Source organism: Stenotrophomonas sp. 21LCFQ19, from assembly GCF_056861425.1.
Map to the genome: position 1 here is coordinate 112,275 of NZ_JBSPUF010000009.1, position 52,804 is coordinate 165,078.

Consider the following 52,804-nt stretch of genomic DNA (forward strand, 5'->3'; position numbering starts at 1 on the left):
TCCTCGGTGCGATCAAACCGCTCCACTTCAAGGAACACATGTTCATCGCTGCGCAGCAGCTGCGTGCGCGACGCCGGGAAGCCTGCCTCGCGCAGCGTGGATAAGGCCAAGTGCTCGCAGACGAGCAGGTCTGCCCAACGCGCGCCCAACGGGTTCAACGACGGCAGCGCGAACTTGACCAAGGCAGCGTAGCGACCAGTAGTGGTAACAACAGTCGCAGTGAACTTGGGCTGCTCGCCGCCTGGAGACGAACCAACTTCCTCGCCATCGAGGGCTTCCCTGGCGCGTATGGCGTAGACCTCTTGCCGGCTGTCCGTATCCACCCGGTCAGGTGGCGCATCCACATCCAGCAGCGCACGGTCGATGGCGGCCTGCCCCAACAGCAGGTCACCGATACTGGTGCCGCCATGCAGGATGCCGAGCAGGTTGTCGCGCGATTGCCAGCTATTCAGGTCCACCGGCACACCCAATGCACGACCCAAGCGATGGGCCATGGAACGGCCGAGGAAGCCTTGCGGGCGCACGTCATCCAGAAACCAGGGCAGCCCCGGAAAGTAACCCGCCGGGCCATCCACTGCCCGCATCAGGTTCGGGCGATCACCCGTGGATTCAAAAAGAAAGCCGTCTCCACGCAACGCGTGCAAGGTACCCAACTCTTCCATGTTCGCGTCCGGGCCCATCCGGTAAAGCGGCCACATATTAGGCCGGACCAGCGCTGTGGCTACGTAGGCCGTAGCGCGCGCCTTGCCAACACGGCGCACCTGATCACCGGCTTCGGCTACCAACCGCGACAGGACGGGACGGGAGACCCCCAGCATTTCGACCAACTCGCCGGCCGGCACCGGATCGCCACTCTGCAGCAGATCAAGCAGCTGCAGGACGCTGGCAGAGGAAGGACGGGCCATGATCAGAGCTCGTTTCTTTACGATTCAAGAAACGATACTAGATGACAATGGCAACTGCAATACACTGATTTAAATACGCATTGTTCAAAACATGAACGCCATGGCCGGTTTATTTCTTTACGATTTAATCCCGTTACTGCGCGCTCTCTGCTGCAGATCCGGTTGATCTGGGGAAACCCAAGACCACCTAACGAACCAAGGCCAGGGCGGAAACCCAACTCTGACCCCGGTTTTCCAGCTAGAAGTCGAAAAGCTCGCCAAGCAGGCCTTTCTTCTTCTTGTGCTTGTAGTAGCCACTGTCACGCGAATCGTATTGAGGCGGGCTGACGTTGCGCGGCTCCGGTGGACGGGCCGGGGGCGCATCGGCAACGGATCGCTCGATCAATTTGTCCAGCTCGCCCCGGTCCAGCCAGACTCCGCGGCACTGTGGGCAATAGTCGATTTCAATTCCTTGCCGGTCGGACATGGTCAAATTCACGTCCGTGCAGATGGGGCACTTCATCATTTCTTCCTTTCGCGGCACAAGTGAAAACAGTGGAACGGCGCAGCTGCGGATCAATGCCGGCGACGATTGGCAACCGCGTACCGGAGGTCTCAAGGACGTCACGCAGCCCTTCAACGCTTCAGCCAGGCTGCTCGGTGAAATGGCTTTGTCCAGCGATTGGGAGCAGCAAAGTTCTGATCATTCCTGCGACTACACAATGATCAGATTGCCGCTCATCTGAGAAGAAGAGAGCGTGCATCACGCTCAACTGAGACACCTCCTTCTTGCCATTCACAGCGGCAAATCATGTCGCTCGAGAATAGTGCCACGGTCATGTTCCACCGGCGTGATTTCGAAAGCGAAGCGTTCATGTTACGAGCGCAAAAGCGCCTGCCTGCGTGCTTGCACCTTGTAGAACAGCACCAATCAGCTCGCAGAGTCAGGGCCGCTCTACTGAACAGAGCGTATGTTCGGGAAACTCGACTCTGACCACTGTTTCCCGCTGACCCCTGTTTCCCGAATCCGACTCTGACCCCGGTTTTCATGGCCGCATCGCCTCAAAGGGCAGATACACAGTTCAAATTACCGGCTCGGAAGTGAACCTGACCCCGTTCGACTCACCTTTCAACTCACTGGAACAGTGAGCGAAGATGCGAGTCGCAAAACCCGACCTTGACTCCGGTTTTTGCTTGCTTTCAGGTTTTCACTACACAGAAATGAAGCGGAATCAGAGCGAGAATCCGACTGTACCGCCTGTTCTCGCCCCCCTGTCCTCGATCACAGTAGGAAGCCGGCTGTGTCTCATTGCGTGACGACGGCGCGCATCAACTTGCCTATGGCGTTCTTGCGTCCATCCGGACTCGGGATGCTTGCTCAATACACCTACAAGGGCGCACCTGCACACCTTCATAAGATTCGAATCAGCAGCTCAAGGAGAGAGTAGGTTGAATTTCAAGATCGGAATTTCATTAGCCCTCGCGTTCTCCATTGCCCAAGCATCCGCAGCGCAACATGGGCAGCGACACATCGCGGATTCTTTCACCCTGGTGTCGGAGTCGACTTCACACGATGTCTCATTGACAAGGACATCGGCAGTTCTATTGCGAACATATCGCCTGTATACGGGTGATTACGTGGAGCTCATACATACCGTGGAGGCCGACGGAAAACTGGAGCTGGACGCATCCCGCCAATCCGAGGATGCACTCTCCAAACTCGACAAGTACTGCGCCAGATATGGAGGACAAGTAGCCCGCACCGGGGTATCAATTCTTACCAAGGAGACACAAACGCTGCTTTCCTGCGGTGGAAGTGGCCCGCGGCCAAATACAACGGGATCCAGCAGCAAATCCTCCGCCAGCGCCTCACGCGCCTTCTGCGATGCAACCATGAGCATCGTCATGGATGGCCCTGGCTCCGTCTATCGTGGAGATCCGGGTGGATTCGCCGTACATGCGGACGCGGAGTGGGAAGGGGTCAGTGGTTCCATTGTCACTTGGAACGCCAACTTTCTTCCTGGCTGCAGCTTGGGCGAATCTGCTCACCACCAAAGATGGCTTTGGGCATCTCGTGCTGTCACCTGCGGCACGAGATCGCTGTCGCTCGGCATGCACGACGGGACTGCAACCATAGAGGCCTGCAACAACAGAGACTACAGCTACATCACAACCGAGATCTGGAGATAGTCCTGTACTGCTGATCATTCTTGCGGATGATCCAAAGGGCCTTGGCCAACACGCGTCTGTCGGCTCCATTAAAAGCAGAAAGGGGTCAGAGTGTAAATCCGACTCTGTCCCCTGTTTTCTCCCTGGCATCAGATTGCCGCGGCCGATCAATCTTGATCAGGTCAGGCCAAGAGTTTGCGACTTCAGCTCTTCCTGGCATTGTTCACCCGAGCGCTTCAAGCGCGCCTTGAGCTCGGCGGCACTGTTTCCAAGCAACTGCTCGTGGCTGGGTGCATCATCGCTGTACTCTGGGACCCGCGCGCAGAAGCCCTCAGCCACAAGCTTGCCCGTGCGCGTATCGATCAAGCGCAGTTTCACGCTGTAGATGACCCGGTAGTTGTTCCAGTCGGCCGGGAAGTACGCGAAGCTCCAGTTGACGGTCTGGACGTCCAGCAGCAAACCGGAGCCGGGGTATTGCTTGGCCATCGCAGCAGGATTGGTCGAATCCAGCAGGCCATCCGCCAATCGCACTGGCACGGACAGTTTTTCCGCCAGCGCCCGACTGAGCCCATCGGCGATCGCCACGGCCGGGTCTTCGATCTGGTTCTCTCTGACAATCGTATTACCAGCAGAAATAATGGCGGCAGCGCCGATCAAGCCAAACCCCGCCTTGCCCGCAGTCACTGCGCCAAACGATGGCAACTCCCGCTTGCTGACGATCACCGTCTGGTGACCCGCCTGCTGCAGTGCTGGCACATCTGCCTTTACGGTTTTAGTGCTGACACAGGCAGGCAACATACAAACTACGAACAGCGCGATAAGAACATGCCGCATACATCCCCCTTGGTTGAAATGGAATGCCGACGCTGCATCACCCATCCCCAAGGACCTGGAGATGTGCCCGGCGCTGGATCATATCCAATTTTGCCCTGGAGAAATGCACCTTTATAGGCAGGGCAAACTCGGCGCATCCGGAACCGTAAGAGTCGATGGATCGAGCTTACGGGGGAGTCGATACTCGGACTACAGCGCCGCCAACAACACAAAGGGCCAGAGCGGAAAACCCACTTCGCCGCCCACGTTATTCCCGCGCGGGCTGACTGCTCGTGGGAGCGGCGTGAGCCGCGAAGCAGGTACATCATCTGATCACACAGGTGCCAAAGACTTCAGTAACGCCAGCTTCGCGGCTCACGCCGCTCCCACAAGCCGCCAGCCTTCTTGCTTTAACGGAGTCAACCTGACCCCGTTCGCTTTAAGAATCGACAGATCGAGTTTAGGGGGAGTCAACATCCGGACTACGTCACAGTCAACTACAAAAAGGGCAAGGGCGAAAAACCCGGCTCTGCCCCCTGTTTCCCTGACCCCTGTTTCCTCCTAGCTGCAGTCTGGGCGGGTCTGGTCACCATCAGCGATGGCTTTGGGCATCCCGCGCTGTCACCTGCGGCAAAGGATCGCTGTCGCGCGGCCTGCACGACGGAAGCGCGACCATAGAAGCTTGTAACAGCAGAGACTATAGCTTCATCACCACCGGAATATGGAGATAGCCCGGTACCGCGGATCCTGCTTGCGGATGGCCCAAGGGACCAGAGCCGGCATCCGCCGGCCCGCCCCGCTTGAAGCAGAAAGGGTCGGAGCGGAAACCCGACTCTGCCCCTTTCTTCTGCCCCCTGATTCCATAACTCTCGATCAAAGGCCTATAAGGACTCCCTCAACTGAAATCTCGCACACTTGTACAGCTGCAATGCTGCAGCAAGTGCATCTTGATCCGCCCCTTCACGCAGGCATCTGTTCAAATGCTCCACATCAGCACCAAGCTGTAGCTGCGCTTGCTGGCGCATCGCGTCAAAGGATGAAAACAACATCGTAAAATCACCAAGCCGCGCGCACTTCGCTGCCAAATGAAAATTTGCGCCTCCGCTTCCATGAAAAAAAACAAGCGCCAATAAATCGAAAAAATCCCCACCCTGAAAAATGGCGTCTGCTGCAAAAAACAAACGAGCGGACCTTCCATTCCTGTCCCGGAACGGGTGAATAGTTAATAATATAATGTAGGATACCAGTCGAACATATCGACTGCCGAGTAAATCCGCATTGCGGCGTCTCGCAGCAAAAAGCTGCATGCACGCCGCAGCAACCTGACTACTTGGCGGCGGTAGAAATCCATTACTAAGTTGGCTGATTGATCGTATGGCGACTCCATTCACTCTCATAGAAAGCTTTCCGCCAGTTATATTTCCAAGCTCTTTTGCACATTCACCAAGAGTCGAAGACTGGCTTATTCTTTTTACTACAGAATATCCACGACCTGGAAGGAAATTTGATTCTATACTCCTCTTGTTTGCAAGGAAATTCTCAAATGATCTGGTGCTGTCATGTTGAAGCAGCGCCACTACCCAAGATACTCCGATGCACCCCTCATAAAACGGAACACTAGTATTATTATGATTGGCGGAAGCGGCCTGTTCAAAGGCCGCCTCCACCCATTCTTTGCTTATATTGAAATGAACTCCACGGTGATTCATTTTTTTAACGAGAATGTCTCTATTGGGATCGACTGCCCGGCCTCCGCCAGCTTCTTCAGGTCATTCCACTGATCCAAGTTGGGGCGAGGATCAGGCCCGGCAGTACGATAGCCCTGCAATTGACCATGGGTGCCTAGCTGGCGAAGGAACTCGGTTGTCTGCAACTGAACTACGGCAGCGTTCGCTTGATCGTCAAAATTCGGGAGATACTGCTTGATCAACGCATCGGCCTTGTAATCACCTAAAATCTTTGCAACCTCCAACCGGGCACGTAATACCCTATCCCCGTCGATGGACTTGCCAAATCTTTCATTGGCAATTCCATACTCAGCAAGCGCCAATTCTTCGTATGCATAAACTGAACCTTTTGAAGCCGCGTCTTCCAGCATGCCAAGGCTAGCCATTGGCTCCCCTTGCCGAATAGCCGCAAGCCCGAATAGCGTTTGCAATTTCGGATCTTCCGTACCTCTGAGCGAGGCGATATCAAGTGTCGCCAGTGAATTGATTTCAGCCTGAGTAGGGTAGTAATGATTCTTCATCCACTCGAGCTCTTCCATCGAAATCGCAATTAACCGCGCATCCGATGCCACCAACTCTGAACTCGGTCTTACTTCGGCACGGATAGAAGAAGGATCTATCCGCGCATGGCGCGACTTACCTTCACCCAATACCCCCCCCGGATCCTGGTGGCTCTTAAGTTTATCCGAATCATTGACATCAGAGTTGCTTTCCGCGCGCCCAGCTGATTTTGACGTGGAAGAGCGATTGAGGACTGTCAACGTAATTACCGAAACAGCAACCAACCCGATAGCAACCATCACAAAAAGTTTCTTCATTTCAAAACCCCGATATCTTGAATTAAACTAGCATTCTTCCGCATAATCGGATGCCCATGACCGGCAATATGCTTCATCTCGGGCGGTATTGAATGCTGGAAGAGATGTCCATGGTGCTATCGTCTCCCACTGAAGCCCCTGCGAGTATGCTGCAGCTTGCGCTCTCGCAAGAGGCATGTAGATCAGGTGCAAAGCAGCAGGGATCTCCATTTCTGCTTGAAGAATCATATCCTCCTTGAGCGCAATATCACACTCCGCCTTGGTTTTCCCCACAGTTCCGTAGCACCGGTCATGCATATTGCAGGCATTTGTGAATATTGGCCCGAATTGTGCTGCTCCAACCAGAAAGTCTGGCACCGGCGGGCCTCCCGAAGTACCACAGCCATTCATTTCCAACGGCGGTGGCGAGCGAACATCACAGCCATACGCGGCGAACTGGGACGGGGCACTCGCGCACCACCGACCGAACCACTCAGCCTCGGAATTCTGGTCAGTTTGACCATTACCTCCTCCCCATCCGTCTCCGCCCACTCCTCCATCACCAATACCAATACCTATTGGCGGAGTTACATGGCAGCCATTTATCGTACAGTAGCTTCCGCTGGCCGAACTGGCTCCAATTGCAAACACCCCGCCAGCAAATAGTAAACTTCGGATTACACCCTTGAGGACACTCGAATCACTCATTCCCTTATCCTTGTAATGGTCAACTGCTTACTTCCAAGTAACGCCAGATCATCCCGAGCTGGAATTCCTTTGTAGCAGATGGAGTTTTCCTTTGCCATCCAGCGCTCCCTTGAGATTGGGTAGCACAGCAGTTTGGGTCCAGTTCTCAATGACAAGGACATTGGACGTGAAAAGGCGCTTTACCGAAGGACAGATCATTTGCGTCCTGCGTGACACTGAAGCAGGCATGCCGATCAAGGATCTTTGCCGCCGGCGCGGCTTCAGCCAGGCCTAGTACTACCTGTGGCGGAGCAAATTCGGCGCTACTAATGTGTCCAATACCAAGCGCCTGTGTCACCTGCGCCGCGATCCGTAGGCAAATCAGCCGCCGGGCCTAGGCAATCCGTAGCCCGGGTAAGCGCAGCGCACCCGGGATCGCACGATGCCCGGCATTGCGTCAAATCGTAGTCAAGGGATTAGGCGCGTCGTCGGCACCTAAGGAAAACAGCCTACGCCAAAAAGCAGAAAGCCGAGCGTTGGCTGGGCTTGTTCGATCACTGCAGATCCCGGGTGCGCTGCGCTTACCCGGGCTACGGATTACCGCAACGGCTCCCCAAGGCTGGTACCAGCCACTGATTCGCTACACGCCCAGTCTTCCGACAGCAGCCCATCGCGCACGTAACGATGAAAAGTGGAGTGCGGCCAGTCACGTACGGCTGTCACCCAGCCATGCTTCAAGGGGTTGATATGCACGTAGTCCACGCAGGCTTGAAGCTGGCTGGCGTCGCGGATGGTTCGCTCCCAGTAACGCGCCTGCCAAGGGGACTGATGGCCCGGAGCGAAGACCCTGCGGGTGAAGCCCTTCTTGATCTCCTGCCACAGCCGTGGATAGTTATCCGTACTGGCATCCATCTGGATCACCGCGTGCAGGTGTTCTAGCAGCACAGCAGCCGCCAACACCAGGTGCGGAACACGCTGCGCGGCGTTGCGCCAGGCCTGCTTCAGCGCATCGATCTCGCGCACCAGCAGATCACTGCGCCGGTCCTGCAAGCTAACGGTGAAGAAGTAGGTGCCGCCGGCAACACGATTACGTCGATAGTTGACCATCGCCCCAGCGTAGCCACATCACCGCACAACGCCCGCCCCGCGATCCGTAAGCAAACCGCCCGCCGCGCCTGAGCGATCCGTAGCCCGGGTATGCGTAGCGCACCCAGGATCGCACGATGCCAAGCATTGCATCAAATCGTAGCCAAGGGACTAGGCGCGTCGTCGGCACCGGAGGAAAACAGCCAAAGCCAAAGCCAAAAGCAGAAAGCCGAACGTCGGCTCGGCTTCTTCGATCATTGCAAACCCCGAGTGCGCTGCTATTGCGGCTGATCTAATTGATCCTAGAGAATCAAGACCACACAACGAACGAGGGCCAGGGCGGAAACCTGACTCTGACCCCTGTTCTCCTGAAACCCGACTCTGACCCCTGTTTTCCCCTCTGACCCAAATTTCCGGGTCTCCTCTGCACTATCACGAAGGCCGTGAAACACTCAAAAGCGCTCGATCTAGCCTCTCGAGCGCACTAGCAGCCTCCGCTTCGTCTATATCCACAAAAATCTCATCGCTAATATCCGCTTGCGACCTAGCAGCCTCCGCACAAAGAAGCACTGCAACTTCCAACTCCGAAAAATCACCTTCGTTCCGACTTGAGCGCAACTTTACCAGCCAAGATTTTATTGTCTTGTATGACAACCCGACCAATGGCTCGGCGACCAAAGAGGAATTAATAGCATCAAGCACTCGGCGCTCAAGCGCAACGCGCTGTGGAAATCTAGATTCCATTTTAAACCTCATCCAATTTATTGATTACTAAGTCTGCCCAACGCGACACCTTTGCTGCCACACCATAGAGCCAAGCCCGATCAATGACCGGCACTTCCCCACCTCTAGTAGCAGCATGCCGTGCTCGTACCAACGTGGAGAACTCCATAACATCGAGCGGAAACTCGATAACCTCGTTCAATGTGAATGATGCATTACGGGAAAAATCAAAACTTCCGGTCAAAGAAAGAGATGAGAACATTCCAATATTCCGCACCCCCACATATAGGAGCCCGGCCTCATAGCAGTCACCCTTCAAATCGGAACATTTCAACCTTTCCCCAACTGAGGAAATTATCGATCTCATCATTTCACAATCTTCTCGCGCACTATTATATTCGGCAGGCGCCCCCCACTCCCGAACGAAGGCGCAAGAGAAATCAAAAAAAGGCACCGCTTGCTGATATAAATGCCAAGCAAATGGAGACCCTTCATCCCATAGTGATTTAATTCTTGCTTTACTATAGATTGAAAGGCCAACCTCCTTACCAGCCAGCAGAGAGAATTCATTCTGAAGTGCTTCCTTGTCAACTGATCCGATATCCTCGATAACGGCAATTACATCAAAATCACTAGACAAGTCATTCGAGCCGCGCGCGGCCGAGCCGAATATCGCAACCTCCATCACTACCTCCTAGCAAAGCGCCGAACGAATACAGCCGCAAATAAGCTTAAGAAAACAAAACGACTAGCCGCCAAAGCAAGGACGAGCCATTCCGGCATTAGATCATTACCGCTAGAAACTCCTAATATCACTGAAACAACACTCTTCATTGCACTCAAAAAGCGCAGATCCGAATAATCAAGAACCAAGAGAATTGCCGCAAAAATAACCCACAGAAAAAGATTGAGGAGCAATCTAAATGGAGAATCCCCATGCCCCCAGAATAGGCGCCCCAACTGAAGACCCCTCAATCTAATGTTCGGCTGCACAAATCCCCGGATGAACCCAGAATAGTGCTCGGCATAGTACCGCTGATCCTTCCGTAAGGCGCTTCTCCAATGATCTTCGCTTGCGCGCATTTCTTCTGCAAGGAAGAGCCGTACATCCTCCACCTCACCAATGGATTCAGCGTTTTTTCGCAGACCTCGCAACAACTCGCGACGCGCATTTGCCCAAGAAGGTAGATTCCTGAGTATCGCCTGCGCCTCTAGCGTAACAGAACGAAAAGTTGCGTACTCAAAGTCACAACTTGCAAAACTCACCCCACGCATATTTGATTCAACAATCGTACAACCAACAAATTTGCAATTCTTGAAAGACGCCCGGTGGAAATAGCAATTCTTTATCAGCGAAGATGAAAAATCGCAATCAACAAAGCTCACTCCCTTCGCCCTGCACCACTCTATTCTGCTATTGCTAAAATCCCGACCCTTTACCTCACCCGAAAACTCCTGAGCATCGACCTTATCACCTGGCCGTTTGATCATATTTCCCCCTATTTACGCCAACCGCTGCAAAAAAGGCCCGCTTAAGCGGACCTTTCGGTAGAAAAATAATCTTAGAGTTTGATGCCGGTCATCTCTCTGACCTTGCCGTAGCAGACCACATTAAGAGTTGAGAAATCAACCGCACTTGCTATACCCACAATTCAAGCAAGTCTGGCAGCCGTCCATGATCACCAGCGCCTTGGTGCTGCACTTGTGGCACATGGTGGCGCTGGCCGGGAAACTGCCGTTGTCGGCGCTTTCGGGGTCGGCTTCGAGGACGAAAACCTCAGAAGCTACCCCTCCCTGGCCCTCCCCTTCGCTTTGCGAAAGGGAGGGGGCGAGCGCGGCGCTTTTCGCCGGCGCTGCGTTTACTTCACTGTTTTTTTTTGAGCGTTCTTCGAACTGCTTGCGCTTTTCGGCGATCAGGGCGCGCTGGTGGGCGCTCATTTCCGGGTCCTGCAGCAGGCCGATCGACTTCATGTGGTCTTCGACGATGGAGCCCAGCTCGGCCACCAGCGACGGCATGTACACGCCGCCGACCTTGAAGTAACCACCCTTCGGGTCGAACACGGCCTTCATTTCGTCGACGATGAAGGTGACGTCACCGCCCTTGCGGAACACGGCGGACATGATGCGGGTCAGCGCCACGATCCACTGGAAATGCTCCATCGACTTGGAGTTGATGAAGATCTCGAACGGACGGCGCAGTTCGTGCTCGGTGCCCTGGTTGAGCACGATGTCGTTGATGGTCACGTAGAAGGCGTGCTCCACCAGCGGCGATTTGATCTTGTAGGTGCTGCCGATCAGCACTTCCGGGCGCTCGATGCGCTCGTGCATGTGCACGATGTTGTCGGCCGGGGACTCGTCCAGGGCGGCAGCCACCGGGGCCTTGGCCGCAGCGGTTTCACGGGCCTTGTCGTCCGGGGTGATGACGGAATAGCCCTTGATTTTCTTGTCGATCTTGACGGCCATGGTGCGAGTCCTGGTTATGCGTTGCTAAACGGATTGGCAGCAACCCCGTCCTTGCAGGACGGGGCGCGCGGTGCGGCTTACTTGCGGGTCGCCTTCTTGGCGGCCTTCTTCACTGCGGTGGCCTTCTTGGCAACCGTCTTCTTTGCGGTAGCGGCCTTCTTGGCCACGGTCTTCTTGGTCAGGGCAACCTTCTTGGCAGCGGTCTTCTTGCTGACGGCTACTTTCTTGGCGACCTTCTTTTCAGTGGCCTTCACCGTCTTCTTGACGGCGGCGACCTTCTTGGCGGCCTTCTTTTCGACCTTCTTCACTGCCTTCTTGGCAGCGGTGGTCTTCTTGACGACAGCCTTGGCAATCTTCTTCTCGGTGGCCTTCACCGACTTCTTGGCGGCAGCTGCCTTCTTGCTGACGGCCTTGGCGACCTTCTTCTCGGCAGCCTTCACCGTCTTCTTGGCCGAGGCGACCTTGGTGGCGGCCTTCTTCTCGACCTTGGCGATGGCCTTCTTGGTCGCCGCACGCTTGCCGGCGCCCTTCTTCTTCAGCTCGGTGGCTTCTGCCTTGGCATTGGCCTTGGCGGCTTCCAGCTTCTGGCGCACGGAGGCGACCTTCTTCTTTACTTCCTTCTTGGCCGCGCTGGCTTTCTTGGCGACGACCTTCTCAGCCTTCTTGACGGCCTTTTCGGCCTTCTTTACAGCCTTCTTGACCTTGGCCACCTGCTTCTTGGCGCCGGCCTCGACCTTCTTTGCACTGGCCTTCACTGCAACCACGGCGTCGCTGGCGGTTGCCGCGATGCTCTCGCCTGCGTGGGCGACGGTTTCCTTGACGGTTTCTTTCACGTTCTCGGCAACCTGGGTTACGGTCGCGGTCACACCATTACCATTGCTCATAAAGCCCTCCTAAGGGCATCGGGTCTGTAATGTGGCGATGCTATATCGAAGCCGATGCAACGTGAAACAAGCGCGCAACAGGAAGGTGGCGGCGAAGCCACCGTCACGCCCTCCCAGCGCGCGGCCGGGAGGGCGATGAAGGCACTCAGAACTTGCCGTAGTAGCCTTCCTTGAGGGCGTCGAACAGGTTGGCGGCGGTGTGCATCTCGCCGTCGTACTCGATCTGTTCGTTGCCCTTGACCTCCACTGTCTGGCCGTCTTCCAGCTCGAAGCGGTAGGTGGTGTTCTCCAAATCCGCTTCCTTGACCAGCACGCCCTGGAAGGCCGCCGGGTTGAAACGGAAGGTCGTGCAACCCTTCAAGCCCTGCTCGTGGGCGTAGCGGTAGATGTCCTTGAACTGCTCGTACGGGTAATCGGTCGGTACGTTGGCGGTCTTGGAGATCGAGCTGTCCACCCACTTCTGCGCGGCGGCCTGCACGTCCACGTGTTCCTTGGGCGAGATGTCGTCGGCGCTGATGAAGTACTCCGGCAGCTTGGCGTCAGCCTCGTCGGAGAACGGCATGGCCTTGGCGTTGACCAGCTGGCGGTAGGCCAGCAGCTCGAACGAGAACACGTCCACCTTTTCCTTGGACTTCTTGCCTTCGCGGATCACGTTGCGGCTGTAGTGGTGCGCGAACGAGGGCTCGATGCCGTTGGAGGCGTTGTTGGCCAACGACAGGCTGATGGTGCCGGTCGGGGCGATGGAGCTGTGGTGGGTGAAGCGCGAACCGACCGTGGCCAGCTCTTCCACCAGCTCCGGGGCCACCGTGGCCACGCGCTGCATGTAGCGGCTGTAGCGGGCGTGCAGCACCTTGCCGGCGATCTTCTGGCCGACCTTCCAGCCGTCCTTCTTCATTTCCGGGCGCTGGCGCAGCATCGCGGCGGTGACGTCGAACTGCTCTTCCATGATCGGGGCGGCGCCCTTCTCACGGGCCAGCTCCAGGCCGGTTTCCCAGCCAGCCACGGCCATGTCGCGGGCGATGGCTTCGGTGAACTCGCAGGACTCGGTGCTTCCGTACTTCATCTTCAGCATGGTCATGGTGCTGCCCAGGCCGAGGAAGCCCATGCCGTGGCGGCGCTTGCGCATGATCTCGTTGCGCTGCTGTTCCAGCGGCAGGCCGTTCACTTCGACCACGTTGTCGAGCATGCGGGTGAACACGCGCACCACTTCCTTGTACTCGTCCCAGTCGAACGAGGCCTTGTCGGTGAACGGGTCACGCACGAACTTGGTCAGGTTCACCGAGCCCAGCAGGCAGGCGCCGTACGGCGGCAGCGGCTGCTCGCCGCAGGGGTTGGTTGCACGGATGTTCTCGCACCACCAGTTGTTGTTCATCTCGTTGACGCGGTCGATCAGGATGAAACCCGGCTCGGCATAGTCATAGGTGGAGACCATGATCATGTCCCACAGGTGACGGGCACGAATGTGGCCGTACACCTTGCAGGCCACCAGGCCGTCGTCGCGGACGATGTAGTTTTCGTGGGTCGGCCATTCGCGCCACACCACTTCCTCACCGCTGGACGGGTCCAGCTCGGCCTGTTCCTTGGTGTTGATCGGGAACACCAGCTGCCAGTCGGCGTCGTTGTTCACCGCATCCATGAAGCCGTCGGTGATCAGCAGCGACAGGTTGAACTGGCGCAGGCGGCCGTCCTCGCGCTTGGCGCGGATGAAGTCCTTCACGTCCGGGTGCGACACGTCGAAGGTGCCCATCTGCGCGCCACGACGGCCACCGGCCGAGGACACGGTGAAGCACATCTTGTCGTAGATATCCATGAAGGACATCGGCCCGGAGGTGTAGGCGCCGGCGCCGGCAACGAAGGCACCGCGCGGACGCAGGGTGCTGAACTCGTAGCCGATGCCGCAGCCGGCCTTCAGGGTCAGGCCCGCTTCGTGGACCTTCTCCAGGATGCCGTCCATCGAGTCGGTGATGGTGCCCGACACGGTGCAGTTGATGGTGCTGGTGGCCGGCTTGTGCTGCTGGGCGCCGGCATTGGAGGTGATGCGGCCAGCCGGGATTGCGCCACGGCGCAGGGCCCAGGCGAAACGCTCATACCAGTAGGCGCGCTTGTCGTCGGTCGCCTCGGCATCCGCCAGGGCACGGGCCACGCGCAGGTAGGTGCCGTCGATATCGGCGTCCAGCGCTTCGCCCGCCTTGGTCGTGAGGCGGTACTTCTTTTCCCAGATGTCCTGCGAGGCAGGCTGCAGAGGGATCATGTCCGACTTGGTTTGATTGCTGACCACTTCCAGACGCACCGTACTCATGATTGTGGAAACTCTCCTGGGGCACCTTGCGGTGCGATTTTCTTTTCCCAAACAGGCCGGGCAGCAAAGACAACGACGCGCAGGCGCGTACTTACGCGCCTGTCGGCGGGATGAGGGGATTCCGGGAAAAACCGGTTTTCTGCATCACTGTCGCGGTCATTGCACGCCTTCCGTTGGGGTGCTTGCACCCCGAGCACTAAACCCTACTGCTTGGGGACGCTTTTCACATCAACCCAACATCTAGTGGGTGATGACCCGGCCAAGCTTACCCACCCACGGGGTGATGTCAAACGAAAAATCAGCCGTCCGGCTATTGCATTCCGTGCAGGGCTTGGGCCTCTTGGGATTGCGGCAATGCAGAAGTTTCATTGCCGATTTAACTGCCCCCCGCCACACTCGTGTTCAGCAACCCGCCCCACCCCGGCGCCGCCCTCGGGCGCCCCCGCATGGAACCCCCGGCAATGCGACCCATCCCGACCCTGCTGACCCTGGCCCTGGCCGCCGCCTTTGGTGGTTTCACTGCCACCGCCATCAATGCCCACCTGGACAACCGCGCCGAAGCCGCCTCGCTGAGTACGGTGTTGCCGACCACCGCCGCGCTGCCGGCCGCCGTCGCCGGACAGGCGGTGCCGTCACTGGCGCCGATGCTGGAACAGGCCATGCCAGCCGTGGTCAGCGTCAACACCAAGCAGGTCGTGCGGGTACGCAATCCCTTCTTTGACGACCCCTTCTTCCGCCGCCTGTTCCCGCAGGTGCCACAGGAACGCATCAACGAGTCGCTGGGCTCGGGCGTGATCATCGATGCAGCGCGCGGCTACGTGCTCACCAACCACCACGTGGTCGAGAACGCCGACGACGTACAGGTCACCCTGGCCGACGGCCGCACGGTCAAGGCCGAGTTCCTCGGCTCGGACCGCGACACCGACATCGCCCTGATCCGCATCCCCGCCGAAAAGCTCACCGCGCTGCCACTGGGCAACAGCGACCAGCTGCGTGTGGGTGACTTCGTCGTGGCGATCGGCAACCCCTTCGGCTTCAGCCAGACCGTCACCTCCGGCATCGTCTCGGCGGTGGGCCGCAGCGGCATCCGCGGGCTGGGCTACCAGAACTTCATCCAGACCGATGCCTCGATCAACCCGGGCAACTCCGGTGGCGCACTGGTCAACCTCAACGGCCAGTTGGTCGGCATCAATACCGCCAGCTACAACCCGCAGGGCAGCATGGCCGGCAACATCGGCCTGGGCCTGGCGATTCCGTCCAACCTGGCCCGTGACGTGGTCGAGCAGCTGATCACCAAGGGCGTGGTGGTGCGCGGCACGCTGGGTGTGGAAACCCAGAACCTGACCCCGCAGATCGCCCAGGGCCTGGGCCTGGAAGAGGCCCGTGGCGCTTTGGTAACGCGCGTGCTGGCCGGTTCCGGTGCAGCCGCTGCCGGAGTAAAGGCTGGCGACGTGGTCACTGCGATCAATGGCCAGCGCGTGGACAGCGCGCAGGCCCTGCACAACTTTGAAGGGCTCTCCACGGTCGGCCGCACGGTCGATCTGGAGGTGCGTCGCGACGGCAAGCCGCTGCAGCTCAAGGCCACCTTGAAGGAACAACCGCGTGCGGTGGCCGGCGACACACTGGACCCGCGCCTGAGCGGCGCGACCTTCGCCGACCTCCCCGAATCGCTGCGCCAGGCCGGCATCAACGGCGTGCTGGTCAGCGAAGTGGCGCGTGGCAGCCGCGCCGCGCAATCGGGCCTGGCCGGTGGCGATGTGATTCTCGCGGCCAGCAGCGGTGCGTTCACCGACCTCGCCGGCTGGCGCGCCAGCTTCGGCCAACGCCCGCCGCAGCTGGTGTTGAACATCCTGCGCGGTGGCAGCCAGCGCGGCCAATTGATGATGCGATGATGCCCAGGTGAGCATCTTGTGGTGCCGGCGTAACGTTGTTTACACCCGGCAACTGCTATTTGTTGAGTTCTGTTGCAACCGCGCGCCATCCGGCGCACCCGCTGAAACCAGGAGATCACGATGAGCCCCACCAATACCGAGAACATGAAGGAACACCTGGGCGAGGCTGGCGCACACCTGAAGTCCGCCGCTTCCGCCGCTGGCTCGGCCGTCAAGGGCGCTGCCGGTGCCGCCGGCGACGAACTGCGCCTGGGCAAGGCCAACATGAAGGCCGAGCTGTCCGACAGCGCGCTGTCCGGCCTGGCCGCCGCTGAACTTGGCGGTGCCGCCGCCAAGGAACAGGTCGATGCATTGATGGACAAGGGCAAGGACCTGATCGACAGCGCCGCCGACCTCATCCGTGAGCGTCCGCTGGCCTCGTTCGGCGTGGCCTTCGCCGCTGGCTGGATCATTGCCAAGCTCGCCCGCAGCAACGACTGATCGGCGTGAGCGATAACGCAACACCGCCCACTGGCGACGATTCCCCCCCGGGCCAGGCGCCCGGGCTGGAAGAAAGCATCCGTCAGGTTGGCGCGGCCGGCCGGCAGACGCTGGACTCGGCTTCCAACACGCTGCGCTCCCTGCGTCGGCTGGCGTCGGCCGACCTGGCCCTGGCGCGCAGCGCGTTTGGTCGTTCCCTGGCATGGAGCGGCGTGGCCATCGTATTCGGCGCCTCGGCGTGGCTGCTGTTGGCGGCCACGGCGGTGGCGATGCTGCAATACATGGGCTTGTCGCTGTTCGTCTCGCTGCTGATCCCCACCCTCACCAGCCTGGCCGTCACCGGCTACGCGATATGGCGGGTGTCGTACTTCTTCCACCACACCGGCATGCACGCCACCCGCCGGCAGCTGTCGCGGCTAGGTCTGTTCGACGAACCAACCGGCGAAGACCCCGATGCCGAAGTGAAGATCCCCGGGGAGAACACACCGTGAATTTCGAAGCCCTGCAACGCCGTGTGCGCCGCGCCGAAGCCGTGGTGCAGGTGCGTGGCGAGGAAGCCACCCAGCACTGGGACCAGCTCAACCAGAGCTGGCGCAGTGCATGGACACCCGGTCGCATCGTGGTGGTCGGCCTGGCTGGCGGCTTCCTGGCCGGCAAGCTGGAACCCGGCGGCGCCTTCAGCGGCAGCCGCTGGCTGCAGATGATCGGCTCGGTGTCCGGGCTGGTCAGCAGCGCGCAGGCTTCGGTTGCCTCGTTTGCCGCCGCTGCGGCAGCGGCCGGGGTGATGGGCGGGCAGGCGGCGGCCGATGACGATGCCGATCAAGGCGACGACGAGGACAGCCCGCCGCCGCCCGCCGCGGCAGCCAGTACGGCGCGCAGCAACAGCACGCCACCCGGCCCCGCCGAAGCGGCGACAGAACTGTCAGAATCCTGAGCACGGCGCCACCGCGCGCCGTTCCGTTCACGGAGCGCTGCCCGCATGTCTGACCCGTTGCCCGAAGCCACACCCCGCCCTGCCGAAGCCCCCGCACCGCGCCCGCGCGCACCTGTCGCCGTGGTGGTACTGGCGACGTTGGCGGTTGGCTATACGCTGTGGGCCGCGCAGGAAGTGATCCTGCCGGTGCTGCTGGCGATGTTCTTCGCGCTGATCGGCAACCCCATCATCCGCCTGCTGCAGAAACTGCACCTGCCACGCTTCCTCGGCGCACTGTTGGTGCTGGCGGCAGGCCTGGCCGGCAGCGCCGCGCTGACCGTGCAGCTGGCTGGCCCGGCCACCGAATGGGTGCAGGAAGCGCCTCAGCAGATGCGGCAGATCTCGCGCAAGGTGCAGGACTTCGTCAAGCCGGTACAGCAGGCCAACCTGGCGGCGGAGAGCTTCGCCCGCGCTGCCGGCGGCGAAGGCAACCGCAAGGTGCAGGTGATCCGCACCCAGCTCGACGATCCCTACAAGGCACTGGTGCGCACACCCAAGCTGGCCGCCTCGGCGCTGGCGGTGGTGCTGCTGACCCTGTTCTTCATGATCTATGGCGAAAACCTGCAGCGGCACGTGATCGCGCTGCTGCCCAATCGCCAGCAGAAGCGCTTCACCGCCGAGATACTGCGCTCGATCGAGCGCGAGATATCCCGCTACGTGTTGACCATCACCCTCATCAATGTCGGTCTGGGCCTGATCCTGTCCGGCGTGCTGATGCTGCTCGGCATCGCCCTGCCCGAGGCCCTGCTGTGGGGCACGGTGGCCGCGCTGCTGAATTTCGCCCCGTACGTGGGGCCACTGATCGGCATCGTGCTGATGCTGCTGATGGGCTTCGTCGAATTCCGCGATCCACTGACCGCCCTGCTGCCAGCGCTGGCTTACCTGGCCCTGCATACGCTGGAGGGGCAGCTGATCACGCCCATCGTGCTCGGCCGCCGCATGGCGATCTCGCCGCTGATGCTGATCCTGGCATTGATGCTGTTCGGCTGGCTGTGGGGCATGATCGGCCTGCTGCTGGCAGTGCCGCTGCTGGTCTGCGTGAAGCTGGTGCTGAGCCGCGTGGATGGCATGCACGGCTGGGCCAAGCTGCTGGAATAAGCGCCGCTTTTGTAGGAGCGGCGTCAGCCGCGAAGCTGATGATTCTGCCGCAATCAGCAACGTAGCCCGGGTAAGCGCAGCGCACCCGGGGCCGTTTGCAGACAACGCCAGACATCAGCGCGCGCCCACTTCCCGGGTGCGCTGCGCTTACCCGGGCTACGCCGCTCCAGACATCAGCACGCGCCCACCTCCCGGGTGCGCTGCGCTTACCCGGGCTACGCCGCCGATGATGGACCGGCTTCGCGGCTCACGCCGCTCCCACAAGCAAGATCGGGCAGCCACGGCCCCTACAGGCCCGGCTCATGGGCTTGGCGTAAAATGCCCGGATGAATTTCCCCGTACTCGCCATCACCCTCGATCTGGACGACACCCTGTGGCCGTTCGCCCCCATCGGTGCCCGCATCGACCAGGTGCTGCACGACTGGATGCTGCAGCACAGCCCGGCCACCGCCAGCATGTACCCGGTCGCCGCCATGCGTGAGCTGCGCGAACGCTCGTTCCGCGACAACCCGCATCTGCACTACGACCTCAGCGCCTTGCGCCGGCTGACCCTGGCCGAAGCGCTGGAAAAGAGCGGTGCCAGCATGGACCTGCTCGACCCGGCCTACGAAGCGTTCTACGCCGCGCGCAACCAGGTCGAGTTCTATCCCGACGCACTGGCCGCGCTGCGCCGTATCGCCGCGCGCGTGCCGGTGGCCGCAGTGAGCAACGGCAATGCCGACCTGCAGCGGATTGGCATCGGCGAGTTGTTCGCCTTCCAGCTGGGCTCGCGCGAATTCGGTGCGGCCAAGCCGGACCCAGGCATCTTCCATGCGGCCTGCGAACGCCTTGGCGTTGAGCACGCGCATGTACTGCACGTCGGCGATCACGCCGAGATGGACGTAGCCGGTGCGATGCGCGCCGGCCTGCGTGGTTGCTGGATCAACCGCGAAGAACATTCATGGACCCACACCGAACTGCAGCCTGACCTGCAGTTCGACACCCTGACCGGACTGGCCGACTGGCTGGATGGCAACGCCTCCAACCCGCAGCGCTAAGCCCACGGCCGCCAGCAGACGCAAGAGAACACCATGACCCCGATTACCGCTTACACCACCGATTCCAGCAACGCCCTGCCGCTGTACGTGCTGGACCGCGACGGCTTTGCCGCGTGGAAGGCACAGCAGCCTGCCGCCGTGCAGGCCTGGGCCGCAGCACAACAATTCAACGCCGCGCCAAACAGCGTGCTGTTGTTGCCCGGCGACAACGGCATTGCCGGCGCCGTGCTCGGCGTTGGCGATCATGCCGATGCCTACGCCTACGCGCATGCACCGTTCGCGCTGCCTGCCGGCACCACCTGGCAGGTTGCCAACGCGCTGGACGCCAGCAGCAGCGCCAACCTGCAGATCGGCTGGGGCCTGGGTAGCTACCGCTTCGACCGCTACCGCAAGCTGGCGCGCCCGGCCGCGCAACTGCTGGCAACGCCTGCCGCCGAAGTGCTGGACGTGGTGACCGCCTGCCTGCGCGTGCGCGACTGGGTCAACACGCCGACCGAAGACATGGGCCCGCAGCAGCTGGAAGACGCCGCGCGCGATCTGGTCGAAGCCCATGGCGGCGAGCTGGAAGTGATTGCCGGCGACGAACTGCTGGAAATGAACTTCCCCACCATCCACGCGGTTGGCCGCGCCTCGCATCGCGCGCCGCGCTTGATCGTGCTGCGCTGGGGCAACGCGGGTGCGCCGCATCTGGCGCTGGTCGGCAAGGGCGTGTGCTTCGACACCGGCGGCCTGGACCTGAAGCCGGCCGACGGCATGCGCAACATGAAGAAGGACATGGGCGGTGCCGCCCACGCCATCGCCCTGGCGGGCCTGGTGATGGCGCAGCAGCTGCCGGTGCAGCTGACCCTGGTGGTGGCCGCGGTGGAAAATGCCGTCGGCCCGGATGCCTTCCGTCCCGGCGAAGTGATCACCACCCGCAAGGGCATCACCGTGGAGATCGACAACACAGACGCCGAAGGCCGCCTGGTGCTGTGCGACGCGCTGACCTACGTCAGCGAGCAGAACCCGGACACCATCCTCGATTTCGCCACCCTCACCGGTGCCGCACGCATCGCGCTGGGCCCGGATCTGCCGGCCTTGTTCGCCAATGACGACACCCTGGCCAACCAGTGGTTGCAGGCTGGCGACAGCACCCGCGACCCGGTGTGGCGCATGCCGTTGTGGCGTCCCTACCTGCGCTACCTCAACAGCGGCATTGCCGATCTGGCCAACGCCGGCTCGCGCATGGCCGGTTCGGTGACCGCAGCGCTGTATCTGGAGCGCTTCATCAACGAAGGCCAGATGTGGGCACATCTGGACGTCTACGCCTGGAACGACGGCGAGCGCCCGGGCCGTCCGGCCGGTGGTGAAGCACTGGCATTGCGCTCGGCGTGGGCGATGTTGAAGACGCGTTACGGCGCCTGAGCCAGCCGCTTGTGCCCCCTCCCTTGCGCAAGGCGCAGGGGAGGGTTGGGGAGGGGTGAGCTTTTGCGCTCGATCGGCGTTTGAAGCTTGGCGTGCGTGGATTGATGCAGTTGCCTTGAAGCAACGGCAGAAGCACCCCTCCCCAACCCTCCCCTTGCCTATGGCAAAGGGAGGGAGCAATGCATCAGCCCTTCAGGGCTGCCAGCGACTCCGCCTGCAGGCGCTCATAGATCGCGAACTCGTCGCTGACCGTCGCACCCAGGGCCTGCTCGAAGGCATCGCGGTTGGCACGCGCGGCATAGGCCCGCTGCTCACCGCCGCCGAGGTTGGACTGGAAAATACCCGCCGCACTCACCGGCAGGAAATCCTCATAGATGATCGGGTCAGCGCTGGCGAAACCACGCTCGATCAACACTTCCGCCGGCAAGGCACGGGTTTCCGCATCAGCGGCAAGGCCCGCATCGGTCAGGCTGTAGCGGTAATAACCCAGGCCTTCGCGGCGCAGCGTCGCATGGTCATCCGGGAACGCGGCGAACGCACTCTGCAGGCGCTGCATGTAGTCGCCACCGGCACTGCCTTCGCCGCCACGTGCCTGCGCAAGCAGGGCGTCGTACAGGTCACGACCCTTCGGCGTCAGCGCAAGACCGCGCTGTTCGATCTCACCGAAGCGCGCGGTGTGGGTGCCGGCTTCGTTGTCGACCCCCGACGGGAAATGCACCATTTCCTCCAGCGCCTTGAAGCTGGTCTGGCGCAGCAGGATGGCGCAGTCGCGGCGCGGTGGGCCTTCGATCACGGCCTTTGCCGCCAGACCACGCTCATGCATCGCCGCCTGTGCCGCATCGATGTCCAGCGTGCGCGGGGTGAGGTGGTTGATATGCGGGCCACGGAAACTGACCACGTCGGCGACCAGGCGATGCGCACCGTGCAGGGCGTGATAGGTCTCCAGCGACACGGTGGCTTCGTTGTGCCAGCGGAAGGTTTCCAGCGACTCGACGACGAAGCGCCAGGCATCGTCTTCGCTCAAGCCACCATCGCGCTCGCACTGCTCGATCAGCTGCAGCGCGCCAGCGGTGAAGATATTGCGGCGGGCCAGGATCTCGGCGGCCTGCTCACGCAGTGCGGCGTCTTCGATCAACTCCAGCCGCAGCAGCGAGGTGAACACACGGAACGGGTTGCGGTTCAAGGACTCGCCATCTACCGGCCGGAACGCGGTGGAATGCACCGGTACACCGGCCACCGACAGATCGTAATAGCCCACCGGCTGCATGCCCATCACCGCGAACAGGCGGCCAAGCGTGGCCAGCTCCTGCGCGGTGCCGACACGGATCGCGCCATGGCGCTCGACGTCCAGGCGCTCGCGTTCGCCACTGCGCTGCATCTGCGCGGCCAGTTCTGGCTGCGCGGCGAGGACGTCGGCGTTGATCGCGCCAACCAGTTCCACCAGCGTGCCGTACAACGGCACTTCGGTGCGGTACATATGCGACATCGCCTGCGAGAACAGGCTGCGGATGTGATCGGGCGAAACGAAACGGTCGGCGGTCATGACAAAGCGCTTTGACGCGAAATCGAAGGAACGCCATTTTCGCCCGGAATCGCCCCCTGCGCCTATCTGCAGGGCAGCAAATACCGTCGCGGTTTACTCCCCGGTGCTCTTGCGCGCTGCCGCCTCGCGCTGGGCGCGGTCGCCGAGCTGCCGCTGCAGCAGCGGATCCAGCGTTATCGGCCGGTCCCAGTGGTCGAAACTGGCGACGATGGCGTGCCGCAGGGCCCGCCAGCGCAGGTTGTCCGGGGCCGGCTGCAGGCCAGCCAACACCTCTTTCCAGCTGGCCTCGGGCTGCTGTGCGCGGGCCTTCACCGCGGTACGACAGTTGCTGCCGTTGAGCTTGCCCCAGAAGCAGGCCAGATAGACATCGCCGGGCTTCCAGCCATGGTCCTGCAGCAATGCCTGCACATAGCCCGGGCGGGCACTGGCATAACGCGCCAACTCATCGACGAAGGCCTCCGGGTAGCGCACGGCATAGGCGTTGATATCGACCAGTTGCTTGTCCACCCAGGCGTCACCGGTGGCCGGCGCGTAGACCTCGGCCACCGCTGCCGTTGCCGGCTGTTGCGCCAACAACAGCAAGGGCAGCACGGCAGCTGCCAGCAATCCAAACCGCAGCAGCAAGCCTGTGCGACGTGGAGATTGCCGGGAGCCTGCCGCGCTCACCTCAGTTGCCTTGCGCTGCTGCAGCCTGCGCGGCGACGGCGCGCACCGCTTCCGGCCACTGGTGGGCGGTATCGGCGTGGTGCAGGCGCGGTTCTTCCGCGGAGACACCGTGCTCGGCCTCATGCGCCCAGGTCATCGCGTAGGGGGTATGGATGCCCCAACCGCCCAGACCCAGCACCGGTTCGATATCCGAGCGCAGCGAATTGCCGACCATCACGAAGCGCTCGGCCGGCATGTTGAACTCGGCCAATACCTTGGCGTAGGTCGACTGGTCCTTCTCCGAGATGATCTCGATGCGCGGGAACAGGTCCAGCAGACCGGAACGCTCGATCTTCTGCTCCTGATGGAACAGATCGCCCTTGGTGATCAGCACCACCGGGTACTCGGCGGCGATAGCCGCCACGGCTTCGCGGACGCCATCGATGACATCCACCGGATGCTCAAGCGTGCGGCGGCCGATCTCGACGATCTGGCGCAGGTCGTGCGCGGAGATCTTCTCGTCGGTAAGCTCGATGGCGGCTTCCAGCATCGACAGGGTCATGCCCTTGGCGCCGTAGCCGAACACGGCCAGGTTGCGCCGCTGCACCTTGAGCAGATGCTGGGCGGTGCCGGCGTCATGCAGGTCGATGTAGTTGCTGAGGATCAGGCCAAATTCGTGCTCGGCCTTCTGGTAATAGTCTTCGCTCTTCCAGAGCGTGTCATCGCCGTCGAAGCCGACCAGGCCGATGGCGGAGGGGGAAGTCTGCGTGTTCATGCCACACAGGATAGCAATCTGCCCCGCGGTGAATAGGGGATCGCGTCTGCAAGGCGCGGTTTTGTTGGCTGGTTTGACAGCTCGAGCAAAGTGCAACGGCAAGAGCCCCCTCCCCAGCCCTCCCCTGCGCTGTGCGCAAGGGAGGGAGCGAACCGCGCAAACTGCTGGTTCATCGCGCAATGCCGCTTCTACCCCCTCCCTTGCGTGTAGCGCAGGGGAGGGTTGGGGAGGGGTGCTCTTCGAGCCCTACCCGGTTATCAATCAATTCTTATGCGCAGCCGCATAAGCCCGGTACTCATCCGGCGTCAGCTTGCCGTCCTTGTCACTGTCCGCCTCATCAAACACCTGGGCCAGGCCAGCATTGGCCTGCGACTCGGTCTTGCTGATGGCGCCATCACCATCGGCATCCACATCTGCCCAACTCTGGCCGCCTCCAGCCGCAGCCGAGGCCTTGGCGGCGCTGCTTGATGCACTGGCAGCAGCGTTCTGCGCCTGTTCTGCCGAATCCTGTGCCTGCGCAGCCTGTGCCTGCGCGGCGGCGGCCTGATCCTGTGCATCCTGCGCCATTGCCGGCAGTGCAAGCGCGGAACCTACGATGGCAACCAGGGCGAACAGCGGAGTGCGATTACGTACGGTCATCAGGTCTTCCTCGTGTGTTGGCTAAAGCGCGGAAATTCCGCACGCCCCAACCCTGACAAGTCGCGCCTGAATCGCTTGCACCCCAAGAAACCGCAGCGAACATCCTGTTAACCACCTGCACCGGATCAGCGGTTACCACCCCTGTTAGCCGTGCATGAAGTGAAAGTAAGCCACTGATTAGAGCGTTCCAAGCATCGTGCTTATCGATGCGATGCCGGCGCCTCAAGCATCATGCGTGATGTCAGCCAGCGGTTGCCGCGAACTGAACAACAACCAACCCAGGCCGACGCCAACGGCTACGCCGATCAACTCGAACAGCACGCGCGTGCCCAGCTGGTCCGGGTCATGGATGGAAGCCAGCGCCAATCTGGCGTACAGCGGCGACTGCAGGTTGACCATGCCCAGCGAAAACAGCTTCCAGCCATCCACGCCGGCAGCGATGGCCGCCGCTATCAGCGCGGAATAGGCGATGGCGTGGCCGTGCCGCAGCCCGGCACGCCGGCACACCTGCCACCACAGCGCAAACACCACAAAGCCGATCGCCAAGGCGATCAAGCCAGCTTCCAGCGAGCCGAGCAGGCCGTAATGCAGAACCAGATTCATGGGCGCAGCGCGGTCCATTCAGGGAACCGCAGTCTAACCGCCCCTGCCCCGTTCAACGCACCGGGAAATCGTAGGCGGTGGTCGGCGTTGGCTCGGGCTTGAAGGTGTAATGCCACCATTCCATTGGATAGTTGGCAAACCCCTGCGCCTGCATCGCATCCAGCAGCAGCTGCCGGTTCTGCTTCTGCAACGCGCTGATATCAGGATTGGCGGTATGCGCCAGCACATCGAAGCGATCGAAACCGGTGCCCATGTCCAGGGCGGCGCACGGCATGCTGCGGCAATCCTGCACGCCCAGATCCACCGTCGCCGCCCGGCTATGGCCCGAGGTTTCGGCGATGTAGCCGTCGAGCAGGCGGCTCTTGTCGATGTTGGGGTAATAGCGCTGCTTGGCGATCTGATCCTTGGCATCGTGTACCCAGGCGACGAACGAGGTCACCGAGTGCACCGGCCGGTAGCAGTCAAACACCTGCAGTCGATAACCCTGCGCGCGCAGTCCGCGCTGCACCCGCGCCAAGGCCTGCGCCGCCGGCTGCAGCAGATAGCAACGCGGTGCTTCATAGCCGGGAACGACGCGCCCGGTGAAGTTGTCGGTGCCGGCGTAGCGGATATCCAGGGCGATGTCCGGGGCCAGCGTGGTGACATCAACGATGCCTGCCTGTGCCGGCGTCTTTGCCGGCGATACCTGCACCTGCTGGGCAGGCGCGGTGAACGGCAACAGTGCCAGCAACAACGGCAACGATTTAGTGGCAATCGCCACGGCGTTGGAATTCCAGATCGGGGTAGTCATAGCTGAAGTCGATATCCGGGTCGATGGCACGTAGATGCAGCAGCGGTTGTTGCGTGTCGGCGGAAAATTCCAGCCAAGCATCGGCATCTTCGCCCAATCCCTGCCAGGCCACATACCAGTGTTCACCGGCACGCATCACCTGCCCGGTCATGCGCGGCGACTTGAGGGAGGCGAACTGCAGCTTGCCATCACGCGGGCACAAAGACACCTCGCCGAACCACGGGTCCTCCCAGATGCCTGCCTTGCTGCCGAACTCCGCCGAAGTGGCCGCACGTGCCATCGACAATGCGGGGCGCACGTGCCCTGCCGAACGACGCTGGGCGGCGGCGCCATCAATCAACCTGGCGTAATGCAGCACGTCATTGTTCGCCGCCGGTGCGGTGTAATGCTTGAGCATGGCCTGCATCAGCGCCGTGCGTGCGTCTTCGACCTCACCGTTGATCAGGATCACCACGCCGGTTTTGCGATCCGGCAGCAAGGCCAGCGAGGAATACATGCCGGACAAGGTGCCGGTATGCGCGACCTTCCACTGCCCATCCATATCCGACAGACGCCAGCCATAGCCATAGGCGTAGAAGTGCGTGTTGTCCCAGTCGCGCAGGCGTTGGCTGATCGGCATCGGCATATGTGCGGTCCATAGCGCACGCCGCTGGGTCGCATCCAGCCACCCCGGTGCCTGCGCCGGGTCCAGCAGCACCTGCATCCAGCGCAACATGTCGTTGAGGCTGCAGCGGATACCGCCGGCAGCCATCGATGGGAAATCGGTGACCTGTGCAGGATCGCGTTCGTCGGCGATATTGCGCTTGCCATCACGATGATGCGGCTGCGCGATATTGCCGAGCGCCGCGGGTGACCACGCGCCTACCTGGCAGCGCTGCATGCCCAGCGGCTGGAAGATTTCCTCGCGCACCAACTTTGCGTATGGCATTCCGCCCGCAGCAGCGGCGACTTCACCAGCCACCACATACATGAGGTTGTCGTAGGCGTACTCGCTACGGAAGCTGCCAGTCGGCTTCAGATGCGCCAAGCCGGCAATGATGTCCTCGCGATCAAAGTTGTTCGGTTCGGGCCACAACATCAGGTCGCCAGCGCCCAGGCCGAGGCCGCTGTTGTGGATCAGCAGATCGCGCACCTGCATGTTGCGCGTCACCCACGGGTCTTGCATGCGGAACTGCGGCAAGTGCCTGGTAACGGGATCATCCCAACGCAACTTGCCCGCCTGCACCAAGCGCGCCAGTACCGCAGCGGTCATCGCCTTGGTGTTGGAGGCGATCTTGAACAGGCTGTCGTCGTTGATTGCAGCGCCCTCGCCTGCGGCCAGTTCGCCGCGGGTGATACGTCGCACCACCTTGCCGTCCTCGATCACGCCCACCGCTATTCCGGGAAGCTGATAGCGCTGCACCGCCTGCTCGACCAACGCGTCCATCCGCGCGTTGTTGGCATCAGCGGCGAGCACCGGGCTTGCCGCAAGCACGGCAGCGATGGCCAACAGCAGTTTCAATCGCATCATCACTCTCCACAAAAGCGAACGGCCCGCCGAAGCGGGCCGTTCTCACACACTACGTCAGAAGTTCCAGGTCACGACCAGATTGGTGTAACGCGGTGCCTGCCAGTTGGTTCCCTCGCCGAAGTAAGACATCTTCGTCCCCGGCGTGCTCTCGTAGCGGGAGTGCACGTTGACCACCGTCTGCCGGTTGAGCAGGTTGTAGACCGACAAACGCGCCGTCAGGTCCACCCCCTCCACCGGCAAGGTCCACATAACGCTGGCACCGAGATCGATCACCCACGGCATGCGACCGAATGCACCGCGCCCGGAGTACTCCAACTCGCGGTTGGCCCAATCCGAACAATTTGCTTTGCACAGCCAACCGGAGCCACCGCCACTGTACTCACCCGGACCACCGGCATTGCGATTGTCGTTCGGCCAGACCACGCCGAATGCTGTGATCGGGCCACCCGAACGGGCCGACAGCGTGCTGCCGAAGGACCACTGCTCGTTCAATTTGTACGCACCACGCAGCTTGAACTGGTGACGAGCGTCATTGAAGGTCACGCCAAAGCGCTCATTGACCGCAGGATGATCGTAGTACTGCACCAGATTGGTGTCGTTGTAGCCGGTATCCGAATTCACCGGCCCTTCGATATTGCCTTCGCTCTTGGACAACAGATAACTGGCATTGAACGACCACTTGTCATTCCATGCACGGTCGATCTGGAACTCCAGCGCCTTGTAGGTACGCTTGGGACGCTTGTAACCCATGATGGCGCCGCTGCCCAAGGCCTTGTAGCCATCTGTGGACGAATCGAGGTTCACCCAGCTGTTGGTAGTCGGGCACCACAGCTGATTGGTTTCACCCGGGTTGATGATCGGCCACTTACCCGAGGAGTACCAGTCGCAGCCCTCCACATGGTTGATGCGCGCATCTTCCACGGCGCGCGTCATGCGACGGTAGGTGGCATTGACGCCGTACGACCATTCCTCGTTGATCGCCTGCTGGAAACCGAGGATGTACTCATCCTGGAATACCTGCTTCAGATCACGCGCCACCGCCGTGCGAACGTCCGTCGGCGCCGGGGCGTTGCCTTCGGTGTTGACCGGGCCGATCTGCTGGCCGAGCACCGGAACCTTGTACGTGCCTCCGTTTGCGCTCTGCTTCTCTTCCCAACCGTTGAACGCGTAGTAGGTATGTTCGTCGGTGGTACCACCACCGAAGTAGTCGGTGAGCTTGTTGGTCAGCGGGGTGTAGTAACGACCCGCGTTGCCGAACACCTTCATTGAGCCATCACCCTTGACGTCCCAGCTGAAGCCGAGGCGCGGCGAGATCATGTCATTGAACTTGGATTTGGCGAAGGTGGCGCCAGAGGCCAGCTTGTTGTGAAACTGGTCGAAACGCACGCCGAGGTTAAGCAGCAGGTTCGGGGTGACGTTCCAGTTGTCTTCAAGATAGAACGCCTGTGCCTTGGTGCTGACCGGCGCACCGGTGACCTTGTAGCGCGCATCAATGATATCGGTGACGCCTGCAGGCAGCACCACGCCGTTGACGGAGCTCCCCGGGTCTACCGACAGCACCTGATAGGTGGAGCCATCGCCCGGGTAAAGCGTCGAGCTGACCGAATCCATCACCTCTTGATCCAGACCAAACCGAACGAGGTGATCGCCCAGTGTCCACTCAAAATCCAAGCGCGCCGCTTCACGCTTGTCTTGACGGTTGCTGATGGCACTATTGGTCGGGTGGCAACCCACGCCTTCCTGTTCGCCATATATCTTGGTGTAGCTGGACGCCACCGTGATGATGCTGCAGTCGCCATCCGCCGGACTATCGCTCACAGCGCTGCGTTTGTTGACGCCGTACATCGCCTTGGCGACGAAATTGTCGGTCAGATGGCCGGTGTAGGTCAGCGACCAGTTATCGCCGCCGGAGGAACCACTGCTCTGGCCGCTGGACTCACCGAAAATATTGGTGCTCCAATCGTAGTCGTCGTAGCTCGTGGTCACCGAATCCGTCTTGTCGGAGAACGCAAGCAGCTCGAGCTGATGGTTGTCGCTGATACGCCAATCAAGCTTGGTACCCCAGAAATCGTTGTTGCTCTTGGTCTTCCAGGCTTCGGAGTTATCGAGGTCCTGCGACTTGCTGTCGCGGTTCTCATACATCGCGAAGAAGAACAGCTTGTCCTGCATGATCGGACCGGACGCCCATACATTGGTCTTCGTCAGCGGAGCACGATCGCGACTGGTGCGGTTACGCTCGTCGATGGTGCCATCGCTGTGGAAATGATCCTTCTTCTCCGAAGCCCATGCCGACGGCTCCATGGTGACCTGCACACCGCCCTTGAACTCGTTGCCGCCCGAACGGGTGATGGCATTGATGACGCCACCGGTGCTGCGGCCGAACTCGGCCGAATAGCCGCCGGTCTTGATCTGGAACTCTTCATAGAAGTTGAAGGGAACCGTCGAGAAACCTTGGCGACGATAGGGATCGGTAACGTTCAATCCGTTGATGTAGGCCACGTTTTCAGCCACGGAGGAACCACCAAAGCTCAAGCCACCAAAGCTCGAGCCGGAGTCCACCACGCCTGGTGCCAGCAAGGCGACCGCCGCCACGCTCTGATCCACCGGCATGCGCGCCAGTTCTTCGCGTTTGATGTTGAACGAGGATTCGGTCGAGTAGACGTCGACCCGGTTGACGATCTTGGAACCGGTGACCTGCACCGAGTCCAGGGTCACCGCGTTGCCTGCTCCACCACCACCCAGATTGACGTTGGTGGTGCCGCCCAGCGACACGTTGACTGCCACCGGCTCCTTGTCGACTTCCCCGTCCCGCTTGACCTGCAGGCTGTAGTCGCCCACCGGCAGCTGGCTCAGGCGATACGAGCCATCAGCGCCTACGGTTACGGTACGGGTCAAACCCGTCGCTTTGTTCACCACGGTGATCTGGTCACCGGAGTTTGCGCGGCCGGCAATCGCACCGTTCGCACTCTGTGCCATCACGCTCGGCGCCATCACGCCAAGACAGGCACCCAATGCGACGGTCAACGCCGCTCTTTTCAACATTTTCCTGTTCATCCCCTGCTCTCTCCTGCAGACGTAAATCGATAAGTAAGACAACGGTTACGACGTTCTATTACTTGGACTCCGGCGCCAGAACCTGCGACTGGAAGTCGTATTGCCACTGGTTGAAGTAAAGGTTCCCCCCTTCCCACTCAACCTCACCTCGTTGCAGATCAACGGTCTCCGAACGGAAGTGCTGCTTGGCAGGCACGAACGCGCGTGAGTAGTCATCGTTGAACGCGATGCGGTAGGCATCCAGCCCGCCGAAATAGAAATTGCGTTGTTCGGGCTGGTCGCTGTCCAGTGCGCCCGTGCTTACATCCATCGGCACCCAGCCATAGGGCGCAAGATAAAGCGCGCCCCAATCGTGCAGGTTGTTGTAGCCGACCTCGTTGTCCGAATACACCATGCCCGACTGCCAGCGCGCCGGGATGCCGTTCATGCGCAGCAGCGAGATCAGCAGCAAGGTCTGCTGGCCACAGTCGGCATGCCCGGCATGCAGCGCGTAGTCGGAGATATTGCTGATCGTCGAATACTCGCGGGCGCCGCCCCACGGAATCGCGTCGACCGCATCGAACAGTTTCTTGGCGACGCGGTAGGGATTGGTTTCATTGCCCACCGCTTTGCGCGAGAACTCCCGCATGGCGGGGGTGAACACCACATGCGGCGCGCGCTCGGCCAGATACGGCGCAAGCGCTGGGTCCCGCGGTGTTGGCAGCACCTTGTCCGGGTCGATGATGAAACGACGCGCGGAGATGGTGAGCTCGTAACTCACCGAAAACTCGGTGGGAGTGCCGGCCACGGCCTTGCGCTCGAGATAGGCGGTGCGCTGCAGCGTGTCTTCGGGTGCGATCTGCGCGCCCCGCGGCACGCTGGACAGCCATTGGATGTTGTCCTGCTGGCCGGGTATGGACCGCGGATACGGCAGCCAGGCACGCACCGTCTTCCCCGCCGGCACCGCATCGGCGTCGACCTTGATGGACTGGGTGATGCGCACCCGCCGCGGGCTGATGCTGGTCTGGCCGCTCTGCTCCGATGCCTTGATCACCTCGATATGGTGCGAGCCCAGCCGCTCATACGGACCCGGGCGGGAAACCCGCTTGTCCGGCGACCGCCGGTTGGAGGCCTCGGCACTGAACAGGAACAGATTGTTCGGTGCGCGCTTGAACCAGCGGCGCTGGCCGTCGATATCCAGGTGCTCGATCAGGCCGGCGTCATCCCAGGCCTTGAATTCTTCATCACGCAGATCCGGTACCGACCTGCGCACCGCGGCTTTGGCCTGCACTTCGTCCAAGGTGAAATCCAGGCGGATGCGGCGCATGCGTTCCTGCTGGAACAGGTAGGCGGCGCGACTGTCGGCATCGGTGCCGGGTGCTGCCAGTGCCTTGTCGATCTCGGCCTGCGCGCCAGCAAAATCGCCACGGTCCACACGCGCCGTCAACCCGGGCAGCGCCGTCAATGGCGCCTCACCGGCATAGGCAATCCAGGCCACGCTCATGCACAAGGCAGAGGCGAGGACCGTGCGGGCGAACGGGACGCAGGCAAAGCGGGCAGAATCGGCGTTTGATGCCACGGCAACACTTCCACGTGCAGGGTGGTTAACGCTGTGTAACACGCACCCGATAGCCGGTCAATAATTTATTCTTGCTTTCGACGGCGAAAGGAATAAATATTCCTGAGCATCAACGAGGGGAGCTTCCCAATGCTTGCTTTGCCGCCGCTGTCCCAGCGCCGACGCCTTGCCCCGCTTGCGCGGGCTTTGATCCTTGCCACGGCGCTGTGCGCCGGGCCGGCTTTTGCGCTGTCGCCGCCACCGGTTGCAACGGTCGCGCCGGGCTACGCAGGCATCATCGGGCTCGAGGAAGCCCTGCTGACGCCGCAGCCCTGGATCAGCAGGCTACCCAACGCTGACGCCGCGATCCTGGATCGCGCCGCCATCGACGCGCAGAACGCGCGCATGCGCCAGCTCGATGCCTCCATCATCGACCTGCACAAGCTGCCCGCGCTACTGCCACAAGTATTGGTCCGCGAGCAGATCGCCGGCATCTCCAAGGCCCCGACCCGCGCTCTGTACGACGTGCACGGCAAGCAGGTCACGCCGGCCCAATTACAGGCGGTGACCGCCAACCTCGGCCTGGACGCGATCCCGGCCAGCCGCCCGATCCAATACGGCCTGGTCGTGCACCGTGCCGCGCTTCGTGCCTTCCCCACCGAGCTGCGCGTATTCAGCAGCCAGGGCGATACCGATATCGACCGCTTCCAGGAATCTGCGCTGTTCCCCGGCGACGCGGTGGCGGTGCTGCATGAAAGTGCAGACGGCAAGTGGGTGTTCGTCGCCAGCGAGCGCTATGCGGCGTGGATGGAGAAGCGCTTCGTCGGTGTCGGCAGCGCCGAACAGGTCTTCGGTTACGGCGCCACCGGTCCGTACCGGGTGATCACTGCTGGCAAGGCCTTCACCGCACACACCCCGGAAGAGCCACGCGTCTCCGACCTGCAACTGGAAATGGGCGTGCGCGTACCGCTGCTGGCCGACTGGCCGGTGATGGACCCGGTCAACGGCCAGCAGGCACATGGTGGCCATGTGATCCAGCTGCCGGTGCGCAATGACGACGGCAGCCTGGCGCTGGTGCCTGCGCTGCTGCCACGCACGCAGGAATCGGCCAGCGACTACCTGCCGCTGACCCAGGCCAACCTGATCACCCAGGCCTTCAAGTTCCTCGGCGAACGCTATGGCTGGGGCCACTCCTACGACACCCGCGACTGCAGCGGTTTTGTCTCGGAGATCTACCGCAGCTTCGGTGTGCTGCTGCCGCGCAATACCAGCGCGCAGGCAATCAGCCCGGCCTTGAACCGCGTGCCCTTCACCGACAAGGACAGCAAGGCCAAGCGCAGTGATGCGATCGCCAAACTGCAGGTCGGCGACCTGATCTACATCCCCGGCCACGTGATGATGATGCTCGGTGAAGCCAATGGCATGACCTGGGTGATCCACGATACTTCCGGTGGCAGCTGGTTCGACGCCAGCGGCAAGCGCGTGCATGCCAGCCTCAACGGCGTATCGGTGACCCCGCTGCAGCCGATGATGGCCAGCGACACCGTCAGCTACATCGACCGCATGACCAACATCCAGCGCATCCGCCTGCAAGACACCAAATGAAGATCACCGACATCGAACTTGGCATGCTCCGCGTGCCGCTGAAAACCCCATTCAAAACCGCGTTGCGCACCGTGGAAACGGTGGAAGACATCGTGGTGATGGTGCGCACCGACACCGGCAACACCGGCTACGGCGAGGCGCCGGCCACTGCGGTGATCACCGGCGACACCCACGGCTCGATCATCGAGGCCATCAACACCTTCATCAAACCCCGCCTGATCGGCGAGGACATCAGCAACCTCAACCGCATCTGCGGGCTGATCCAGACCTCGCTGGAGCGCAATACCAGCGCCAAGGCGGCGGTGGAGATCGCCATCTACGATCTGTGGGCACAGCTGCACAAGGCACCGCTGTACCAGATGCTTGGCGGCGGCGACCCGGTGATCACCACCGACATCACCATCAGCGTCGATTACATCGACAAGATGGTGGCCGATTCACTATCGGCGGTGGAGCGCGGCTTCGAGTCGCTGAAGATCAAGGTGGGCAAGGACATCGGCCTGGACATCGAGCGGGTCAAGGCCATCCACGCCGCCGTCGAAGGCCGCGCCCTGCTGCGCCTTGATGCCAACCAGGGCTGGACCGCCAAGCAGGCGGTGTATGCGATGAATGTGCTGGAGAACGCTGGCGTCGTGCTGGAACTGCTGGAACAGCCGGTGAAGGCTGCAGACATCGCTGGCATGAAGTACGTCACCGAGCGCGTCAATACGCCTGTGATGGCTGACGAAAGCGTGTTCAGTCCGCACCAGGTCTTCGACCTGATCCAGCAGGGTGCAGCCGACATCATCAACATCAAGCTGATGAAGACCGGCGGCATCTCCAACGCGATCAAGATTGCCGACATTGCCTCGTTGTACGGCGTGCCATGCATGATCGGCTGCATGCTGGAGTCCAGCATCAGTGTGGCGGCGGCGGTGCATCTTGGCGTGGCCAAGTCCGGCGCGATCAGCAAGGTGGATCTGGATGGGCCGTCGTTGAGCCAGTTCAATCCGGTGGTGGGCGGCGTGATCTTCAACGAATCGGAGATCAGCATCACCGACGCACCCGGCCTGGGCATCATCGAGGTCCGCGGGCTGGAGATGATCAAGCCGTGATCACGCAGGCGGCAACCGGTCTCTCCTCGGTTGCCGCCGCCGTGGTCGCGCATGTGGAAACAACAGCACCGGCAAAGCCCGGTGCTGTTTTGTTTTGGGAGGAGTACCCCTACCAACGCATGAACCTGGCTTCTGCTTCTGCTTCTGCTTCTGCTTCTGTTTCTGCTTCTGCTGTTGCTGTTGCTGTTGCCCCCTCCCTTGCGCGCAGCGCAGGGGAGGGCCGGGGAGGGGTAGCTTCTGCTTCTGCTCCCGCTTCTGCTCCGGCTATTGCTGTTGCTCCGGCTATTGCTGTTGCTCCAGCTTTTGCCCCACCGGGTCCCCTCCGCTGCGGAAGGGGACCCGGTGGAGCAAGAGCAACGGCAGGAGCCGGAGCAACTGCAACTGCTACCCCTCCCCAACCCTCCCCTGCACTTCGTGCAAGGGAGGGGGCTGGAGCAACAGCAACAGCAGAAGCAACAGTTCCCCCTCCCCGCCCCCCTGCGCTGCGCGCAAGGGAGGGGGCGAAACATTGCTCCGCTTGCTTGCGCTATCCCTTAAAGTCCTCAGCAGATAAACACCCATACGCCCATGCCACCTCTGGTAAAAATCCGCTCCGAACGCGAACAGATGTCGGCCATCGAACGGCGCATCGCCGACTTCATCCTCGACAATGCACACCTGCTGCGCGACTACTCCTCGCAGCAGCTGGCCAATGCCTTGGATATCAGCCAGTCCAGCGTGGTCAAGTTCAGCCAGAAACTCGGCTTCAAAGGCTATCCAGACTTGAAATACTCGGTAGGCGCCGCCGTCGCCGCTGCCGGCAATGGTGAAAGCACCAGCTGGCCGCCGGAGAACCAACCCGGCGGCTACCTGCTGGTTGCCGAAACCCTGCGCCGCGCCAAAGCCGCTGCCGAAGAAGAAACCATGGCCGCCAACGCGCAGGCCGACGTGGAAGCCGTCATCGCACTGGTCGACAATGCACCCAAAGTCTTCATCTACGGCTTGGGCGACGACGGCCTGTACGCGCGCGAGTTCGCCATGCGACTGTCGCTGCTGGGCATCCTCACCGTGCAACATGCCGATCCCATCCTGATGACTGCCAACCTCTCCGCCGCCCGCCCCGGCGACGTGCTGCTGGTGTTCTCCGAGTTCGGCAAGCTGCCGCAGCTATGGCAGCTCTCGCGGCAGTTCCAGGAAGTCGGTGGCAAAGTCGTGTCGATCACCCGCCACACCGCCAATCCACTGCGCGCGCATGCGGATGCCTCGTTGGCCATCTGCGCGCATGATCCGCAACCACCCATCGCGCAGCTGCTCTATCGCAGCTCGTTGCAATACCTGCTGGATTTCGTGTTCGTGCTGCTGTGCCAGACCAATCCTGATCGGCAACGACAGCTGGCATTGAACCAGGAACGCATCCAGCACCTGATCGACATCTGACCTCGGGAACCGTCGCCATGCTCATCTCGTTCCAACGTAACGTCCGACACCTGCTGGGCTGCGTGTTGATGGTCATCGCACCAGTCAGCTTCGCCTCGCCACTCGCTACTCTTGTACACAGTGCCCGCCAGCTGATCGTCGTCACCGCGCCCAACTGGGATGCGACCAACGGTCATCTGCATGCATTCGAACGTACCGAAAACGGCTGGAAGGCTCATAACGCCAGCTTCGATGTCAGCCTCGGCCGCAGCGGCAGCGCCTGGGGCATAGGCGTCCATCCGCAGCAGAAGGATGGCCCGCAGAAGCAGGAAGGTGATGGCCGCAGCCCGGCCGGCATCTTCAACATCGGCCCGGCGTTCGGCTATGCCGAGCACATCACCAGCGCCATGCCCTACCAGCCGATGCTGGCCAGCAGCTACTGCATGGATGTACCGGCCTCGCCGCTGTACAACCAGATCGTCGATGCCGCCAAGGTCGGCGAAGCCGCGGTGAAGGGTTCGACCGAGGCCATGCGCCTGGACTTGCACAACAACGGCGACCGTCGTTACCGCGAAGGCTTCGTCATCGAACACAACCCTGCTGCGGTGCCGGGCCAGGGCAGCTGCATCTTCGCCCACCTGTGGCGCCAGCCTGGCGAGGCGACCGCTGGCTGCACCGCGATGGAGCCGGAGCGCATGTCGGCCTTGCTCCAATGGCTGTCACCCGAGGCCAAGCCGCTGTTCGTGCTGCTGCCCGACGCCGAGTACCAGCGGCTGCAGCGCAGCTGGGGTTTGCCTGCACTTTCAGAAACTACTCGTTGAGCATTTGTCCGGTTCCGGGCATCTTCCCTTCTCTTTAGCCAAGCCATCCCTTCATGACCGACAGCGCACCCGCAAAATCTTCCAAGGTCTCGGCACCGGTCAAGGTGCTGATCGCGCTGGTGCTGGCCGCCATCGTCGGGTTGGCACTGACCGCCTATGACCAGACGCTCGCACTGAAGATCGCCGACGTGCTGCGGCCAATCGGCCGACTCTGGCTCAATGCGCTGCAGATGACGGTGGTGCCGCTGGTTACCGCGTTGGTCATCGTTGGCGTCAATACCGCCAGCAATGCGGCGGCATCGGGACGCACGGCGCGCAATGCGATCATCGTGTTCCTGATCCTGCTGGTCGGCTCGGCCGCGTTCTCGGCCGTCATCACCCCGTTCCTGCTGGACCTGCTGCCGCGCGATGCAGACAACATCCAGGCCTTCCGCGATGCGCTGCGTTCGCCGGCAACCGCGGCCACGCCGCTGAGTGCCGCGCAGTGGATCAGCTCGCTCATTCCCAGCAATGCACTTGCCGCCGCCGCCTCCAGCGCGATGCTGCCGCTGGTGGCCTTCGCCATGTTCTTCGGCTTTGCGCTGAGCCGGCAGGAACCGGAGCGCCGCGACCGCATCCTGGACATCATCCGCATCATCGCCGACACCATGATCACCATCGTGCGCTGGGTGCTGTGGGCGGCGCCGGTAGGCGTGTTCGCGCTGGTCTTCGTGGTCTGCGCTGAAGTGGGCATGAGCATCATCGGCGTGCTTGGCTACTACATCGTGCTGATGTGCGTGATCTATATCCTGATCACCCTGCTGCTGTACCTGGTTGCCCGCTTCGCTGCCGGCGAACCGTTCGGCCGCTTTGCCCGGGCACTGGTGCCGGTACAGGTGATTGCCGGCAGCACGCAGTCCTCGCTGGCCTCGCTGCCGGCCATGATCGACAGCGCGCGCAATCGCCTGGGCTACCCGCCTGCCTTGACCTCGCTGGTATTGCCGATGGCGGTATCGCTGTTCCGCATTACCAGCCCGGCGCAGTACATCGCCGTGGCCAGCTTCATCGCCTGGCTGTACGGCATGGACGTGCATGCTTCGCAGTACGCTGTGGCCATCTTGCTGGCCGCAGCGATCAGCATGGGCTCGACCGGCCTGCCCGGACAGGCCAACTTCATGACCAACAACATGCCGATCACCCAGAGCCTGGGCCTGCCGGTGGAACCGCTGGGCGTGTTGCTGGCGGTGGACACGATTCCCGATGTGTTCTGCACAATCGGCAATGCCACTGGCGGCGTTACCGCCACCGGCATCGTTGCCCGGCACACGGCGCAGCACCCGGAACAGGATCAAACCAGCGACAGCTGATTGCCTGCAACCACTCCCGCCATAGGCGGGAGTGGCGTTCAATCATTCCTGCGGCGGCAGCGGCGGCGTGCCGTAGGCAGCGTCCGCCGCCATGGTGTACAACCCTGCACTGGTATCGCACCCCGCTTCCGGAGACCTCCATGCCCCGTACCCTCCTGCTCAGCATGAGCCTGGCCCTGGCCCCCGCCCTGTTCACCAGCGCCTGCGCCGCTGATCCCGACCCGGCCGCCGAAGCCGCGGTGAAGCCCGCGCAATGGCCGTTCACCGCCACCGAAACGGCCCGCTTTGATGAGCCCTGGGCAATGACCTTCCTGCCCGACGGCAGCATGCTGGTCACCGAGAAGGCCGGCAAGCTGGTCCACTTCGACCCCGCCAGTGGCAAGCGCGGCACCATCAGCGGCGTCCCGACCGTGGCTTACGGCGGCCAGGGTGGCTTTGGTGACGTGCTGGCCCATCCGCAGTTCGCAAGCAATGGGCTGGTCTATTACAGCTACGCCGAAGATGGCGAGGACGATACCCGTGGTGCCGCCGTCGCCCGCGCCAAGCTGATATTGAACGCCGATGGCAGCGGCACGTTGAGCGATGCGCAGGTGATCTGGCGGCAGACGCCCAAGGTCACCGGCCGCGGCCATTACGGGCATCGCCTGGCCTTCGGCCCGGATGGCAAGTTGTGGATCAGTTCCAGCGAGCGGCAGAAGTTCGACCCGGCGCAGGACATGAAGACCAACCTGGGCAAGATCATCCGCCTAAACGACGATGGCAGCGTGCCGGCCGACAACCCGTTCGTGGCGCAGGGCTCACCGGCGGACCAGGTGTGGTCGCTGGGCCACCGCAGCGTGCTGGGTATTGCCTTCGACGGCAACGGCAAGCTGTGGGAACACGAGATGGGTCCGAAGGGCGGCGACGAGCTGAACCTGATCCAGCGCGGCGGCAATTACGGCTACCCGATCGTCTCCAATGGCGACCATTACGACGGCCGCCCGATTCCCGATCACGACACCCGCCCGGAATTCATCGCCCCGGTGGTGACCTGGCGGCAGGTGATCTCGCCGGCCGGCTTCATCATCTACAACGGCAAGCAGTTCCCGCAGTGGCAGGGCAGCGGCTTCATCGGCGGACTGTCATCCAAGTCGCTGGTGCGCGTCGCCTTTGATGGCGACAAGGCCCACGAAGCCGAGCGCTTTGACATGGGCAACCGCATCCGCGAGGTGGAGCAAGGCCCGGACGGCGCGCTGTGGCTGCTGGAAGATGGTGCCAACGCAAAGCTGTTGAAGCTGACGCCGAAGGCAGGCTGACGCTTCCGCTTCCTGTAGTGCCGAGCCATGCTCGGCAGAGGCTTTACCGGTAAGGTCCCTTGCCGAGCATGGCTCGGCACTACAGATGAAGCGATACTGCCAAGGCCCATGCCGAGCATGGCTCGGCACTACCGATATCAGCGCAGGCGTATCGCCAAGCCTACCGCCTGCACCAATCCATAACTGATCAAGGCCGCCGCCAACGCCAAGGTCAACGGACTGGCATTGCCCATGCCCGCGCCCATGCCCTGGCTGAAAGCGCCGCCATACCAGCGCCAGGCCAAGCGTCCGATCAGCAATACTGCCAAGCCACCGCCGATCCACGGATTCGGCGTGTAGCCGGCCTGCCCATCGCGTGGACTGATCAACGTGTGTTTGAGTGCGAACACGCCCAGTCCAAGCCCGGCGACAGCGCCGGCAACAATCCCCAACGCGACATGCGGGATATATATCGCCGCAGCTACCAACGCAGCACTCACCAACGACAGTAGACCGATACGGAAGCCGTTACGAACGGGGCGCCATGGCTGCCAGCCGAAGTGGCGACGGATACGCCGGTAATACAACCAGCCGAAACCAGCCGTCATCAACCAAGGCATGTAGACAGGCAATGCAGCAGGCATGAAGCGTCCCCGTGTTGTAGGAGCGGCGTAAGCCGCGAAGCTGACAATAAACCAGACATCCGTAGTGCCGAGCCATGCTCGGCAGGGCCTTACCGGTAAAGCCCCACCTGTAGTGCCGAGCCATGCCCGGCATGGGGTTTATCGGCAAAGCTTCAAAAGCCAACCCCTCCCCAACCCTCCCCTACGCCTGCGGCGCAAGGGAGGGAGCGTAGTGGGGGGGGGGGGGGGGGGGGGGGGGGCCCCGGAGAGCCCCACCCCCCCCCAGGCCGGGCCCCCCCCCCCCCGCCCCGCCCCCCCCACTACCGGAAGCAAAGCTTACCTCGCATATATCGGTTTGAATCAGGGGCCCAGCAGCTCAAAGCTGACGGCATCCCCACTCACCGACGAAGCGCATACCCACACATCAAACAGCCCAGGCTCGGCGGTGTAATCACCGTCCACACCAGTGAACGCCAGCTGCTGTCGGTCCAGACGGAACTCAACGTCCACCGAGTCGCCGGCAGCTACATCAACCTTACGAAATGCCTTCAACTCGCGCACCGGCCGTACCCGGCTGGCGACGCGATCATGCACGTATAGCTGCACCACTTCCTCACCCGCCACCGCACTGATGTTGCGCAGCGTGGTGCGGATCACCAGCTCACCATCCCAAGCCAACTGCAGCGTGCTCAGGCGCGGTGCTTCATATTCAAAGCGCGCATAGCCAAGGCCGTGACCGAATGCATACAAAGCCGTGTTCGGGAACTCGCGCCAGCGCGCCTTGAATTCCGACATGGTCGGCAGTTCGGGTCGGCCGGTACGGGGATGACTGTAGAAATAGGGCTGCTGGCCCGAGGCGTGCGGGAAACTCACCGGCAATCGCGCCGACGGGCTGTAGTCGCCAAACAGGATGTCGGCCAGCGCATGGCCATTCTGCGTGCCCAGATACCAGGTAACCGCAATAGCCTGCGCATCACGCACCGCACCTTGCAGCGCCAGCGCGCGACCATTGCGCAGCAGCACCACCAGCGGCGTGCCGGTGGCGGCAACGGCTTCGGCCAATGCCTGCTGTGCCGGCGGCAAGGTGATCTCCACCCGTGATTGCGCTTCACCGCTGTAGCGCTGCGGTTCACCGACTGCCAGCACCACCACATCGGCACATTGCGCGGCGGCGACCGCGGCTTCGATGCCGCCTTCCAGCGGCTCTTCCAAACCGCAGCCCGCCACGACTTCCAATGCCGCAGCATCGCCAAGAGCAGCACGTACGCCGCTCTCCAGGGTGACGTAACGCGACTTGTCGCCGAACAAGGTCCAGCAACCTTCGATGTTGTCGCGGTCCTGTATGAAGGGGCCGATCAGGGCGATCTTCTGGCCCTGCTTCTTCAGCGGCAGCAACTCGGCTTCGTTCTTCAGCAACACCACCGAGCGGCGCGCGGTGTCGCGCGCCAATGCGTCGTGTTCTGCGATATGCGACTGGTCAGCCTCGCGCGCCGGGTCCAGCGAACGGTAGGGGTTGTCGAACAGACCGATGGCGTCCTTCAAACGCAGGATGCGGCGTACCGATTCGTCCAGCACCGCCATCGGCACTTCACCTGCATGCACCAGCCCGGCCAGATGCTGGTCGTAGAAACCGCTCTGCATGCTCAGGTCCAACCCGGCGAGGAAGGCCTTGCGAGTGGCATCCACTTCATCGGCAGCATAACCGTGGGCGATCAGCTCCATGTCGGCGGTGTAGTCGGAAACCACCACGCCCTCGAATTTCCATTGCTTGCGCAGCAGATCGGTCAGCAGCGCGCGATTGGCGCTGGCCGGAACACCGTTGATGTCGTTGAAGGCACTCATCAGCGACAACGCGCCGGCATCCAACGCCGCCTTGAACGGCGGCAGGTGCACATCGCGCAAGGTCTGCGGCGAGATATCCACCTGCGCGTATTCCATGCCTGCGGCAACCGCACCGTATGCAGCGAAATGCTTGGGCGTGGCCAGCAGCGAGTCTTCGGCAGTCAGGTCGTCGCCCTGGAAGCCGCGCACGCGCGCGGCTGCGAATTCGCAGCCCAGCACCACGTCTTCGCCCGCCCCTTCGGCACCGCGTCCCCAGCGCTGGTCGCGGGCGATATCTACCGCCGGTGCATAGGTCCAGTGGATGCCAGCGGCAGTCGCTTCGATGGCAGTAGCGCGAGCAGTGCGACGGGCCAGGTCCGGCTCGAAGCTGGCGGCCTCACCCAGCGGGATCGGGAACACGGTGCGCATGCCATGGATCACATCGGAGGCGAGGATGACCGGAATACCCAGCCGGCTTTCCTCCAGCGCCACCTGCTGGATGCGCCGGCCCAGCTCGGCACCGACGCCATTGAACAGCGAGCCGACCCGGCCAGCACGCACCTGCTCCAGCACCTGCTCGGCGTTACGTACGTTGGCCTCCGGGTTCACGTCCGGTACGAACGGCCGGACCATGTCGGCGAATACGCTGAGCTGGCCGACTTTTTCGTCGACGGTCATGCGGGAAATCAGGGATTCAATGCGGTCGGGGGCCACCGGCAGTCCTTCATGTAAACGATTTCAAGCGAGTGATTCTAGCGCTACAAGTGTGAAGCGGCTGCCGCATGGCTTCAGCGGTAGTGCCGAGCCATGCTCAGCATCACGCCCCCTCCCTTTGGCAAAGCCAAGGGGAGGGTTGGGGAGGGGTGGTTCTTCGCTGGGAAAGCCCCCTGCCGAGCATGGCTCGGCACTACCGCTTCAGCCCCTCTCCCGCCTGCGGGGTAAGAGGGGCAGTTTGCGAACCATCGGTTCGCTGCCCTCTCGAACGCCCTTGCGCCGGCGCAAGGGCCGGGGCGCTGGGCGGGGGTTGGGGTGAGAGCAGCCTTTCGCTGGGAAAGCCCCCTGCCGAGCATGGCCCGGCACTACCGCTTCAGCCCCTCTTCCGCGCGCGGGGTAAGAGGGGCAGTTTGCGAACCATCGGTTCGCTGCCCTCTTGAACGCCCTTGCGCCGGCGCAAGGGCCGGGGCGCGAAGCGGGGGTTGGGGTGAAGGGGGCCTTTCGCTGGGAAAGCCCCCTGCCGAGCATGGCTCGGCACTACAGGTGGGTCAGGCGCGCTGCTCGCGGGCAGTCATCAGCATGGCGTCGCTGGATTCCTGGAACACATGCAAACCGAACTCCGGCAGCATCGCCAGCAGGTGGTCGAACATGTCCGACTGGATGGCCTCGTACTTGGCCCAGGCGGTTGAGGAGGTGAAGCAGTAGATCTCCAGCGGCAGGCCCTGCGGGGTCGGCGCCATCTGCCGCACCAGCAGGGTCATGTCCTGATGGATGCCGGGGTTGTTCCGCAGGTACAGCTCGACATAGGCACGGAAGGTGCCCAGGTTGGTCAGCCGACGCGCATTGACCGGTTCCGGATGCGCCTGCGCCACCTCCGCATTCCACTGCTGCAACTCCTGCTGCTTGCCCGCCAGATAGTCATCCAGCAACGCGAGCTGGCCCAACCGCTCCAATCCACCCGCATCGAGGAAACGGACGCTGTGCTGGTCCAGGTAGATCGAACGCTTGATCCGGCGTCCGCCTGATTCCTGCATGCCGCGCCAGTTCTTGAACGACTCGGTGACCAGCTTCTTGGTCGGAATAGTGGTGACGGTCTTGTCCCAGTTCTGCACGGTGACGGTGTGCAGCGCGATGTCGATCACATCGCCATCAGCATTCTGGCTGGGCATCTCGATCCAGTCGCCGATGCGCACGCGGCCATCGCCACTGATCTGCACGCTGGCCACCAGCGACAGGATGGTGTCCTGGAAGATCAGCATGAAAACCGCCGTGGCCGCGCCCAGGCCGGTGACCAGATGCAACAGCTCCACGCCGACCAGGATCGCCACGATCGACAGGCCGGCAAACACGAACACCACGATCTTGACGACCTGCAGATAGCCCTTGATCGGCTTGTTGCGGGCATCGGCGCGCCGCTCGTAGAAATCGTTGAAGGCATCAAGCGCATGCGACACCGCCATCGCGATGGTCAGCACCGTCCACGCATGACACAGCGCCTTCAGACCATTCACCAGACCTGGCGGCAGTTCCGGCACGATGCTCAAACCCGCAGCAAGCACCACCGATGGCACGATATTGGACAGCCGTGCAATTACCCGCAGCGGCTGCCTGGCGTTGTGGTTGGGACCGGAGAAGCGCTCGATCATCGAACGCAGCCCACTCAACAGGATGCGCTTGGTGACGAAGTTGGCCAGCCATGCCACCAGCAGCAATCCCGCCAGCACCACCGCCGGGTAGGCCATCGGGTACGGCGCCAGCATGTTCTCCAGCTGATCCAACCAACGAATTCCCATTACCGCCATCGTGCACTTCTCCTTTTACTCGTACCGCAGAAACAACCTGTCCAAGCGCATTGCTTGATCGGACAGGCATGACTCAGGCCGCGCACCGCAGTGCGCGCGACCGGATTACAACAGGCTCAGACGTCAGTGCGGCTACGCTCGATGATCACGCCAACCGCTCGCGCACCGCGCACCGCGCCGGGCTTGCTCAGCTTCAATCGCAGCCATTGCACGTTGAATTCGTCCAGAACGATCTGCGCGCAGCGCTCGGCCAGCGTTTCCACCAGGCCAAAATCAGAAGCGCGCACGAATTCCATCAGGCGCTTGCTGACTGCCTTGTAGTTCAGCGTGTCGACGATGTCGTCGCTGGCGGCGGGCTTGCGGTTGTCAAAGCCCATTTCAAGATCGAACACCAGGGTCTGGCGGATGCGCCGCTCCCAGTCGTAGATGCCGATCAGGGCGTCGATCTCGAGCCCTTCGATGAATACCTTGTCCATTGCATCTGTCGCATTGAATGAATACGACATGGTAACGGCAGCAGACTGAGCCTGCCGTGGACGAGCACGGCAAGCCTGCTTTTCAGCCCTGCAGCGGCGGCAGCAAGGCCATGTCCCAGCGCGGCGTCACCTTGATCTCGGCCGGGCCGTGCTGGCCGGCCTGCAGGCGCAGGGCACCGGCGAAGGCGATCATCGCGCCGTTATCGGTGCACAGTGCCGGACGCGGGAAGCAGACCCTGCCGCCACGACGCTGGGCATCGTCCTGCAGCTTGGCACGCAGGCGCTTGTTGGCGCCGACGCCGCCGGCCACCACCAATACGTCGCAGCCGGCCGCATCCAGCGCGCGGCCGCACTTGATCACCAGCGTGTCGACCACCGCATCCTCGAAGCCGCGGGCGATGTCGGCGCGGGTCTGCTCGGTCTGGTCGCTGTCGCGCCAGGCCATCAGCACCTGGGTCTTCAAGCCGGAGAAACTGAAGTCCAGCCCCGGCCGATCAGTCATCGGCCGGGTGAACTTGTAGCGCCCCGGGGTGCCGATCTCGGCCAGCTTGGCCAGCTGCGGCCCGCCCGGGTACGGCAGGCCCATCATCTTGGCGGTCTTGTCGAAGGCCTCACCGGCGGCATCATCCAATGTCTCGCCGAGCAAGCGGTACTTGCCGATGGCGTCCACGGCAATCAGCTGGGTGTGGCCGCCGGAGACCAGCAAGGCCACGAACGGCGCTTCCGGCGGGTCGTCCTCCATCAGCGGCGCCAGCAGGTGGCCTTCCATATGGTGTACGCCGATGGCCGGCACATCCAGGCCCCAAGCCAGCGAACGGGCCACACCGGCCCCGACCAGCAGCGCCCCGACCAGCCCAGGGCCGGCGGTATAGGCCACGCCCTCGATCTCGGAGATGGCGATGCCCGCCTCGTCGAGGGTCTGCCGGATCAGCGGCAAGGTCTTGCGCACGTGGTCGCGGCTGGCCAGCTCCGGCACCACGCCACCGTATTCGGCGTGCAGCGCGATCTGGCTGTAGACGGCGTGCGCACGCAGCGCGGCCGCCCCGGAAAGCGAGGTGTCGTAGACGGCTACGCCCGTCTCATCGCAGGATGATTCAATGCCAAGGACTTTCATAAGGCGTATTGTGGACCTCTCTGACGCCCCAGCCAAATCGCGGGGGTTGCACGTCTGCGCAAAGGGACTATAATGCGCGGCTCACCGGGTGTGTCCCGGTTTTTCTACAGAGTCCCCGGAGATTCCATGCCCAGCGTTAAAGTCCGCGAGAACGAGCCCTTTGAGTTTGCTCTTCGCCGCTTCAAGCGCACTTGCGAAAAGGCCGGCGTGCTGGCCGAAACCCGCAAGCGCGAGTTTTACGAAAAGCCGACCCAGGAACGCAAGCGCAAGGCTGCTGCAGCCGTGAAGCGCCAGCTGCGTCGTTCCTCGCGCGACGTCACCAAGCGTCAGCGCCTGTACTGATCGTACGCAACTCCTGAACGGGGGGCTCCGGCCTTCCGTACTGGGGTGAAAGCCGGCACGCGCAAGCGTAGCCGGCTTTTTGCGTTCCAGACGCCAGCAATGCTGACGTCTCTCCCCCATATTCCCGACCCAAAGAGGTGCTCCATGAGCCTGAAGCAACAGCTGACCGAAGACATGAAGGCCGCCATGAAGAGCGGCGACAAGCACTCGCTGGGCGTGATCCGCCTGATCAATGCCGCCATCAAGCAGCGCGAAGTGGACGAGCGCATCGAGCTGACCGACACCGACGTGATTGCCGTGCTGGACAAGATGGTCAAGCAGCGCAAGGACTCGGTCACCCAGTACGAAGCAGCCAACCGTGAAGACCTGGCATCGGTCGAGCGCGACGAGATCGTGGTCATCGAGCGTTACGTGCCGGCCAAGATGGGCGAAGCCGAGATCCAGGCCGCCATCGCCGCCGCCAAGGCCGAAACCGGCGCCAGCAGCGCTGCCGACATCGGCAAGCTGATGGGCGTACTCAAGCCCAAGCTGGCTGGACAGGCCGACATGGGCCTGGTGTCCAAGCTGGTCAAGCAGGCGCTGGCCGGCTGATTTCAGCTGCCGAGGTTGTGCGACAAGGCCCGCCACGTGCGGGCTTTGTTGTTTCTGCCCTTCTGTTTTTTTGTAGGAGCGGCGCAAGCCGCGAAGCTGGCAACGCTGGAATCACCGCCGGTCCGCAACCTGAGGGACCCGTGGCTTCGCGGCTGACGCAGCTCCTGCATTTCCATGCATTACCGGGAAAGCTCCTTGCCGAGCATGGCTCGGCACTACACCCCCCTCCCTTTGGCCGCAGGCCAAGGGGAGGGCTGGGGAGGGGGGAGCTTCACCGCTTCTGATCTGGATGTGGCTTCGCGACTGACGCCGCTCCTGCATTTCCGTGCACTACCGGGAAGACCCCTGCCGAGCATGGCTCGGCACTACCCCCTCCCTTTGGCCGCAGGCCAAGGGGAGGGCCGGGGAGGGGTGAGCTTCACCGCTTCTGATCTGGATGTGGCTTCGCGGCTGACGCCGCTCCTGCATTTCCGTGCACTACCGGGAAGCCCCCTGCCGAGCATGGCTCGGCACTACCCCCTCCCTTTGGCCGCAGGCCAAGGGGCGGGCTGGGGAGGGGTTGGCTTCACCGCTTCTGATCTGGATGTGGCTTCGCGGCTTACGCCGCTCCCACATCTGTTGTGCATTTTCGGGAAAGCCCCTGCCGAGCATGGCTCGGCACTACAGGTGTGGGCCGATTTGGCCGCCGATGACCGCCCCATTCACCCGCCCCGAAGCCCGGCTTTGCTAGAACAGAGCCCTGACTTCACGCGACCTACCTGATGCCTGCAACCCGCTCCACCCTGCATTCGCTCAAATCCCGGCTGGAGATGCTCCAGCAAAGCCTGCCGGCCGCGCTGGTGCGCCGCTTCGTCGAAACCGACGTGATGACCCAATCCGCGTCACTGGCCTTCTACACCTTGCTGTCGCTGGCGCCGCTGCTGGTCCTGCTGCTGTGGCTGACCGCCTCACTGTACCCACCTGCGCAACAGACACTTATCGAGCAGATCAGCTCGCTGGCAGGCCCCAGCGTCGCCGAGGTCGCCCGCACGGTGATCACCAATGCCAGCGAGCAGCCGGACCTGGGCTCGTTTGCCGGCATCTGGAGCCTGATCCTGCTGTTCATCGGCGCCACCGTGGTATTCGCCCAGCTGCAGGCTGCCTTGAACCTGATCTTCCGTACCGACTCCAAGCGCTTCGAAGGCATCTTCGGCTGGCTGAAGAAGCGGGTGTTCTCGGCCGGCGTGGTGCTGGCACTGGGCTTCCTGCTGATCGTGTCGATGGTGGCCACCACTGCCCTGCAGGTGATCTTCTCGCACCTGCCCTCGGCGCTGCCGGCGGTGGGCTATGTGACCACCCTGTTGTTGTACGCACTGGGCTTTGCCTTCCTCTACCACTACCTGCCGGACCGACCCGTGGACTGGCGCCAGGCCTTTCTCGGCGGTGCGATTACCGCCGTGCTGTTCACCCTGGGCCGCTATGCGATTGGCCTGTACATCGCCAACGCGGCGCCGGGCAGTGCTTATGGCTCGATGGGCACGCTGGTGATCATGCTCGTGTGGATCTACTACGCCAGCGTGGTGTTCTTTGGCGGCGCACTGATCACTGCGGTGATCGATGAGCGGGCGTATGCGCGGCGCAAGGTGGCGGCTGAGGAAGTTGATGCTGGGGCTTTGGACTGACGGCAGAACAAAAGCTGGAGCCAAAGCACCCCTCCCCGGCCCTCCCCTTGCCTACGGCAAAGGGAGGGAGCGAGCTCTGCCCCCTCCCTTTCGCGCATCGAAGGGAAGCGCTGGGGAGGGGTGGCTCTTACCGTTGACTTAAAACCATCAAGCCCAACAGCCAGCCAGCGCCAGCCCAGCCTAGTACACTCCCCTTCCCCCCTTTCATCGCGCCCCGCCAACCGGCGGCGCTGTTCATTTGCCGCATGGCCCGACTTCCCGACGCGTTCATTGACGACTTGCTGGCCCGCACCGACATCGTCGAAGTGGTGGGCTCACGTGTGCCGCTCAAGCGCCAGGGCAAGGAATACGCGTCGCGCTGCCCCTTCCATGACGAGCGCTCAGCCTCGTTCACGGTCTCTCCGACCAAGCAGTTCTATCACTGCTTCGGCTGTGGCGCGCACGGCACCGCGATCAGCTTCCTGATGAATTACGACCGCCTCGAGTTCCTCGATGCGGTGGACGAACTGGCCAAGCGCGTGGGCATGGAAATCCCACGCGAAACCAACGCACGCACACCGCAGCAGCAGGACGACAGCCGCGACCAGTACTCGGCGCTGGATGCCGCCACCCGCTTCTTCCAGAAGCAGCTGGAAGGCAACGACAAGGCCCGCGCCTACCTCGATGGCCGTGGCGTGGATGCCGATACCCGCGCGCGCTTCTCCATCGGCTATGCGCCGGATGGCTATAGCGCGCTGAAGGACGCGCTGGGCAAGGACGAGCGGCGCATGAAGCTGCTTGAACGCGTCGGCCTGTTCTCCAAGAACGACCGCGGCCACGTCTACGACAAGTTCCGCGACCGGGTGATGTTCCCGATCTTCGACCGCCGGGGCCGCGTCATCGCCTTCGGCGGCCGTGTGATGGAAAAGGACGACGGCCCCAAGTACCTCAACTCGCCGGAAACCGCGCTGTTCCACAAGGGCCGGGAACTGTACGGCCTGTGGCAGGTACGCCAGGCCAACCAGAAGATCGAACGCCTGATCGTGGTTGAAGGCTATATGGACGTGGTCAGCCTGTTCCAGTTCGGTGTCACCCAGGCGGTGGCGACGCTGGGCACGGCGACCACGCCCGACCATGCCGAGCTGCTGTTCCGCAACGCGCCCGATGTGTACTTCTGCTTCGACGGTGATGCCGCCGGTCGCCGTGCCGGCTGGCGCGCACTGGAGTCGGTGCTGCCGCGCATGAAGGATGGCCGCCAGGCCTTCTTCCTGTTCCTGCCCGATGGCGAGGACCCGGACACCATCGTGCGCAAGGAAGGCGCCGACGCCTTCGATGCACGGCTCAAGCAGGGCACGCCGCTGTCGCAGTTCTTCTTCGACGAACTCAGCCGCGAGATCAACCTCGGCACGCTGGACGGCAAGGCACGCCTGGCCGAACGAGCGAAGCCGATGCTGGCGCAGATTCCCGATGGCGCCTTCGGCGACCTGATGAAGCAGGAGCTGGCGCGCCTGACCGGCATCGGCAGCACGGCAACAGCCGCAGCGCCTGCAGCGCGGCCACCGATGCGCAACAACGCGGTTCCCGCTCAGAAGCGCAGCCTGGTGCGTGCAGCCATTGCCATCCTGCTGCAGCAGCCCTCGCTGGCAATGAGCCTGGAAGGTCACCACGCCATCGGCGGCCTGCGCCTGCCGGGCATCGAATTGCTGGTCGAGTTGTTGAACCTGGTGCAGCAGCGCCCCGACATCAGCACCGGCGCCCTGCTCGAACACTTCAACGAGCGCGAAGAACAGGCCGCATTGCACAAGCTGGCCGCGCAGGCATTGCCCGGCGATGAAGCGATGTGGGCGCAGGAACTGCAGGACGCCGTACTGCAGCTGGAGAAGCAACTGCTGACCCAGCGCCTGGACGAGCTGCAGGCAAAACAACGCCAGCAAGGCCTGGACGACACCGACAAATACGAACTGCGCGAGCTGCTCAAGGCCCGCGCCAGCCTGCGCCTCTGACATCTGCAAGGGAGCACTGCATGTACACCTACCGCCTGTCACTGCTCCTCTCGCTGCTGCTCGCCGCCAACGCCTACGCTGGCGATGCGACGCTGCGCCAGCCGCGCCCGGACCTGATCACAGCCGGCCAACCCAGCGCGCAGCAGCTGCGCGACGCTGCCGCCAATGGCGTCACTACCGTCATTGATCTGCGCCGCGCCGATGAAGATCGCGGCTACGACGAAGCCGCCTTGGCCGAACAACTCGGCCTGCGCTATGTGCGCCTGCCCATCGCCGGTGCCGGCGACATCACCGACGCCAACGCGCGCACGCTGGCTCGCCTGCTCAAGCAGGACAGCGGCAAGACCCTGCTGCATTGCGCCTCCTCCAACCGCGCTGGCGCCTTGCTGTCGGTGATCGACGCACGCATCAATGGCGCGTCGGTGGAGGACGCACTCAAGTTCGGCCGCGATGCAGGCATGACTTCACTCGAGCCCGCTGCACGCGCTGCGCTGGATACACCCACACCCTGATCAGGAGGCATTGCCGACATGACCCGCTGGTGGTCGCGACTGCGACCGGACAACTTCACCCTCGCCCTGCTCGCCACCGTCGCCTTGGCCAGCGTGCTGCCGCTTACCGGCGCCGCCGCCAAGGGCTTCGACCACTTCACTGATGTCGCCATCGCCGCGCTGTTCTTCCTGCATGGCGCGCGCCTGCCACGCGAATCCATCGTCGCCGGCCTGCTGCACTGGCGCCTGCACATCACCATCCTGGCCTGCACCTTCGTGCTGTTCCCGCTATTGGGATTGGCGATGAAGCCGCTGGCCGGCTGGGCGCTGACACCCGAGCTCTACATCGGCGTGCTGTTCCTGTGCGCCCTGCCCTCGACCGTGCAGTCGTCGATTGCCTTCACCTCGATTGCCGGTGGCAATGTGCCGGCAGCGGTGTGCGCGGCTTCGCTGTCGAGCATCCTCGGCGTGTTCCTGACCCCATTGCTGATGACCGTGCTCGCCGGCTCGCAGGGCGGCATGGCCAACCCGCTGCATGCGGTCGGCGCGATCATGCTGCAGCTGCTGGTGCCCTTCGTACTTGGGCATCTGCTGCGGCCGTGGATTGGTGGCTGGATCGAAAAGCGCCGCGGCCTGCTGCGTTACACCGACCAGGGCACGGTGCTGCTGGTGGTCTACGCCGCCTTTGGCGAATCGGTCAGCGAAGGCCTGTGGAGCAAGACCCCGCTGCTGTCCTTGCTGGCTGCTGCGCTGGTTGCAATTGTGTTGTTGGCCATCGCCATGCCCGGCATCACCTGGCTGGCACGGCGGCTGGGCTTCAACCGTGCCGACCAGATCACCATCATGTTCTGCGGCTCGAAGAAGAGCCTGGCCACCGGTGTGCCGATCGCCAAGGTCTTGTTTGCCGGCGGCAGCCTCGGCGCGATCGTGTTGCCGATCATGATCTACCACCAGATCCAGTTGATCGTCTGCTCGATGGTGGCGCAGCGGTATGCGAAGCAGAGCGCTGAAACAATGCAGCAATAATCGACACCGAAGTTGGTAGTGCCGAGCCATGCTCGGCAGAGGCCTTACCGGTAGAGCCCCTTGCCGAGCATGGGGCGGGCCGACCTGTAGCCAACCCCCGGCCACCCCGCCCCA

The 52,804-nt window shown here is 62.3% G+C and carries 46 protein-coding genes and 1 pseudogene (1 of these 47 running past the window's edge); 22 read left to right on the forward strand and 25 right to left on the reverse strand.

The window, feature by feature from the left end:
- Together yjjJ and AC13FW_RS11800 are read right to left on the reverse strand one after the other, a co-directional pair.
- Window positions 1–905: the 5' portion of a type II toxin-antitoxin system HipA family toxin YjjJ gene (gene yjjJ / locus AC13FW_RS11795; protein ID WP_482989170.1), read on the reverse strand. It extends 487 nt beyond the left edge of the window; only the first 905 of its 1,392 coding nucleotides appear in the window; it begins with the start codon at window positions 903–905; its stop codon lies off the left edge, out of view.
- 238 nt (window positions 906–1,143) lie between these two features.
- Window positions 1,144–1,407 carry a TFIIB-type zinc ribbon-containing protein gene (locus AC13FW_RS11800; protein WP_482989171.1) on the reverse strand — a complete coding sequence of 88 codons (264 nt, stop codon included), beginning with the start codon at window positions 1,405–1,407 and terminating at the stop codon, window positions 1,144–1,146.
- On the opposite strand from AC13FW_RS11800, the gene AC13FW_RS11805 reads away from it, so the two are divergent.
- The gene (locus AC13FW_RS11805; RefSeq protein ID WP_482989217.1) at window positions 1,370–1,630 is read left to right on the forward strand and encodes a hypothetical protein; all 261 of its coding nucleotides are present in this window, start codon (window positions 1,370–1,372) and stop codon (window positions 1,628–1,630) included. The genes AC13FW_RS11800 and AC13FW_RS11805 overlap by 38 nt on opposite strands.
- Before the next feature lie 703 nt (window positions 1,631–2,333).
- Window positions 2,334–3,074, forward strand: a complete 741-nt coding sequence (locus tag AC13FW_RS11810) for a hypothetical protein (RefSeq protein ID WP_482989172.1) — start codon at window positions 2,334–2,336, stop codon at window positions 3,072–3,074.
- A 156-nt stretch (window positions 3,075–3,230) separates the two neighbouring features.
- On the opposite strand, the gene AC13FW_RS11815 is transcribed toward AC13FW_RS11810, so the two are convergent.
- The 3 genes from AC13FW_RS11815 to AC13FW_RS11825 form a co-directional block, all read right to left on the reverse strand.
- Window positions 3,231–3,932 carry a hypothetical protein gene (locus tag AC13FW_RS11815; protein ID WP_482989173.1) on the reverse strand — a complete coding sequence of 234 codons (702 nt, stop codon included), beginning with the start codon at window positions 3,930–3,932 and terminating at the stop codon, window positions 3,231–3,233.
- Between the two features lie 815 nt (window positions 3,933–4,747).
- Complete coding sequence (locus tag AC13FW_RS11820) at window positions 4,748–5,575, reverse strand: hypothetical protein (RefSeq protein ID WP_482989174.1); 828 nt, start codon at window positions 5,573–5,575, stop codon at window positions 4,748–4,750.
- Window positions 5,572–6,411, reverse strand: coding sequence for a hypothetical protein (locus AC13FW_RS11825; protein ID WP_482989175.1), 840 nt, complete (start codon window positions 6,409–6,411; stop codon window positions 5,572–5,574). Before AC13FW_RS11825 ends, AC13FW_RS11820 begins: the two co-directional genes overlap by 4 nt.
- A gap of 835 nt (window positions 6,412–7,246) precedes the next feature.
- Here AC13FW_RS11825 and AC13FW_RS11830 point away from each other — a divergent pair.
- Window positions 7,247–7,447: pseudogene (locus AC13FW_RS11830) on the forward strand (transposase); the annotation flags it as partial.
- Window positions 7,448–7,674: 227 nt separating this feature from the next.
- Here the strand turns inward: AC13FW_RS11830 and AC13FW_RS11835 are convergent.
- From AC13FW_RS11835 to AC13FW_RS11860, 6 genes are all read right to left on the reverse strand, one after another.
- Window positions 7,675–8,184 carry an REP-associated tyrosine transposase gene (locus tag AC13FW_RS11835; RefSeq protein ID WP_482989176.1) on the reverse strand — a complete coding sequence of 170 codons (510 nt, stop codon included), beginning with the start codon at window positions 8,182–8,184 and terminating at the stop codon, window positions 7,675–7,677.
- Between the two features lie 724 nt (window positions 8,185–8,908).
- Window positions 8,909–9,571, reverse strand: coding sequence for a hypothetical protein (locus AC13FW_RS11840; RefSeq protein WP_482989177.1), 663 nt, complete (start codon window positions 9,569–9,571; stop codon window positions 8,909–8,911).
- Window positions 9,572–9,573: 2 nt separating this feature from the next.
- Complete coding sequence (locus tag AC13FW_RS11845) at window positions 9,574–10,377, reverse strand: pentapeptide repeat-containing protein (protein ID WP_482989178.1); 804 nt, start codon at window positions 10,375–10,377, stop codon at window positions 9,574–9,576.
- A 135-nt stretch (window positions 10,378–10,512) separates the two neighbouring features.
- Complete coding sequence (locus tag AC13FW_RS11850) at window positions 10,513–11,349, reverse strand: TSCPD domain-containing protein (RefSeq protein WP_482989179.1); 837 nt, start codon at window positions 11,347–11,349, stop codon at window positions 10,513–10,515.
- A gap of 77 nt (window positions 11,350–11,426) precedes the next feature.
- Window positions 11,427–12,233, reverse strand: a complete 807-nt coding sequence (locus AC13FW_RS11855; RefSeq protein ID WP_482989180.1) for a histone — start codon at window positions 12,231–12,233, stop codon at window positions 11,427–11,429.
- Between the two features lie 145 nt (window positions 12,234–12,378).
- A complete protein-coding gene (locus AC13FW_RS11860) occupies window positions 12,379–14,532 on the reverse strand; it encodes an adenosylcobalamin-dependent ribonucleoside-diphosphate reductase (RefSeq protein WP_482989181.1) in 2,154 nt (717 codons plus the stop codon).
- Window positions 14,533–14,993: 461 nt separating this feature from the next.
- On the opposite strand from AC13FW_RS11860, the gene AC13FW_RS11865 reads away from it, so the two are divergent.
- The 7 genes from AC13FW_RS11865 (at window position 14,994) to AC13FW_RS11895 (ending at window position 21,416) form a co-directional block, all read left to right on the forward strand.
- The gene (locus AC13FW_RS11865; protein WP_296246877.1) at window positions 14,994–16,424 is read left to right on the forward strand and encodes a Do family serine endopeptidase; all 1,431 of its coding nucleotides are present in this window, start codon (window positions 14,994–14,996) and stop codon (window positions 16,422–16,424) included.
- A gap of 120 nt (window positions 16,425–16,544) precedes the next feature.
- A complete protein-coding gene (locus tag AC13FW_RS11870; RefSeq protein ID WP_296246876.1) occupies window positions 16,545–16,904 on the forward strand; it encodes a hypothetical protein in 360 nt (119 codons plus the stop codon).
- A 5-nt stretch (window positions 16,905–16,909) separates the two neighbouring features.
- Window positions 16,910–17,395 carry a phage holin family protein gene (locus tag AC13FW_RS11875; RefSeq protein WP_482989182.1) on the forward strand — a complete coding sequence of 162 codons (486 nt, stop codon included), beginning with the start codon at window positions 16,910–16,912 and terminating at the stop codon, window positions 17,393–17,395.
- On the forward strand, window positions 17,392–17,838 hold the full coding sequence (locus AC13FW_RS11880) for a protein sip-5 (RefSeq protein ID WP_482989183.1): 447 nt from the start codon (window positions 17,392–17,394) through the stop codon (window positions 17,836–17,838). Before AC13FW_RS11875 ends, AC13FW_RS11880 begins: the two co-directional genes overlap by 4 nt.
- 45 nt (window positions 17,839–17,883) lie before the next feature.
- Entirely contained in the window at window positions 17,884–18,975 is a 1,092-nt protein-coding gene (locus tag AC13FW_RS11885; RefSeq protein ID WP_282271313.1) for an AI-2E family transporter, read from the forward strand.
- 326 nt (window positions 18,976–19,301) lie between these two features.
- On the forward strand, window positions 19,302–20,012 hold the full coding sequence (locus tag AC13FW_RS11890) for an HAD family hydrolase (RefSeq protein WP_482989184.1): 711 nt from the start codon (window positions 19,302–19,304) through the stop codon (window positions 20,010–20,012).
- A gap of 33 nt (window positions 20,013–20,045) precedes the next feature.
- Window positions 20,046–21,416, forward strand: coding sequence for a leucyl aminopeptidase family protein (locus tag AC13FW_RS11895; RefSeq protein WP_482989185.1), 1,371 nt, complete (start codon window positions 20,046–20,048; stop codon window positions 21,414–21,416).
- A 184-nt stretch (window positions 21,417–21,600) separates the two neighbouring features.
- Here the strand turns inward: AC13FW_RS11895 and hglS are convergent, their stop codons facing one another.
- From hglS to AC13FW_RS11940, 9 genes are all read right to left on the reverse strand, one after another.
- Complete coding sequence (gene hglS / locus AC13FW_RS11900) at window positions 21,601–22,959, reverse strand: 2-oxoadipate dioxygenase/decarboxylase HglS (RefSeq protein ID WP_482989186.1); 1,359 nt, start codon at window positions 22,957–22,959, stop codon at window positions 21,601–21,603.
- A 93-nt stretch (window positions 22,960–23,052) separates the two neighbouring features.
- Complete coding sequence (locus AC13FW_RS11905; RefSeq protein WP_482989187.1) at window positions 23,053–23,565, reverse strand: hypothetical protein; 513 nt, start codon at window positions 23,563–23,565, stop codon at window positions 23,053–23,055.
- A gap of 61 nt (window positions 23,566–23,626) precedes the next feature.
- Window positions 23,627–24,379, reverse strand: coding sequence for an HAD family hydrolase (locus AC13FW_RS11910; protein ID WP_282273261.1), 753 nt, complete (start codon window positions 24,377–24,379; stop codon window positions 23,627–23,629).
- 261 nt (window positions 24,380–24,640) lie between these two features.
- Window positions 24,641–25,018: an EF-hand domain-containing protein gene (locus AC13FW_RS11915; protein ID WP_282270757.1), complete on the reverse strand. Its 378-nt coding sequence runs from the start codon at window positions 25,016–25,018 to the stop codon at window positions 24,641–24,643.
- 222 nt (window positions 25,019–25,240) lie between these two features.
- The gene (locus AC13FW_RS11920) at window positions 25,241–25,621 is read right to left on the reverse strand and encodes a hypothetical protein (RefSeq protein ID WP_482989188.1); all 381 of its coding nucleotides are present in this window, start codon (window positions 25,619–25,621) and stop codon (window positions 25,241–25,243) included.
- Window positions 25,622–25,673: 52 nt separating this feature from the next.
- Window positions 25,674–26,411, reverse strand: coding sequence for a M15 family metallopeptidase (locus AC13FW_RS11925; RefSeq protein ID WP_482989189.1), 738 nt, complete (start codon window positions 26,409–26,411; stop codon window positions 25,674–25,676).
- Entirely contained in the window at window positions 26,365–27,918 is a 1,554-nt protein-coding gene (locus AC13FW_RS11930) for a serine hydrolase domain-containing protein (protein ID WP_482989190.1), read from the reverse strand. The genes AC13FW_RS11925 and AC13FW_RS11930 overlap by 47 nt, the downstream gene beginning before the upstream one ends.
- Window positions 27,919–27,975: 57 nt before the next feature.
- Complete coding sequence (locus AC13FW_RS11935) at window positions 27,976–30,975, reverse strand: TonB-dependent receptor (protein WP_482989191.1); 3,000 nt, start codon at window positions 30,973–30,975, stop codon at window positions 27,976–27,978.
- A 58-nt stretch (window positions 30,976–31,033) separates the two neighbouring features.
- On the reverse strand, window positions 31,034–32,458 hold the full coding sequence (locus tag AC13FW_RS11940) for a transglutaminase-like domain-containing protein (RefSeq protein ID WP_482989214.1): 1,425 nt from the start codon (window positions 32,456–32,458) through the stop codon (window positions 31,034–31,036).
- Between the two features lie 204 nt (window positions 32,459–32,662).
- On the opposite strand from AC13FW_RS11940, the gene AC13FW_RS11945 reads away from it, so the two are divergent.
- The 6 genes from AC13FW_RS11945 to AC13FW_RS11970 all read left to right on the forward strand — a co-directional run bounded on the left by AC13FW_RS11945 (window position 32,663) and on the right by AC13FW_RS11970 (window position 40,068).
- Window positions 32,663–34,117: a C40 family peptidase gene (locus tag AC13FW_RS11945; protein WP_482989192.1), complete on the forward strand. Its 1,455-nt coding sequence runs from the start codon at window positions 32,663–32,665 to the stop codon at window positions 34,115–34,117.
- Window positions 34,114–35,211 carry a dipeptide epimerase gene (locus tag AC13FW_RS11950; protein ID WP_282270746.1) on the forward strand — a complete coding sequence of 366 codons (1,098 nt, stop codon included), beginning with the start codon at window positions 34,114–34,116 and terminating at the stop codon, window positions 35,209–35,211. The genes AC13FW_RS11945 and AC13FW_RS11950 overlap by 4 nt, the downstream gene beginning before the upstream one ends.
- 567 nt (window positions 35,212–35,778) lie before the next feature.
- Complete coding sequence (locus AC13FW_RS11955; RefSeq protein WP_482989193.1) at window positions 35,779–36,627, forward strand: MurR/RpiR family transcriptional regulator; 849 nt, start codon at window positions 35,779–35,781, stop codon at window positions 36,625–36,627.
- A gap of 17 nt (window positions 36,628–36,644) precedes the next feature.
- Complete coding sequence (locus tag AC13FW_RS11960) at window positions 36,645–37,427, forward strand: L,D-transpeptidase family protein (protein WP_482989194.1); 783 nt, start codon at window positions 36,645–36,647, stop codon at window positions 37,425–37,427.
- A gap of 53 nt (window positions 37,428–37,480) precedes the next feature.
- Entirely contained in the window at window positions 37,481–38,773 is a 1,293-nt protein-coding gene (locus AC13FW_RS11965) for a dicarboxylate/amino acid:cation symporter (RefSeq protein WP_482989195.1), read from the forward strand.
- Between the two features lie 140 nt (window positions 38,774–38,913).
- Window positions 38,914–40,068 (forward strand): PQQ-dependent sugar dehydrogenase, encoded by a 1,155-nt coding sequence (locus AC13FW_RS11970; protein WP_482989196.1) that lies wholly within the window; start codon window positions 38,914–38,916, stop codon window positions 40,066–40,068.
- Between the two features lie 137 nt (window positions 40,069–40,205).
- Here AC13FW_RS11970 and AC13FW_RS11975 read toward each other — a convergent pair whose 3' ends face one another.
- The 5 genes from AC13FW_RS11975 to tsaD all read right to left on the reverse strand — a co-directional run bounded on the left by AC13FW_RS11975 (window position 40,206) and on the right by tsaD (window position 46,597).
- The gene (locus tag AC13FW_RS11975; protein ID WP_296246841.1) at window positions 40,206–40,691 is read right to left on the reverse strand and encodes a CcdC protein domain-containing protein; all 486 of its coding nucleotides are present in this window, start codon (window positions 40,689–40,691) and stop codon (window positions 40,206–40,208) included.
- Window positions 40,692–41,030: 339 nt separating this feature from the next.
- The gene (locus AC13FW_RS11980) at window positions 41,031–43,205 is read right to left on the reverse strand and encodes a glycoside hydrolase family 3 N-terminal domain-containing protein (RefSeq protein WP_482989197.1); all 2,175 of its coding nucleotides are present in this window, start codon (window positions 43,203–43,205) and stop codon (window positions 41,031–41,033) included.
- 548 nt (window positions 43,206–43,753) lie between these two features.
- Window positions 43,754–45,007 carry a mechanosensitive ion channel family protein gene (locus AC13FW_RS11985; RefSeq protein ID WP_482989198.1) on the reverse strand — a complete coding sequence of 418 codons (1,254 nt, stop codon included), beginning with the start codon at window positions 45,005–45,007 and terminating at the stop codon, window positions 43,754–43,756.
- Window positions 45,008–45,123: 116 nt separating this feature from the next.
- Window positions 45,124–45,483 carry a dihydroneopterin aldolase gene (gene folB, locus AC13FW_RS11990; RefSeq protein ID WP_282272609.1) on the reverse strand — a complete coding sequence of 120 codons (360 nt, stop codon included), beginning with the start codon at window positions 45,481–45,483 and terminating at the stop codon, window positions 45,124–45,126.
- Between the two features lie 82 nt (window positions 45,484–45,565).
- Window positions 45,566–46,597, reverse strand: a complete 1,032-nt coding sequence (tsaD, locus tag AC13FW_RS11995; RefSeq protein ID WP_296246838.1) for a tRNA (adenosine(37)-N6)-threonylcarbamoyltransferase complex transferase subunit TsaD — start codon at window positions 46,595–46,597, stop codon at window positions 45,566–45,568.
- A 126-nt stretch (window positions 46,598–46,723) separates the two neighbouring features.
- On the opposite strand from tsaD, the gene rpsU reads away from it, so the two are divergent.
- The 6 genes from rpsU to AC13FW_RS12025 all read left to right on the forward strand — a co-directional run bounded on the left by rpsU (window position 46,724) and on the right by AC13FW_RS12025 (window position 52,690).
- Window positions 46,724–46,939 carry a 30S ribosomal protein S21 gene (gene rpsU / locus AC13FW_RS12000; RefSeq protein WP_002808376.1) on the forward strand — a complete coding sequence of 72 codons (216 nt, stop codon included), beginning with the start codon at window positions 46,724–46,726 and terminating at the stop codon, window positions 46,937–46,939.
- A 144-nt stretch (window positions 46,940–47,083) separates the two neighbouring features.
- Window positions 47,084–47,530: a GatB/YqeY domain-containing protein gene (locus AC13FW_RS12005; protein WP_282272614.1), complete on the forward strand. Its 447-nt coding sequence runs from the start codon at window positions 47,084–47,086 to the stop codon at window positions 47,528–47,530.
- A gap of 761 nt (window positions 47,531–48,291) precedes the next feature.
- Entirely contained in the window at window positions 48,292–49,191 is a 900-nt protein-coding gene (locus AC13FW_RS12010; RefSeq protein WP_482989199.1) for a YihY/virulence factor BrkB family protein, read from the forward strand.
- A 245-nt stretch (window positions 49,192–49,436) separates the two neighbouring features.
- Window positions 49,437–51,173 carry a DNA primase gene (gene dnaG, locus AC13FW_RS12015; protein ID WP_482989200.1) on the forward strand — a complete coding sequence of 579 codons (1,737 nt, stop codon included), beginning with the start codon at window positions 49,437–49,439 and terminating at the stop codon, window positions 51,171–51,173.
- Between the two features lie 20 nt (window positions 51,174–51,193).
- The gene (locus tag AC13FW_RS12020; RefSeq protein WP_482989201.1) at window positions 51,194–51,685 is read left to right on the forward strand and encodes a protein tyrosine phosphatase family protein; all 492 of its coding nucleotides are present in this window, start codon (window positions 51,194–51,196) and stop codon (window positions 51,683–51,685) included.
- 18 nt (window positions 51,686–51,703) lie between these two features.
- Window positions 51,704–52,690 carry a bile acid:sodium symporter family protein gene (locus AC13FW_RS12025; RefSeq protein ID WP_482989202.1) on the forward strand — a complete coding sequence of 329 codons (987 nt, stop codon included), beginning with the start codon at window positions 51,704–51,706 and terminating at the stop codon, window positions 52,688–52,690.
- Window positions 52,691–52,804: the final 114 nt, after the last annotated feature.

Excerpts from the sequence above, each read along its gene's own strand:
- AC13FW_RS11805 (WP_482989217.1), top strand. The coding sequence starts at position 1,370 with ATGGTCAAATTCACGTCCGTGCAGATGGGGCACTTCATCATTTCTTCC.
- AC13FW_RS11800 (WP_482989171.1), bottom strand. The coding sequence starts at position 1,407 with ATGAAGTGCCCCATCTGCACGGACGTGAATTTGACCATGTCCGACCGG.
- AC13FW_RS11815 (WP_482989173.1), bottom strand. The coding sequence starts at position 3,932 with ATGGGTGATGCAGCGTCGGCATTCCATTTCAACCAAGGGGGATGTATG.
- AC13FW_RS11820 (WP_482989174.1), bottom strand. The coding sequence starts at position 5,575 with ATGAATCACCGTGGAGTTCATTTCAATATAAGCAAAGAATGGGTGGAG.
- AC13FW_RS11825 (WP_482989175.1), bottom strand. The coding sequence starts at position 6,411 with ATGAAGAAACTTTTTGTGATGGTTGCTATCGGGTTGGTTGCTGTTTCG.
- AC13FW_RS11835 (WP_482989176.1), bottom strand. The coding sequence starts at position 8,184 with ATGGTCAACTATCGACGTAATCGTGTTGCCGGCGGCACCTACTTCTTC.
- AC13FW_RS11840 (WP_482989177.1), bottom strand. The coding sequence starts at position 9,571 with ATGGAGGTTGCGATATTCGGCTCGGCCGCGCGCGGCTCGAATGACTTG.
- AC13FW_RS11845 (WP_482989178.1), bottom strand. The coding sequence starts at position 10,377 with ATGATCAAACGGCCAGGTGATAAGGTCGATGCTCAGGAGTTTTCGGGT.
- AC13FW_RS11850 (WP_482989179.1), bottom strand. The coding sequence starts at position 11,349 with ATGGCCGTCAAGATCGACAAGAAAATCAAGGGCTATTCCGTCATCACC.
- AC13FW_RS11855 (WP_482989180.1), bottom strand. The coding sequence starts at position 12,233 with ATGAGCAATGGTAATGGTGTGACCGCGACCGTAACCCAGGTTGCCGAG.
- AC13FW_RS11860 (WP_482989181.1), bottom strand. The coding sequence starts at position 14,532 with ATGAGTACGGTGCGTCTGGAAGTGGTCAGCAATCAAACCAAGTCGGAC.
- AC13FW_RS11865 (WP_296246877.1), top strand. The coding sequence starts at position 14,994 with ATGCGACCCATCCCGACCCTGCTGACCCTGGCCCTGGCCGCCGCCTTT.
- AC13FW_RS11870 (WP_296246876.1), top strand. The coding sequence starts at position 16,545 with ATGAGCCCCACCAATACCGAGAACATGAAGGAACACCTGGGCGAGGCT.
- AC13FW_RS11885 (WP_282271313.1), top strand. The coding sequence starts at position 17,884 with ATGTCTGACCCGTTGCCCGAAGCCACACCCCGCCCTGCCGAAGCCCCC.
- AC13FW_RS11890 (WP_482989184.1), top strand. The coding sequence starts at position 19,302 with ATGAATTTCCCCGTACTCGCCATCACCCTCGATCTGGACGACACCCTG.
- AC13FW_RS11895 (WP_482989185.1), top strand. The coding sequence starts at position 20,046 with ATGACCCCGATTACCGCTTACACCACCGATTCCAGCAACGCCCTGCCG.
- hglS (WP_482989186.1), bottom strand. The coding sequence starts at position 22,959 with ATGACCGCCGACCGTTTCGTTTCGCCCGATCACATCCGCAGCCTGTTC.
- AC13FW_RS11910 (WP_282273261.1), bottom strand. The coding sequence starts at position 24,379 with ATGAACACGCAGACTTCCCCCTCCGCCATCGGCCTGGTCGGCTTCGAC.
- AC13FW_RS11915 (WP_282270757.1), bottom strand. The coding sequence starts at position 25,018 with ATGACCGTACGTAATCGCACTCCGCTGTTCGCCCTGGTTGCCATCGTA.
- AC13FW_RS11920 (WP_482989188.1), bottom strand. The coding sequence starts at position 25,621 with ATGAATCTGGTTCTGCATTACGGCCTGCTCGGCTCGCTGGAAGCTGGC.
- AC13FW_RS11925 (WP_482989189.1), bottom strand. The coding sequence starts at position 26,411 with ATGACTACCCCGATCTGGAATTCCAACGCCGTGGCGATTGCCACTAAA.
- AC13FW_RS11930 (WP_482989190.1), bottom strand. The coding sequence starts at position 27,918 with ATGCGATTGAAACTGCTGTTGGCCATCGCTGCCGTGCTTGCGGCAAGC.
- AC13FW_RS11935 (WP_482989191.1), bottom strand. The coding sequence starts at position 30,975 with ATGAACAGGAAAATGTTGAAAAGAGCGGCGTTGACCGTCGCATTGGGT.
- AC13FW_RS11940 (WP_482989214.1), bottom strand. The coding sequence starts at position 32,458 with ATGAGCGTGGCCTGGATTGCCTATGCCGGTGAGGCGCCATTGACGGCG.
- AC13FW_RS11945 (WP_482989192.1), top strand. The coding sequence starts at position 32,663 with ATGCTTGCTTTGCCGCCGCTGTCCCAGCGCCGACGCCTTGCCCCGCTT.
- AC13FW_RS11950 (WP_282270746.1), top strand. The coding sequence starts at position 34,114 with ATGAAGATCACCGACATCGAACTTGGCATGCTCCGCGTGCCGCTGAAA.
- AC13FW_RS11955 (WP_482989193.1), top strand. The coding sequence starts at position 35,779 with ATGCCACCTCTGGTAAAAATCCGCTCCGAACGCGAACAGATGTCGGCC.
- AC13FW_RS11960 (WP_482989194.1), top strand. The coding sequence starts at position 36,645 with ATGCTCATCTCGTTCCAACGTAACGTCCGACACCTGCTGGGCTGCGTG.
- AC13FW_RS11965 (WP_482989195.1), top strand. The coding sequence starts at position 37,481 with ATGACCGACAGCGCACCCGCAAAATCTTCCAAGGTCTCGGCACCGGTC.
- AC13FW_RS11970 (WP_482989196.1), top strand. The coding sequence starts at position 38,914 with ATGCCCCGTACCCTCCTGCTCAGCATGAGCCTGGCCCTGGCCCCCGCC.
- AC13FW_RS11975 (WP_296246841.1), bottom strand. The coding sequence starts at position 40,691 with ATGCCTGCTGCATTGCCTGTCTACATGCCTTGGTTGATGACGGCTGGT.
- AC13FW_RS11985 (WP_482989198.1), bottom strand. The coding sequence starts at position 45,007 with ATGGCGGTAATGGGAATTCGTTGGTTGGATCAGCTGGAGAACATGCTG.
- folB (WP_282272609.1), bottom strand. The coding sequence starts at position 45,483 with ATGGACAAGGTATTCATCGAAGGGCTCGAGATCGACGCCCTGATCGGC.
- tsaD (WP_296246838.1), bottom strand. The coding sequence starts at position 46,597 with ATGAAAGTCCTTGGCATTGAATCATCCTGCGATGAGACGGGCGTAGCC.
- rpsU (WP_002808376.1), top strand. The coding sequence starts at position 46,724 with ATGCCCAGCGTTAAAGTCCGCGAGAACGAGCCCTTTGAGTTTGCTCTT.
- AC13FW_RS12005 (WP_282272614.1), top strand. The coding sequence starts at position 47,084 with ATGAGCCTGAAGCAACAGCTGACCGAAGACATGAAGGCCGCCATGAAG.
- AC13FW_RS12010 (WP_482989199.1), top strand. The coding sequence starts at position 48,292 with ATGCCTGCAACCCGCTCCACCCTGCATTCGCTCAAATCCCGGCTGGAG.
- dnaG (WP_482989200.1), top strand. The coding sequence starts at position 49,437 with ATGGCCCGACTTCCCGACGCGTTCATTGACGACTTGCTGGCCCGCACC.
- AC13FW_RS12020 (WP_482989201.1), top strand. The coding sequence starts at position 51,194 with ATGTACACCTACCGCCTGTCACTGCTCCTCTCGCTGCTGCTCGCCGCC.
- AC13FW_RS12025 (WP_482989202.1), top strand. The coding sequence starts at position 51,704 with ATGACCCGCTGGTGGTCGCGACTGCGACCGGACAACTTCACCCTCGCC.